Raw genomic sequence first — 52,454 nt, 5'->3', positions numbered from 1 at the left:
CATCAGTCAGACTAAGGAATCGATGGTTGATTTGAACATTAAGGCCTATAAGAATTTAGAGTTTGGGAAAGTATGGGGAGGATTTTCGTATAGAAGAAGTTTGGACGGCGCACAGTATGTTGAAGGCAACGCGATACAGACACAGAAATTACAGTATTTTTCACCGATATTGGGCTTGAACTACAATCAGTTTATGTTGGCTTACACGTATTCTCATTTAGGCGGCAATGTGAAGTTTGACAACGGAGGATTCCACAACATTACACTTGGAATCAACTTGTTCTGCAAACCAGAGAAATACCACTGTAACTGTCCGGCAGTGAATTAATAAGAAATAAATGGTCAAAATAAAAAAGTCCCGATAATCTCGGGACTTTTTTATTTATCCGTGATACACACGCGATGCTATTATTTTGTTTTCCTTTATTTCTAATACTTCGGCAACTAACATATCACTTTCGCCGGTTACCATCCTTATGTATTCCATAAAAACTCGATCAGGATTGGATGTTAAAGAGGTAACTTTATAATTTAATGACGGAATTGTATCAAAAGCTTCTTGCCACCAAGTTCGCAAGGCTTCTTTCCCTGTTACATAGCCATTAGTTTCTGGATGTTTGATTTTTAGTTTCGGACTAAAATGCATAGCATCGTCATCGTATAATGACAATAGTTTTTCTAAATTGTGCGAATTAAAAGCTTCAAACCAAGCATGAGCAATAGATAAGTTTTTCTCTGGACTCATACTTAATTAAATATTTTTCATGTTGATGATTTCTTGTTCGGTTAAGAATCTCCAGTTACCACGTGGTAGGTTTTTCTTAGTTAAACCTGCAAAAGCAACGCGATCAATTTTAAGTACATTATAATTGAAACTTTCAAAAATAGCACGAACTACTTTTACGTTGGGAGTTCTTAATTTCAACCCAATTTCAGTTTTGGGTTGGTCTTCGATGTAACTGATTTCGTCTATGTACAAGCGATGTCCATCCAAAGTTACTCCACCCGAAATTTTCTCTAAATCTTCAAACTTTAAGTTTCTATCTAACGAAACTTGGTAGATTTTTGGGGACTTCTGATTCGGTAAACTGAACTTACGAATCATGTCTGTATCATTGGTAAACACTAATAAACCAGTAGTATTTTTATCCATTCTTCCAATCGGTTGAATGTTGGCTTTGGTGGCGCCACGAACCAATTCTAATACATTTCTATGATCAATTTCATCTTCATTGGAAGTAGTGAAATTTTTAGGTTTGTTCAATAAGATGTATTCTTTCTTTTCTGGAATTAATGTTTTACCATCAAAGTTAACCACATCGCCAGGTTTTACCTTGTAGCCCATTTCGGTGATGACTTCGCCGTTGACTTTTACATTACCTGATTGGATGTAAATATCAGCATCGCGACGCGAACAAACTCCCGAATTGGAAATGTATTTATTCAAACGAATATCGTCTGACTTAATCGGTTTGGATACGTTTTGAGTCGGTTTGGTAGCCGATTTTGGTCGCGGTTTTTGCGAACGTTTTTGCATTGGAGGTTTTGAACTGGTTGTACTTTTCTTTTTATCTCCGCTGGGTTTGCTGTTTCTTTTACTACGATTGTCGTTACTCATTACTCAAAATTTTTGGCAAAGATACTGATTTTAATGGTACGTACCCGAATCGATTTGGATGATGGTTGGGCAACAATGGTGATTAGTAGCAAAATTGCTGTATTCTAGCCCCGATTGAGGCGGTATCCTTTTTTAATTACTCTGGGTTTAAACCCAGAGCAATTAAAAAAGATAAAGCCGAAAGCGGGACAAGAGTTCTGATGAAAACGAGTTGTCTGCTTCTAATTCTTATTCATTTTAAAAAAATTGAAATTGATTTTTGAAATTGTCATTGCCATTGCATTTGCTATCTTTGTAGAAAAGAATTTGTATGTTGACACTCGACCCAAAAGAACTGTCGCCGATGAAGTTACAGGCGTATTTGCAAAGTGCGATTGCGCCGCGTCCGATTGCGTTTGCGAGCACTATGGATGCTAACGGGAAACCCAATTTATCGCCGTTTAGTTTCTTTAATATTTTCAGTTCGAATCCGCCGATTTTGGTTTTTTCACCTGCGCGAAGAGTTCGAAATAACACCATAAAACACACTTTAATCAATTGTGAAGCGACTCGTGAAGTGGTAATCAATGTGGTGAATTTTGACATTGTTCAGCAAATGTCATTGTCAAGTACCGAATATCCGGATGGTGTGAACGAATTTACAAAATCGGGTTTGACTCCGATTCTATCAGAAAAAGTAAAACCGTATCGTGTAGCTGAAAGTCCGGTACAATTTGAATGCAAAGTCAACCAAATTATTCCGCTCGGAACCGAAGGTGGCGCTGGAAATATGATTATTTGCGAAGTTGTAAAAATGCACATTAACGAAACTGTTTTGGATGCGGAAGGACATATTGATCCAGTAAAGATTGATTTGGTATCGCGTTTGGGTGGCAATTGGTATTCGCGTTCCAATCAAGGTCTTTTTGAAGTCGAAAAACCGTTAGTGACTTTAGGAATCGGAGTCGATGCGATTCCGAGTTTTGTAAAAGAAAGTACTGTTTTTAACGGGAATGATTTGGGCAAATTAGGAAATGTGGAAGCCTTGCCAACCGAAGAAGAAATTAGTATATTTGTCAAACAAAATTTTGAAGTGAAAGGTGTTTTAAGTGCTGATGATGAACTCAAAAAACACCAATTAGCCAAAGAGTATTTAGATAAAAATGAGGTGCTAACCGCGTGGAAAGTACTATTAGCCAAAAAATAAATTCGTTAGATTATGGAAGTTTCAGGAAAAGTAAAAGTGATTAATGCAGAGCAACAAGTGAGTGCTTCATTTAAAAAAAGAGAATTAGTAGTAACTACTGATGAGCAATATCCACAACACATTATGATTGAGTTTACTCAAGATAAATGTGATTTGTTGAACAATTATAACGTGGGCGAAGCAGTAAAAGTTTCGATCAATTTAAGAGGTAGAGAATGGGTGAATCCGCAAGGTGAAACCAAATATTTTAACTCTATTCAAGGTTGGAGAATTGAAAAACTGCAAGCAGAAGCTCCAGCAGCTCAACAAATGCCTCCAATGCCAGCAGCTGAAGCGTTTGCTCCAGCAACTGATTTTAAAGAAGAAGAACACGACGATTTACCTTTTTAAGAAGCAGGACCGCTTCGCTGCAAGACCGCTATGCTGAAAGAAGCAAGATTTCTTACTCTTCTTTTTTCAGTGCAACGGTCTTTCTTCTTTTAGCGAAGTTGTCTTTCTTCTATCAGTGAAACGGTCTTTCCTCTATTTTCTAAAAAATGTATTTCCTAACTAAAGAACTTTATTTTCCACCTGTTGAAGAAGCTTCCTACGAAGGCGTTTTGGCCGTGGGTGGCGATTTGTCTATTGAGCGACTGTTATTGGCGTACGACAATGGTATTTTTCCGTGGTACGATGCCGATGAGCCTATTTTATGGTGGGCGCCACCGTATCGAATGGTGGTGAATCCGCACGATTACAAACCCGCTAAGAGTTTGCGAAACATCATTAATAGAAATATTTTTGAAGTTACTATTAACAACGATTTTGAAGCGGTAATCAGAAATTGCCAAACGGTCGAAAGAAGAAACCAAGACGGCACTTGGATTTCCGAAGACATCATCAAAGCGTACACCGAATTACATCGTTTGGGAAAAGCCAAATCGTTTGAAGTATGGCAAAATGGTGAGTTGGTTGGCGGATTGTATGGCACTGATTTAGGACATATTTTTTGCGGCGAAAGTATGTTTGCCAAAGTTCCCAATGCGAGTAAAGTAGCTTTTGTAAAATTGGTGGAATACTTGAGAGATAATAATTACAAGCTACTTGATTGCCAAGTACACAATGATCATTTAGAAAGTTTGGGCGCTTTTGAAATTCCGCGGGAACTATTCATGCAAATATTAAAATCTGCTGTTTAAAATCTGCCTTCTGCTTACTGATTCCTAGTCCAACAATCCACCACATGATCGTTCACCATTCCGGTGGCTTGCATGTGAGCATAGACTACCGTAGTTCCCACAAATTTAAATCCGCGTTTCTTTAAATCTTTACTAATGGCATCCGAAAGTGGAGTAGAAGCGGGAACATCTCGTAAGGTTTTGGGTTCGTTGTCGATGGGTTTTCCGTCGGTGAATTTCCAAATATAGTTAGAGAAACTACCAAACTCTTTTTGGACTTCCATAAAAGCAATTGCATTGGAAACAGCAGCTCTGATTTTGAGTTGATTTCTAATGATGCCAGCATCTAACATCAATTCTTGAATTTTACTTTCCTCGTACTTAGCTACTTTTTTATAATCGAAATTAGCAAATGCTTTTCTAAAATTATTTCTCTTGGCCAAAATCGTGTACCAACTCAAGCCCGCTTGAAACGTCTCTAAAATCAAAAATTCGAATAATAGTTGGTCGTCGTAAACAGGTTTTCCCCATTCGGTATCGTGGTAATTGCGGTACAAATCGTCTTTTTCGCACCAAGCACAACGGTGTTTAGTTTCCATCTTTTGCAATGTATTTTTCTATTAAATAATGACCTAAATAAATCATAGGTGTCATTACAACAGCAATGATTAATTTGACGGTGTAACCAGTAAAACCAGAAATAACGTAGGTTTTAAAATCCATAATTCCGGGTAAATAAAACGCAATTCCCAGTACAATAAAACTGTCAAAAAACTGAGAAATTACTGTCGAACCCGTGCTTCGCAACCAAATCATTTTATTTCCAGTTCGTTTTTTTACAAAATGAAAAATGGTAACGTCAATGAGCTGCGAAGCCAAAAAAGCCGCAATACTTCCCACAATAATCAACTGACTTTGTCCAAAAACAGCACTGAATTGTTCTGTCGTGACTGAACTGATACCAGTAGACGGGATTTTCATCGCAAAAAACAATACAAAAAAAGTATACGCAATCAATCCTGCGGTAATTAATGAAAGTTTTTTTACGCCTTTTTCGCCAAAATATTCGTTGATTAAATCGGTAGTGATGAACACAATTGGCCAAGGTAAAATACCGATACTCATTACGGCCGAACCCACATCAATGAGTTTTCCGCCAATGAGTTCTGCAACTATCGCGTTGGTAATAAAAATTCCGGCTAAAATAACGTAAACGGTGTCTTTTCTCGATTTGAACATTTGCTAGTACCTAATGATTCAAAGTTAGTATTTTATTTTTAGAAGCGAAAGGCTTGGGCTTTTTTTGTAATCGTCTTTCCCGCTTTCGGCTTTAGTCGTATCCCGAAAAAAATCGGGATACGAGCTATCACCTCAATCGGGGCTAATGAGGAAACGTCTTTTGTGAAAATAAATTAAGATGTACACTTTTTGTGTATCAAAAAGATGTAATGATGGTATAATTTTACAATAATCAAACAAAATAGTTCAATGTATAAATTGGGTTTACACCCCAAAATGAGTAGAGAAGTGTTTTCTGATTTCTCTGACAGTAACGTTTGTTGTAGTTGTAAGTTGATTGCGCAACAAATGAATGACTAAATCAACATTTGCAAACAATCTTAAAAGATATGTAAGGGACGACATTTTAAGATTGTGATTAATTAAAAATTATAATATTTATGAGAAGTGTATTTAAAACATTAGTTTTTTTGTTGTTTTTTTCTTTAATTAGTTGTGAGAAAGAATTATACGATAAATCAATTCGGCAAGACAAAGTCAGTTCAGAACGAATTACTGTAGATCAAGTGATAGATGAAGTTGATAATCCGATGCTGGAGAATTTCATCAACACTAATATTAAGCAACAAATTGGATTGGCAGAAAGCAAAAGCGCTTTTGAGATGTTATTTGAAAAGTTGACAAAAGAAAATGGATATTCAACCTATTCACTTCTTTTAAATAGTTATTCAGAAGAAAAGCCGTATTTTCTATTTTTTGTAATTAAAAAAGAAGGCTCACTGGAAGAAGCAGGTTTTTCTAAATACATTCCCGATACTGAAATCACAACTTTAGACGTTGAAAATTTTAGTGGTAGGCTACAGATTTTAGATGTTAATCAAGAAGTACGGTCTCAGGCAGATTTCATCGATTCTAATCCACAGCCAATAGCAAACGGAATCAACTGTTATAATACGGTTGAGATTATTCAACACAATTGTACCAACGGAGGAGAACATGCTCCAGGAGTTCCGTGTGAAGGTGGAGCAATTAATGATGGATATTATGAAATTGTGACTTATATAGTGTGTTCTGGCACTCCTAATTACAGTTATTTGGCTCCGCCAAGTTCTTTTTTAGGTTCTTCAATAGTAGGTGGTGGCACTTCATTGACAGACAATCTTAATGTTCTTTATTTTTTATACAGTTTAACAGAAGAACAGTACAATGTTATAGCAGAGAATCCTCAAATGGTAACTTATTTGGAACAGAATGAGGCGTCACAAGAGAGTAGAGATTTGATTTTGAGCATGATTAATTTGATTTCTTATAGAGGAGGAACTTTTGTGTTTGATGATACTATTAATCAAGATAATGCTTTAGTTTTAGGTTCTATAGGTGAATTTAAAAATTTTTTAGAAAATCAAAATAATGAAGGAAGTGATTTTGAATACGATCAGCAGTTGACTCAAAAAATTGCTTCGACTAAGTTTTGGATTGGAGCACCGTACAATGGAGTTAAAGTTAATGTTAAACAGCACATGACAGCTCCTTATTCTGTAGAAAATGTAACTTCTGAATTATTTGGTGTTACAGTTTTTGTGGATTGGGAGCAGTCTGACTTTAGTGTGACGGTTGCCAATAATGTTGTAACGGTTGATGTTTATGGTGTATCCTCTATCAAAGTTTTCTTTGAAGGAGTTGGAACTATTTATCACGAAAACAAACATTTCCAAATTAAAATCAATAAATTGACAGGTGAAATAATTTCAGCTGTTGTTATAAACTAAAATTAAATTAATTCGTTTTATTCAATTCTATATGGAAAAAATTATAAATCACTTTAGTATTGGCCTTTTTTTATGGCAGACTTTTGTTTTAGTACTTTTAGTTGTAGTCGCTTATTATTTAATTAAACTTTATAAGAAAGTGAATAAGTATTTAGACAAAAATTCTTGAACAAAGACTATAAAAAAAACCTCGTTTCAAACGAAACGAGGTTTTTGTAGTATAAGTTTGTACTTCGGACTTCTTATTATCCTAAAGCTACTCTTCTGAAACCAGTTACTGTTAAACCAGCATCAACTGATTTAATGTAAGCAGAAACACTCATTGAGCTGTCTTTAATATAATCTTGATTCACCAAAGTGTTGTCTTTAAAGAAACGGTTTAATTTTCCTTTAGCGATGTTATCTAACATAGCTTCTGGTTTTCCTTCTTGACGTAATTGATCTTTAGCGATTTCAATTTCTTTAGCAATAGTGTCAGCGTCAACTCCGTTTTCGTCTAAAGCGATTGGAGACATTGCAGCCGCTTGCATTGCTACGTTTCTTGAAGCTTCTTCACCACCAGCAACGTTAGCCGATAATGATACTAAAGTAGCGATTTTGTTACCTGCGTGAATGTAAGAACCCACGAAAGCACCTGATAATCTTTCGAAAGAACCGATTTCGATTTTTTCTCCGATTACACCTGTTTGCTCGATTAATTTCTCAGCAACAGTAATTCCATTGAAATCTGAAGCCAATAATTCTTCTTTAGTAGCATAGTTTAATGCTTGGTTTGCTAAATCAGTTGCCAATTTTACGAAACCTTCGTTTTTACCAACGAAATCCGTTTCACAGTTTAATGTAATAACTACACCTTCTGTTTTATCAGCATTTACAGCAGCGATAGCAGCACCTTCTGTAGATTCTCTGTCCGAACGGTTAGCAGCTACTTTTTGACCTTTTTTTCTAAGGTTTTCGATAGCTAAATCAAAATCACCGTCTGATTCTACTAATGCTTTTTTGCAGTCCATCATTCCTGCACCTGTGATGGTTCTTAATTTATTTACGTCTGCAGCAGTAATTGTTGCCATTGTTTTTTTATTTAAAGATTAAAATATTTAATAATTTAAAAGAGTAAAGATTGAAAAATTCAGTTAATAAAGAATGCTTCTTGTGTGAAGTAATCTTTAAATCTTTGAATCTTTCAATCTTTGATTTTTGTTATTCTTCAGTTTCAGTTTCAGTAGCTTCTACCTCAGGAGCAGCAACTTCTGCAACTGGAGCTTCTACTACATCTTCTACTTCTACTTCAGGAGCATCCTCTTCTTTGTCAGAAGTTCTGTTGGCTAATCCGTCTTTTACAGCGTCTGTAACTAAAGATAAAATTTTCTCAATTGATTTTGAAGCATCATCATTGGCTGGGATAACGTAATCTACTTCACGTGGATCAGAGTTAGTATCAACCATTGCGAAAACTGGAATGTTTAATTTTTGTGCTTCTTTTACTGCGATGTGTTCAGCTTTAATATCTACTACGAATAAAGCAGCAGGTATTCTAGACATGTCAGCGATAGAACCTAAGTTCTTCTCTAATTTTGCACGAAGACGATCAACTTGTAATCTTTCTTTTTTAGAAAGTGTCATGAATGTTCCGTCTTTTTTCATTCTATCAATAGAAGCCATTTTTTTAACCGCTTTTCTGATAGTAACGAAGTTAGTTAACATACCACCTGGCCATCTTTCAGTGATGTAGGGCATGTTGCATGCTGCAGCTTTTTCAGCTACGATGTCTTTTGCTTGTTTTTTGGTAGCTACGAAAAGTATTTTTCTACCAGAAGCAGCGATTTTTTTCAAAGCTTCGTTAGCTTCTTCAATTTTTGCTGCTGTTTTATACAGGTTAATGATGTGAATACCATTACGCTCCATATAAATGTAAGGAGCCATGTTTGGATCCCATTTGCGAGTCATGTGTCCGAAATGAACACCAGCTTCTAATAACTCTTTAACTTCAATTTTGTTTGCCATTGTGTAATAGTTTACGTTCCGTGTTATAGCAATGTTCCAATTAGCGGTCAGCTGTCAGCTTTAAGCTTTGGCCTGCTGTTGGCTTCATTTAGATGCTAAACTAATTCCCTTTTCACAAGGAATATCGACAACTTTGTTTTAAATTCTATTTTAATTGTAAAAATGGTTTGAAAAAAATATTCTGAAATGAATCGAATATTAACGTTTCGAGAATTGGAATCTCTTACGTGCTTTTTTCTGACCGAATTTTTTACGTTCTACCATTCTAGGATCTCTTGTTAGTAATCCTTCTGGTTTAAGGATAGCTCTGTTTTCAGCTTCCACTTCACACATTGCTCTAGCAATAGCCATTCTTACAGCTTCTGCTTGACCTGTTGAACCACCACCATATACATTTACTTTTACGTCAAAGTTGGATGCATTTTCTGTCATTTCTAACGGTTGCATTACTTTGTACTGTAAAGTAGCTGTTGGAAAGTAGTTGTTAAATTCTCTTTTGTTTACAGTGATTTTTCCTGTACCTTCAGTAACGTACACACGTGCAACTGCACATTTTCTTCTACCGATTTTGTGAATAACTCCCATTACTTTAAGTCGTTAAGGTTAACGGTTTTTGGTTGTTGAGCGCCATGTTTGTGCTCAGAACCAACATTTACATTCAAATTGCGGAATAATTCAGCACCTAATTTATTTTTAGGCAACATTCCTTTTACAGCCTTTTCTACTAATAATGCAGGGTTTTTTTGTTGCATTACTTTAGCAGTCAAGCTTCTTTGTCCTCCTGGATAACCTGTGTGTCTGATGTACGTTTTGTCATCTAACTTGTTACCAGTTAGGTTGATTTTTTCTGCGTTGATAACAATTACGTTATCTCCACAATCAACGTGCGGTGTATAACTTGGTTTGTATTTACCTCTTAAAAGCATCGCCACTTTTGAAGCAAAACGACCTAAGTTATGACCTTCAGCATCTACAACAATCCACTGCTTGTCTGCAGTAGCTTTGTTTGCTGAAACTGTCTTGTAGCTTAATGTGTTCACAATAATTTATTTTAATTAAACATTCCATTCCCAATTACGGGAGTGCAAAAGTACAAATAAATATTATATATGCAAACTGCATTTTTGATTTATTTTTGTGAAAGCTATTATTTTGGAAGATAGTACAATAGATTTCTTTTGTTAGCTGCCTAAAGTTCATTCTCTAGCCCTGACGCAAGGGAAAAACCTTTTATTGTGTACCGATTTGTTTTTAGTGACCGTTTTAGTTGATGAACAATAAAAGTTTTGGAAAAGCGGCAGGAAAATGGAAAACAAAAATGCCCAAGCCTTTCGCTTCTAAAAATAAATTCTATAAATTTACACCTTATATATAGAGTTATGAAATCGAAAGCCACGTTAAAACAAATTGCCAAAGAACTCGGAGTTTCCGTTTCTACTGTTTCGAAAGCGTTGAACGACAGTCCGGAAATCAGCGAACCTACCAAAATTAAAATTCAGGAATACGCGAAACTGAAAAATTACAAGCCCAACAGTATTGGTTTGAATTTGAAGAATCGTTCTACGCGCACTATTGGTGTGATTATTCCGAATATTTTGAATTCGTTTTTTGCCAAGGTATTTACCGGAATTGAAAAAGTGGCCGACGAAAAAGGCTATAAAGTAATTACGTGTATTTCCAATGAATCGTTGGAAAAGGAAATCAACATGCTCGAAATGTTGAGTAACGGAACCATTGATGGCTTTATTTTATCCATTTCGGAAGAAGCACAGAAGTTGCAGCAGTTTGGTCATTTTAAATCGATTATTAATGATGGAACGCCCATTGTGATGTTTGATCGAATTGCCGATGAAATCAATTGCGATAAAGTTATTGTTGACGATTTGGATTCGGCCGTAAATGCTACTGAACATTTGTTGAAAACAGGCTGTAAAAAAATAGCTTTATTATCTTCTATCGATAATTTGAGTGTAGGAAAATTAAGAGCTCAAGGTTTTTATGAAGCCATGAAAAAACACAATGTAAAAGTCGACGATTCATTGGTGATTCTAACCGAGAATTCAGAAGATTTTAACGATAAAATTGGTGGTTTCTTCATCAAAAATAAACCCGATGGTGTTTTTGCTCTTGACGAACACGCTTCGGTTACAGCCATGAAACTCGGGATACAGAATGGGTATAAAATTCCGCAAGAGCTATCCTTAATTGGTTTTGCTGATGGAGTTTGGTCGCGCCGAATGACGCCAAGTTTGTCTACGGTAAGTCAACACGGACCCGAAATTGGCGAAGTAGCGACCAAAATGCTGATTGAAAAATTAGAAAGCAAAGAAGAAGTATACACGCACAGAACTACAGTGATAAAAACAGAGTTACGTCAGCGTGATTCTACGAAGAAGTTACAGTAAAAATGTAGTTTTTCTCACCAACTACTTTTTTCTCCAATACCAAAGTAAAAGCGATGTCACTTTTTGAGGCAATCGCTTTTATTTTTTCCAATTCACAATCTTCCGAAAGTATCATGAACGTTTCGTTAGACGGAATAAGGTAATTTTTTAATTGCGGAAATAAAGCTTCAAAATACTCAAAATGTTCCCCGCAAAACCACGCTTGTTCTTTGATAGTTTTTGGATTTTTTGGATAGTACGGCGGATTAATTAGTATGCAGTCAAATGTTCTATTGGGTAGTGATTGAAACAAATCCGATTTGAATATTTCTAATTTTTGATTGTTCTTTTTAGCGTTTTCAGATAAAAATTCTAGAGCAGTTGTATTGATGTCGGTTGCTGTAACGTTAGCTCCTTTTTTGGCAGCAAATAGTGAAATGATTCCACTGCCACAACCTAATTCTAGAAAGGTTTTGTTGTTCAACTCTTTTTCTTTTATAAAATCCAAAAGTACAGTTGTACTCAATGTTAAATGCGGAGGAAAAACATCAGGATGCACTTTGACACAAATGCCATCATAGCAAAATGTTCTCGGTTTGAGATAGTACAGTTTTAATCCAAATTTTAAAAATGGGTGCGTTATTTTTTTGATAAAGTTTCTCATCGATCCATCACTCAGAATAAAAACCCTCGATTTCGGGTTGTCTGTATTTCCACAATTTGTGTAACGCTTTGATTTCGTATGGAAAATGATAGAAACCTGTTTTATATCGAATTCCAGAAGTCAGTCGTAACAATTGTTTTTTGTAGCCTCTAATTCTAAAATCGGAAACCGTTGGATAATAACCATTCAGCACGGTTTCAAAATTCTTTATAGTGTCAATCATGTACGGTTTTAACCAAGGCGTGAGCGGATTTTTCCGCAAGTCGAAATTCTCCCAACTCGGAGAAATCCAATCTTCCAATTGGGTTGGGAATGAAAATCCAGCATTGAGAATTTGTTGGTACAACTCCGAACCCTCAGTTGGAACCGGACTGAATAAATAAATGATAATCTCGGCATCTGGATTGATGGTTTTGATTTCTTTAATAAAATTAATGTCCCACAAAATCTGATCGTACACTTCTTTTTCCGTTGGAGCAGGCATTCCTAGTACAAATGAGAGTTCCGGAATAATATCGGCGTTTTTCATTCGCAGTACAAAATCTTTAATCATTTGTCCGGTTTGGGTTCCGCCTTTGTTCATTTGTTTCAATACAGCATCGTTACCCGTTTCGGCGCCCAAAAATATCATTTTGCAACCCGCTTTTCGCATCAATTTGAGTTCGTCGTCCGAATACAAATTAATAGTATCAATTCGGCCTTCACCCCAATAACTAATGTTATCATTCAGGATTAACTCTGAAAACTCCAACACTCTTTTTTTGGAAGTAAAGAAATTATTATCGTGAAATTCGACCGCGTCAATGTTGTACTTTTCCTTGAAATACTTTACATCTTCATAAATTCGACTGGCCGACATGCCTTTCCATTTGGCATTGTATATCGGAACTACAGCGCAAAACGAACACGAAAACGGGCAACCCATACTCGAATGGTATGACAAGGTTTTGTTTCCCATAAAGGTTTTGGCCAAATAGTTTTGTACGGGATAAAACGAATTCAAATACTCATAAGGAAACATAGGTAATGTGTCTTGATCGAGTAAGGCTTCGACGGCTGTTTTTACCATTTCGCCTTTTTCATTTCTAAAAATCAGATTTTTGATGGAAGATAAGTGGTCGAGATTGTTCTTTTCTATGGTTTGAATTAACTCGGGAAACGTGTTGTCGCCTGGACCGTTAATCACATAATCAACATAACCCGAATTCAGAGAAACTTTGTATTGATTCGAAGCAAAATAACCGCCCCAAACGGTAATTATTTGAGGAAATTGCTCTTTAATTTTTTTGGTAAACGGAATCGCCTGACGCAATTGTGGTCCGGGCATTACGGTACAACCAAAGTATTTAAATTCGCCTGATTGCAAATAGGTTGAAATGATACTCCACGGATTTTCTTCCAAATTTCCATCCACAAAAACATACTCGAATTGACCATGTATGGAAGCGCCGACTTGCAGAATGGAGTTCGGAATGCGGTGTTTGCCATTGGCACTGCGCGGATTGAAAAGGATGATTTTGTTAGCTTTCATTTGTCTTAATGAAGATGTTTCCGTGTAACTTTTTTCTTGGTAAGGCGGCAATTGTACTTTTTAATTCTTCCGAAGAAACCCACTCTTGTAGTTTAAACTCCAAATGCTCGTTTAAAATAAAATTAAAAGTGGTTTTTTCAGAAGCTAGTAAATCGATGATTTTTAATGTGTTTTCGTAAAAAGCTTCAGTAAATTCAAATTCAATAATCGGAATTGAATACCGTAACGAAGATAAGATATTTAACTCATAACCTTCGGTATCAATTTTACAAAAAAATGGAATACCGTGTTTTTCAATTGCAGAGTTGAGTGTTTGCATGGTAACAGTTTCTTTTTTATTCCAGTAAATTTTTTCGTTGGAATAAAACGAAATGAATTCTTCGGATAGTGTTGCTACTTCACTATGATTGGCTAAATTGAGTTCAATTGATTTGTTTTGATCTCCAATTGCTATCGATTCAAACTCAAAATTTGAATTATTTTTTTTAATTTTTGACAAGAAGATTTCGCAAGAAGATTGAGGTTCAAAAGCAATTACTTTGGCTCCGAGAGAAAGAAACAATTTACTTTTAGTTCCGATATTGGCTCCAACATCAAAACACAAAGCAGTTGCCGGAATTAACCTTGCATAAAATGTTTTTTGTTTTTTAAACGTAAGATAATTTTTTAGTGTTGCCGAATACACGAATAGAACTAAAATAAGTACTTGCACTAATGCGCTTCCGAATAGAATTTCTTGAATTCCATAACCCGAAAAAAGAAGGTAATACGTGACAATTGAATTAATTAACACGCCCAAAAAAAGAATCACAACAACCTTTTTTTCTCTATTTTGTTTGAATAACCGAACAATTTCTATTCCATATGCATACGACGGAAAAGCATAAAAAAAGGCAACAACATAAAACCAAAAAGTGAACTCTAACTTTAAGAAATAGCGAATAATTCCAAAAACAAAAAGCAGTGAAATAGGAACTATTATGAGTCCGAATAACACTAGAGTTTTTTTGGTTTTTTGAATGGTAAAGTCTGTGTTTCTGTATATGTTTTTGGTAAATGGAGCATAAATAAAAGCACTGATTGACATGATAAAAACCAATAACCCATTAATGATTTGGTAATCGGAAGTAACAATTTTATTGTCAAATTGTTCAATAATGTAGACGTCAATTTTTGATGCTAAAAAGCCTAAAACCGACAATAAGAAGAACCAAAGGCTGGCTTTATAATAATTGAAGTTGAAACGTGCATCAAAAGAGAAAATATTTTTAAAAAGGAGCAAAAAACAAATCCCTTTAGTGAATTGATAAAGACTGTATAAAATTAATAACTGATTTAAATTTAATGCAGATGATAAGCTGTAAAAAACAATAGCAAAAGCCAAGAAACAAACCAATTCAATGGCTAATGAAGCGTTAAATTTTTTCTCATACACCACTAACACTTCATACGAATGAATTAAAAATCGTCCTAAAATCCAAAAGGCTAAATAGAGTCCGAACTCCATTTTAAAAAGGAAGAATCCAATTAGTGAAAAAAGTAGAACTAAAGGAAAACGGGTGATTAAAATAGAAGAAAAATCGGTTTTAATTGTGCGTGGAGTTTCACTGAATTTCCGCAACAAATACTCCTTATTTCCCCAGTTGATGATTTGTGTTACCAGCAAAGAATACAACAACAACGATACAAATTCGCCCCAAACTTCTTTTGACGAATGTTGAATGACCATAAACGGAATTACAACTCCAATGGCAGAAACCAAAATTTGACGTACAGCATTAGACGATATAAATCCGATTCTATGTAGGTTTTTGGTTGTCAATTGAGTGCTATTTTTTGGAGTGAATAAAATCCAATTCCTTTGTTATAATCGCTTAAAAAAACCACAATCTCACCATTAATCAAAATGGGTTTTAGCTTATTGCTTTTGTCAAAAGTGAGTTGTTGATTGTTGTAAAAAATCTGGTTGTTTTTTATTGGTAATTCAACAACGTTATACTTGCATAGCTTTAATTTTCTTTGATTTTCTCCTTTTTCATTCCAATAGTAATAGGTCAATTCTTTATTTTTTATTTGGTAATCATAAATTAAAATGGGCGATTGTTTCATTAAAAATGAGGTAGAATTAGCGTTGTTTTTTTCTTCTAAAAACAAAGGAATCATCAGCGCGACCAAAGACAAAACAGTTACTATTTTCCAATTTATTTTCTGATAAAATGGAACTACTATTCCAATAAAAAGTAACAATAAAGTCAACAATCTTAAATAAGAAACTGGAAAAGGTTGATGCAATAAATAGGAAATAGGAACCGAGTTGATGTACAGCAATAGTCCGAAAAACATCCATTTTTTATTGGTTGAAATTTCAGACTTAATGATGTTGAAGTAGATAAAAATCAGCAAAATAAATGTGTATGTACTTCCGTATGGTGAAAGTAAAATCGAAACCATGATCCAAAACGAAAACACAAAAAGTGAATTGGAAATTCGCTTCGTAACAAAATAGCCGATAACAATGAGTTTGATTTTATAAGCGAAAATGAGTGCTTTAAAAAGTAAAGGCGAATGATAAATAGCATTCAAATTTTCAATCGGATTGGCTACTAAAAGTCGTTTCAAAAACATAAAAACCGATTGGTAATTGTCCACATAAGCTGTAGCAATTTCGCCGTTGGAAGCTCTGGGTAGAACCGAATTTAACCAAAACAACCAAACATCAAAACCAGTAAATAGCGTTGAAATTCCAATTAACAAAAAACAAATACCAAAAGTGTAGAGCAATAGTTTGAATTCTTTTTTGAAGAGAAAAATCAATAGCAATACAACAGGAAATACTTTCAATAGAATAGCCAAACTCAGAAAAAAAGCCGACTTTAATAATCGTTCTTTTTGATAGGCCAGCCAAAATTCGGTTAAGAAAAAAAACAGTACAAAATAGACTTGCCCAAACAGCAATTCGTTTTTTATCGGAACAAAAAACAACAACGGAATGAATACAATGTAAATCGATTTTATCTTGTAAAACCGCGTCAATCGATATAAGCTAATCAAAAAAACAGACACACTAATGATGTTAAAAACTAATTTCGATGCAGCTAACGATAAAAGTGAAAATGGAGTAAAAAGTAAAGCCAAGAAAGGCGTATTGGGTGCATAACTGGCAAAAATTCCGCTGTAACCCAAATCGGCAATTTGTTTATTAAAAAGATACGGAAAGTAAGTATTCGAATTGAATTGTCCATTAACTAAAAATTGTCCACCAAAATAGTAATTTGCAAAATCATGAACAGGAAAATTCATCGCTTTGAAAAGGCAAAAAGCACAAAACAAAGCAATAGCAATCAAGCCATAATGTTGTCGAATTAGTTTCCTCATAATTTTTTAAATAATGAAAATCGAAACAATTTAGTCTTTTGCAAAAAGTAAGAAATTGAAACTCGTAAAACACCCAAACCATAACGAATACTTCTACTAAAATTAATCGACGACGCTTCTTCAAAGTACTTCGCCGGACACGATATTTCGCCAATACGTGCTTTTTTGTAACACAATTGCGCTAAAATTTCGTTGTCAAATACAAAATCATCCGAATAGTTTTCAAAATCAATTTGCTTCAAAAAAGTTGCCTTAAAACAGCGATATCCGGTATGGTATTCCGACAGTTTTTGATTCATCAAAATATTCTGAATCAAAGTCAGTATTCGATTGGAAATGTATTTGTACAATGGCATTCCGCCTTTCAAAGCACCTTTGCTCAAAATGCGCGAACCCAAAACCACATCGTACAAATCATTGGCAACCAGTGAACACATAGCCGGAATTAATTTTGGAGTATACTGATAATCAGGATGCAACATAATAATGATGTCAGCGTTCAATTCGAATGCCTTTTGATAACACGATTTCTGATTGGCGCCGTAACCTTTGTTGGTATCGTGAACGATAATGTGTTGAATTCCCAGTTTTTGAGCAATTTCAATAGTATTGTCGTTGCTGTAATCGTCGGTTAAAATAATATCGTCAACTAAGTCTAACGGAATTTCATTCACCGTTTTCTCTAGTGTTTTGGCTGCATTGTAAGCAGGAAGAACGACGATTATTTTTTGATTGTTCAACATTAATCCAAGTGATTTACTTCAGTGATTGATACTTCTCTGACACTACTCGAAACCGCTAAACCATCAAATGGAGCAAGGGTTTCAATGTCATTTCTATAGTATAAATTTCCCAAGAAAGGAAATTCAGAATATTGATGTGTCGGCAAACTCGAAAGTAAATTTTGTACTTGTGTCAAAGGTAAATTCCACTCCAAACTCAATCGTTCTGCCGAAGGTTCCATAAACGAAATATAGAGTAATTCAGTTAAAGTATGTTGTTGGGTTTGCGAAAAGTCAACGCCATTGGTCAATTGTAATTTTAAGTCTCGATGAGATTCACGGTAATTGATGAGTGTATTTTGTAATTCGGTCGCCGTTAAATAACCTGAATAATTATTTTGTGGAGTGAATAATTGATTGATGGTCGACTCATGACACCACATGCACTTTGCCGGTTTTCCGGCGTTTGAATGCGATGGATCGGCAGCGTTTTTTCGGTTGCCATTGACGTCAAAAATCCCGAAACGCAATTGTCCGTTAGGCAACAACTCGATGGTTTCATATTCGTAAATTTCTCCCGTAACTGGATTGACTTCTTTCGACAGAAACACTTGATTCAATCCGTTTTGTTCCGAAAATTCAATGATGCGATGCTCCAACGAAACACTGGAGTTATTCACGTATCCTTTTTGTGGGAGTAAGGTATAATTACCCAATAATTCTGATAAAGTAGAAGGCGTTCCAACCAATTCATAATAATGTTCGGAAGCACCAATTAATAAAACAATGTACCTACCTAAATCGACAGCTTGTTGTGTTTGGTATTCTTCTGAAGCAACAATTTTTGAATGTAAAACAGCTAACTTTTCTTTTGCATTTGAACTCAAACCCAATTTATTCAAGTCAATTGAAATTAGATTGTTTTGATAGGAAATTCCAACTTCGTTGACAGGCAATTCGGCACCAATATAGGATAACGCCCATTTCAAACCAACTATCGATTTATCAATCGAATCGTCGGGATAGGCTTTATTCCATTTCAATGTCAGCGACGAATCTTCAACCGTTGGAATAGCAATCAAATCCTCGGTGCTGTGGTTTTCACACGACCATAAAAAGAAAAGAAAAATATAAATCATCAGTTTTTTCATGCTTTAGGTTAGAAACTTCTTTTTTCTTTAACTACTTCAAAAACATAATAATACGAATTATTTACAATGTTGATGTCAAATTTTTTCAAGAACCTGATTTTTACATCGTCGGTTATAAATTGCCAAGAACTATTTTTTTGAGCATTCGATAAAGGATAATAAGAAACATAAACACAATTGGTGTGGTTTTTCATGTACTGTTTCAGTAGCTCTACACTTTTTTGTTGATTCAAATCTCGGTCACAATCCGAATCCCAATGACAAAAACTCTGATAACCATTGCTGCACAAAAAATATACTTTGCGTTCTAAATAAGCACTTATTATAGTTCCATCACAGGTAACGGATACAATTTCTTTTGAATCTAAATCTTCATTTTTTAGATAATCAACCGTTTGTTTTGCTGAAGTAAACGGATGAATGTAATCTACAGAATACGCATAAATTCCGCTAAAAAAGTGGATTAATAATAGCAAATAGATAATCGGTTTTCTGAATAAAATCAACCTAAAGCGGGTTACGATTTCTTTAAGTTTAAAATTTTCAGAACCATAATACTGTTCCATCCATAAAGCAAGGATAATGATGATGTAATTTATTCCGTGAAAACGGACAGCGGTTCGTTGCGTGATGTAAAAGAAAATTTGAGTGCCAATCAAGGCAATGTAAACAAAGAAGAGTGTCTTTTTGTTTTTGTAAAACAACACCATTGGGAGTAAATAAATCAATACAACCAAAACAGCAGCACTACTTCGGTTGTTATCTATCACAAAATTGGTATTCCAAAAGTGGAGTGTAGTAAAATTAGGGATTGCAATTAATCCTTCAAATAATGAAACGATTCCGTGTTTTAATCGTTCGTCAAAAGACAGAGATTGTATTGGATTCAAAAGCCAATCGGATTCTGTAGTTTGGATTTGAATTCCGATTAAAAATAAACCCGATACAAAAATTAAACATCCTAAAACGGTCTGAATTTTAAAGAATTGTTTGTTTTGAAATTGTTCCACCAAAAGGGTTAAAAACAGAGCAAAAGCAACTACGCTGAAAAGGATATGAGTGTTTGACGCTAATGCCAAATAAACACACAGAAGAATAAATTTAGAGTTTCGATCTTTAAAAATAGAACCAGCCAGAAAGAGAAATAAAATCCCTAAGCCGTAGTTTCTGCTGATGAGATTGTATTCAAAAATGAAGAAATAACCAAAAATAAACAGTGTTTTGAAAACCCAGTTGAAAGGCGCTTTTTTGAGAAAAACCAATACAAAAGAAGTGGAGATTACAACATGTACTAGTTGCATCCAAAACGGATTTGACGTAAAACGAGTAATTGTGTATAAGAGTAAATTCCACATTAAAGGATGTCCTTCAGATCGTGTGTTGTTGTATAAATCGGAAATGGAATTACTATCGCGTGCTAATAACCAATGATGTGCTTCATCCAACCATAGCTCATGATGCAAAATACCCATCACACTCACTGCAAAAAAAAGTAAGGTTAAAAAGTACATGTATTTTGATTCAGTTGAATTCATTATTTCGAAAATTTCATCATTCCACCCGCCAAAATCGATTTGGTTTTGTGTTTTATACGCTGAAAAAAAGTTTTGTTTTTCCGGCTGAATTCCACTTCGTTCACCACTTTTGAAACCGCATAATCATAGTATTTTCTCGAATAATTTCGTTTGAAATCAATTTGTCTATCAGTTGAGGTTTCCCAATTCGGGTGAACGGTTATGTCATTTTCAATTTCGTTGTATAGTGAAGTTCCCTTGATAGGATAAGCCACAGTTATGGTGTAATGCGTTGGGTTGGCTTCTTTCAAATACTCAATTGTCTCGTGAATATCTTTTTCATCTTCTCCAGGATAACCGAGCATGATGAACGTTCCCGTTTCAATCCCTATTGCATTGGTGTTTTGAATCATTTTTTTCACATGATTGACATCGACTCTGCGATCCATAGCATCAATGATTTTTTGCGAACCACTTTCGGCTCCAATCCAAATTCGGAAACAGCCAGCTTCTTTCAAAAGGCGTAAAATTTCGTCGTTCAAACGTTCGGCTCGTGTAATGCATTCAAACCGAATTTGAGCATTTTGTTTGACTACTTCTTCGTGAAACGCCGTCAGCCATTTGTGACTGATGGTAAACACATCATCGACAAACCAAATCGCATCAGGGTTGTATTTTTCCTTGAGCATTTTCATTTCTTGAGCAACCAAATGCGCAGGTCTTCGACGGTAACTTTGACCATAAACCGCAGTGCTGCACCATTTGCAAGTGTACGGACAACCGCGTTGGGTAGAAATCGTCATCGAACTTTCGCCGTGATTGCGTTTCCAAGTTTCTAAGTATTTTTCATTCGGAATGGCATCGCGATTCGGCAACGGCAATTCGTCTAATTCTCTGAATTTGGTTCGTGCAGTTGTTTGAATTAACGTTCCATTTTCAATGTAAGCAATTCCGTTTACTTTCGAGAAATCGGCTTCATTCATAATCGTTTGGTACAATTCGAAAGTTGTTTCTTCGCCTTCTCCAATTACTATAAAATCGGCGCCCGAATTCAAGTAATTTTCAATATTGTACGTTACGTCAGGTCCGCCCAATACTATTTTCGGAAAACCAAATTCAACTGTTTTTAGTTTTTTCATCAACTGAATGACTTCTATTTTGGTCATCAAATTGGTATAAATACAAACTATTTTGGGTTGTTTTTCTCTTATGAATTGCAGTTGTTCTTCTTTCGAATAAAAAGTCGAATCAAACACATCATTGGCCACATTTTTACTCCACAAATAGGCAGAAACATACAGCAAACCCAATGGTGGATAAGGTTTCATTATCTTTTGTTCCTTGGGATCATCCGATAAATAGTAGCCATGTGTAAGTAAAATGCTCATTTTTTTTGCAGATGAATGATGTAATGATCGGCGTATTTTGATAAAAAACTAAAAGTACTAATTCTTTTTTCCAAATAATTTAAAAACGATAACAATCGCGGTTTGGATTTGAAAAACGGTTCCAAATACGATGGTGGAATGAAAAATCCGATAGGAAATTTTGTCTTAATGATGAAATTTGTTGATGCCAATTGTTCAATATCATTGGGATTATAATAATACGTGGTGACTTTTTCCCCATCAACATCGGCTGTGGCAAATTCTTTTTTTCGTCGAAACACTTCTGAAAATTTCCCTTTACCAATGAAATACAATTGTTCCCAAAGCGTGTTTTTGGGCATAATTATCAGAACTAATTCGCCTTTTGAAGTCAGAATTTGGCTTGCATTTTCAAAGAATAATTGAAGTTCATTAGTCGACAAACAATTCAATCCTCCAAAATTAGAAAACACCAAATCAAAGGAATTAGAAGCATATTTTTGAGCCACAAGATTGCAATCCAATACATCAAAATTCAAATTATTGAATTGGTTTTTACTTTTAGCAACTGCTATCATTTTCTCAGAAATATCGGTCGCAGTTACCTGAAAATGATGTTGCGCTAACCAAATCGCATCTTCGCCGGTTCCGCAATTGATTTCTAATATAGTTTTAGGTTGTTTTTTTTCTTCAATTTTTGAAAAATGATGATGCACCAATTCGCGTTGCGCTTTGCCTATCACTGAATTGGTGAAGGTAGTATCGTAGTTGTTGGCTGCTTTGTCAAAACTAGCGTTCATTTTCCAATCGCTTTAACATCAATGAATCAACAAACGAACTCGGAATATAATAACCCAATTTGGCTATCGATTTTAGTTTTGAGAAACTCAGTTGTTTCGGATTTTTAAGCACTTGTTGTAAGTTGAAAAACCCTTGACTTTTTCGGTATTCTTTGTGTACAAAACGTTGTAATTTTCGATAGTAATTGGAGTTATAGGTTCCGTTGAACATCATGTCCAAATCGTCCGAATCGTTCCAATTGGCTTTCAGTTGTAAATCGTCTTTTACTTTTTCATAAAATTTCGTTCCCGGCAACGGATACGAAACGGAAATACCAATATTATCGGGTAATAGTTCTTTCACCATCGCAATGGTTTTTTGAATATCATCCTGATTTTCATCGAGGTAACCAAACTGTAAAAAGAAGGCGACGCGTATGTTTTTCTCTTTTAAAAGGCGAGTTGCTTCGTAAATTTCTTCCACTTTGGTGCCTTTGTCCATTGCATCGAGAATTTTTTGAGAAGCACTTTCGGCTCCAACCCACACTTCTTCCAAACCTGAAGTGGCCAAGGCATCAATCGTGTCTTCCTTTAAAAGTAAGTCAACGCGACTTTGAATGTAATACCGAATGTTCAATTTTCTTTTTTGCAATTCGATGTTGAATTCCTGTACCCAATTCGGCTTTAACCCAAAAATATCATCGCACATCCAAAATCGATTGACGTTGAATTTTTTGGATAGATATTCCAAATGATTGGCAATGTATTCGGGCGAATGCGAGTTGTAACGATTGCCGTAGATGGGTTTGGCGCACCAATTGCATTTGTACGGACAACCGCGAGTGGTGGCGATATTTAACGTAAATTCTTGACCGCTTTGTTTCCAGATGGTTTTGTAGGATTCAATATCAATTAAATCCCAAGCTGGCAAAGGTAAATCGTCGAGTTGGACTAAGACCGAACGCTTGGAATTGACTTGAATTTCGTTATTATTTTTAAAAGCAATTCCAGAAATGGTGTCAATTGATTGCTGACTTTCTAGTGAATTAATCAATTCCAATAGCGTCAATTCGCCTTCACCTTGAATGATAAAATCAGCGCCTTTATCAAGGTATTCTGTGTAATGATCAGTAGCATCTGAGCTTGAAATTATGACAATACAATCGTGTTTTTTTCCGAGCTGAATCATCTCAAAACACGCTTCTCGCATAGTGGTGAGGCACATTTTGGTCAGATAGTTAAAACCATCGTCGTAAATGACTAAGTATTTTGGTTTTTTTTCTTCTAAAATAGGAAGAATCGCTTTCGGACTGTCTAATAAATTGGTGTCAAAAAGGTCAACAGTATAATTGTTTTTTCGCAGTAAAGCTGCCGCATACAAAGTCCCCAAAGGCGGGAATGGCGTTTTATTTTTCCATTGCTTCGGGTCGAGTTGGTAATAATACGAATGCGAAAAAAGTAGGTTAGACATATTCTTTCGGAACGACAATATTATAATTTCGTTGAACTTCTTCTAGTTTGTCATTCAAAGATAAGATAACTTTTTTTTGAAAATTGGACGGATGGTGTTTTGAGATGTTTTTTGTTGATTTTAGGGCAATTTTAAAATCGTCTTCACTCAAAAAATTGAATTTAGCTCTCCATTTTCGGAGTGTAATTGATTTGAATAGATAGTCAATGGCATTTCCGAAACCGTTGTCAAAAAAGAATTCGAGGGTTTTGGTCAATCCGTTTTTTTTGATTTCTGGAATTGATTCTAAGTTGATTTCAAACTTTGAAAAATAATCTTTAATCCATGTGTTTCTGTTGTAAAATTGCTCAAAAGCGTTTTTCCCTTGCATCGGAATTAATGTTTTCAATTCGGTCGCAGTGAAACGGTTTTTTTCTTCGATTTCCAATTGCTGGTCGGAAATAAAATAATTGACACAGAAGTATTTTCTAGAATTCAGTAGAAATATTTTTTTATACAGCATCAATAAGGTTCGACATACCCATAATTTATTGTGTTTGGTAATGACAAAAAAATCGATGTCACTATCATTATCGTAATAACCTTTTGAAAGTGAGCCCGATACACCAACACTTTCTACAAACGGAAATTTGGATATGAATAAAGCGCGTTCTTGTGCTTTTGCCATTATTTTTTTGGCATTCATATTCCCGCGAAGGCGTTTGATGACACTATCTAAATCGCTTCCGTATACATAAAAATCGTCAACTTGAGTCAGTATTTTTTGCGCCATTAAAAGTTGAAGTTCATTTTCAGTATCAGAAACTTCACGGTTATTAGTATAACTGTGAATTTCGTCCAGAGTAAGAGGATATCTGAAAATAGAAAAGTACAATATGGTTTTTAATGACTCCACGATTCATAACTTGTTTCGAGTGCTAAAATAGTGATTCTTTTTCTATAAAAACTACTTAAAATAGCTGTGTTTACCTCTTGTACACCTAGTATTGCGCGCTTACAAATGAATTAATTGATGATTGTGCATTGACCATTTACACATTCTATTTGAGAAGGTGGACCAACAACTGCACAATCCGACATTGCTCCTGTCTCTATGTTGAATTGATGCTCTAATTCGTTGTATTCATTGACCATTTGCGTGAGTACATCGATATCAACTGAGTTTGGGAAAACGATGTATTCCCAAGGACCGCCGCAAGGTTTTGAACCAAAAGCCATGCTCATACAAGAGGATGCTTGACTACAATCAAACGAATTAAGATACGTTTGAATGTTAGATTTCTTCTGATTTAAAACTTCGCGAGTAACAGTTGTGTTATCTGAATTGTTTTTTGAACATTGAAAACTCAATGAAATAAATACAAAAAGAAGTAATTTAGAAAAGAGTTTCATATCAAATAAATTTTAATAGAAGATGCTGTTTTGTTGAAAAGGTTGCGTAGTTATTTTTTCACATCCGATTTTTTACGGTCGTCGTTCCAAGTGATGTAACCGATAATGGCGTTGAAGAAGTAGAACGTATATTTAGCGGTATTCGCTATGTTGAGCAACATCAGATTTTGAATAATTTTGGTCAAATTGTACAATTGCCAGATGAACCAATTATCAGGATACATTCGAGCCGTGTTGAAAGTACCGCCAAAGGTGATTCCGGCCGGAATAGCAACGGCAAAAAACAATTTCCAATCGATGGCATTTTTTGAAAAAGTAGTAAACGCGATGTAATTCAGCGCCAACGAGACGAGTAAACCTAAAACAATATTTCGGTAAAAAATAAAATCGATGGCACGTAAAACCCGACTTTTGCGCCACGCCTTAAAAACCAAAAAGTTAGCAATAAAAGAGATGGGATAGGTTAAGATGGCACCTTTGTTTCCGAGTAAATAATCAATAGAACCACTCAAAAAAGTATTGCAGGTTGTGATGAGGTTTCCGATGTTGTTTTTCTTTGTGACCAATCGATTTCCCATCATGGAAAAGCCTGTGTTTACTATAGAGACATAGCCTAAAAAGAAAACATAATCTTTACCTTGAAACGAAAATTTATATTTGGTGTTGTGGTAACCCAACGAAAAAGAAGCCGTAAGTACAATAATCAATCCAATAACATCCAAATAATTACTATTGGTTATCGATTTGATTCGTTGCAGATTTTTTTCGGAGAGAGAAACTAGCGGCATAGAACAAAAGTAGGAAATTTATTTATTAATTCATTCTTACTGAATACTGCAACTGAACACTGTAAACTCATTTAGTGCGCTTCCAACCAATCTTTTCCAAAACCTAATTCTACCTCTAATGGAACAGCGAGTTGAATGGCATTTTCCATTTCGTGTTTGATCATGGGTTGAATTTTTTCCATCTCCGAATTGTGTACGTCAAACACTAGCTCATCATGTACTTGCAGCAACATTTTGGATTTCCAGTTTTCAGAGGTGAGTTTTTTATGAATGTTGATCATTGCAATTTTGATGATATCGGCCGCCGAACCTTGAATCGGAGCATTCACCGCATTTCGTTCAGCCGCGCCACGAACAACTGCGTTGGCCGAATTGATGTCTTTTAAGTAACGTCTTCTTCCTAAAACCGTTTGTACGTAACCGTTGTGTCGAGCAAAATCAACTTGTTCCGACATGTACGATTTTAATTTTGGATAGGTTTTGTAGTACGCATCAATCAAAGCCGCACTTTCGCTGCGTGATAAGGAAGTTTGATTACTCAACCCGAAGGCAGAAACACCATAAATGATTCCGAAATTGACCGTTTTGGCATTGCTACGTTGTTCTTTGGTTACTTCATCCAAACCAACATTGAACACTTTGGCCGCAGTACTTCTGTGAATGTCTTCGTGGTTTTGAAATGCTTTAATCATGTTTTCTTCACCCGATAATGCGGCGATGATTCTTAATTCAATTTGCGAATAATCGGCAGATAATAAGGTGTAGTTTTCATCTCGGGCAATGAATGCTTTTCGGATTTGTCGTCCGCGTTCGGTACGAATCGGAATGTTCTGTAAGTTCGGATTATTTGAACTCAAACGACCTGTAGCAGCAACCGTTTGCATGTAATCGGTATGTACGCGATGGGTTTTTTTATCCACTTGATTCGGCAATGCTTCAATATAAGTGCTTTGTAATTTCACCATCTGACGCCATTCCAAAATGTCTTTTACAATTTGATGTTCATTGGCCAAATAGCTCAATACTTCTTCTCCAGTAGCGTACTGTCCAGTCTTGGTTTTCTTTTGTTTCGCGCCACCAATTTTGAGTTTATCAAATAAAATATCTCCCAATTGTTTTGGAGAAGCCAAGTTGAATTTCTCACCCGCTGTTTCGTAGATTTTCTGTTCAAAATCGTTGATTTCTTTTTGCATTTCAGTCGACATCGATTTAAGGAAATTCACATCCAAATTAATGCCTTCTGATTCCATTGCAGCTAAAACAGGAACGAGCGGAATTTCGATTTCTTCAAATAGTTTTTTAGTTTCAGCTTTATCTAAAATCGGACTGAACACTTCTTTTAATTGTAAGGTAATATCGGCGTCTTCAGCAGCGTATTCTTTAATGTCTTCCAAAGGAACATCGCGCATCGACAGTTGATTTTTGCCTTTTTTACCAATTAAAGTTTCTATGGATTTGGGTGAATATTTTAAATACGTTTCCGATAATACATCCATGTTGTGACGCATATCGGGATTAATCAAATAATGTGCAATCATGGTGTCAAAGAGTTTTCCTTTGACAGTGATTCCGTAATTGGCCAAAATTTTCAAATCGTATTTCATGTTTTGACCGATTTTTTCAATCGCTTCATTTTCGAAAAACGTTTGGAATTTGTCGGCTAAAACTTGGGCTTCTTCTTGATTTTCAGGAAACGGAACGTAAAATGCTTTTCCTTTTTCCCAAGCAAAAGACATTCCGACTAATTCGGCATTCAACGCATCAATTCCGGTAGTTTCGGTATCAAAACACACAGAGGTTTGACTGTTTAGGTTTTGCAAAAACAATTTTATGCCCAATTCGCCTTGAATAATTTGGTAATTGTGACTTGTGGTTTCTAGAGTTGCATAATACGAATGCGGTTTTGGCTCGTCGGAATCATCATCCGAAAATCCAAACAAGTCAAATTGGTCTTCATTAGTTTTTTTGGCTGGTTTTTTTGGTGCTTGAACTTTGTCATTACCATTGTCATTGCCATTGGTGTCGATTTCGTCGTATTCTTTTCCTGTACCAAAAAGTTTATCGAATTGGGTTTTCATTTGGCGGAATTCCAATTCTTGAAACAAGGCATCCGTTTTTTCGATGTCGGGTTTGGATAACTCAAAATCTTCGGCATTGAATTCGACCGGGCAATCGAGAAGGATAGTAGCTAACTTTTTGGATAATAATCCTAATTCGGCATTCGCCTCGATTTTATCTTTGATGGCACCTTTGAGTTCGTGTGTATTGGCCAAAAGGTTTTCTAACGAACCGTATTCTTTTAAAAATTTCTTTGCAGTTTTTTCGCCAACGCCAGGTAAACCCGGAATATTATCGGCTGCGTCGCCCATCATTCCGAGGAAATCGATGACTTGCAAAGGGTTGTCAATTTCGAATTTTTCCAACACTTCTGGAATTCCCCAGATTTCAATATCGTTGCCCATTCGTGCTGGTTTGTACATGAAAATATTTTCCGAAACCAATTGTGCAAAATCTTTATCGGGCGTTACCATAAACACCTGATAACCTTCTTTTTCGGCTTGTTTGGCCAAGGTTCCAATCAAATCGTCGGCTTCATAACCTGCTTTTTCCATAATCGGAATGTGCATCGCTTGTAGTAATTGCTGAATGTAAGGAACGGCAATTTTAATCGCTTCGGGTGTTTCGTCGCGGTGTGCTTTGTATTCTTGGTACATTTCGTAGCGGTAATCGCTTCCGCCTTTATCAAAAGCTACGGCCAAATGATCGGGTTTTTCGCGTTTGATTACATCCATTAAAGAGTTCATAAAACCCATAATGGCCGACGTGTCCATTCCTTTGGAGTTGATGCGCGGATTTTTGATGAAAGCATAATAACCACGGAAAATTAAAGCGTATGCATCGAGCAGAAAAAGGCGTTTTTGTGACATGATTTGAAATTATACTTGTTAGGATTATATTTTAAGACTAATGATTTCTAGTATAATGCCGATATAGTATGAAAACAGTATAATTTATTAGACTGTATTGAATACATAATCGGTATTACAATTGGAATGTAAAAATAATCAAATGCTTCAAACAATCGGAATTTTTATGACCACTTTTGTGCCGTTGACTTCGTTTTCGTTGGAAACCAAATCACTGTAGGTAATTAAATCAGGTAATTGCAGTTTTTCATTGAGCAATTCCAAGCGTTGTTCTATGGCTTGAGTCGAAAATGAGTTGTGAGTAGAATGGTTTTTGGCTTTGATTTCAGCCGATTTCTCGCGACCAATTCCGTTGTCAATAACCGTACAAATCAAATGCGTTTCTTCTTCGTCAATATCAAAATGAACACTCACTTTTTTATCGCCTTTTTGGTGTAATAAACCGTGTTTAATACTGTTTTCTACAATCGGTTGAATGAGCATCGGCGGAATTTTATGGTAATCTTCATCGATGGAATTGGAAACTACTACTGAGAAAGTAAAATCCTTTTTGAAACGCAATTGTTCTAATTGAAGGTACTTGGTCAAAATTTCCACTTCGTCTGAAATAGTGATGCTTTTTTTACCGGAAACTTCTAGAATTTGACGTGTTAAATACGTGAAATTATTGAGTTGTTCGTTGGCCGTGAGCTTGTCGCCGTACATGAATTGCATTTGAATACTGTTCAAGGCATTGAAAATAAAATGCGGATTCATCTGACTTTTGAGTGCTTTGAGTTCGCTTTCGGTGACTTTTTTCTCGGCTGCTAAAAGTTTTTCGGTTTCGGCCAGTTGATTTTGTAGGATTTCGTTTTTCTTTTTTTCCTTGTAACGAGAAAATAAAACGTAACCAGTAGTAGTGATTCCAGTGAAAAATAATATCACTAAATATAAAGTTGTTGTCTTTTTTTTCGACTCGAGTTCGGCAATTTTATTTTTTTGATTGAGCGCTTTAATAGCAGCTTCTTTCTTTTCGGTTTCGTACAGGTAAGTGGCTTTTAAGGCGATGTCTTTGCTTTCGTCGAAGTAAATTTCTTCACTAATATCAGAGGCGATGGATTTGTATTTGTAGGCATTCTGGAAGTCCTTTTCTTTAGAAAAAATCTGACTCAAAATTTCCGCAGCATTTTTTTGATCAGACGGGAAATTGGTTTTTTGTGCCAACTCAAATGCTTTTAAACCATACTCTTTGGCTTGAGTGAATTGGTTTTGATGGAATAAAATGGTGGCTAATTTGATTTGAACTTTGGAAAGATGTAAATCACTTTTTATTATTTTGAATAGTTGTTCGGCTGATAAATAATTGGATTTCGCTTTTTCATTTTCCTTTTTTTTAAAATAAATATCACCGTAATTTTTGTGTGAAGTGGCAATTAAATCCTCATTATTCATTTGAGTTGCCAATTGAAAAGCCTCGTTGTTGAATTGCAGCGCTTTTTCTAATAAATTCAAATTAGTATTGGTTGCAGCCAAACTATTTAAAATTAAACCCAATCGCTCTTTATTATTGGTTTTTCGGTCGATTTCTAAACATTTTAAATAATACGAACAACTTGTTTTATAGTCTTTTTGACTGTCGAAAATTCGTCCAAGGGCAAAGTTGGTGCGCTCCAAACCTTCTAAGTCATTCATCTTTTCGAACAAGGGCAAGGCTTCTAAATTGTATTTTATGGCTAAATTGTTGTTGCCTAAATTGTTGTAGACGTAACCCAAATCGGTAAGAACGTAGGCAATAGATGATTTGTTTTTGGAACGTAAAGCAAATTGATGGGCTTTTTTCATGTACACCAACGTACTGTCAATTTTACCTAAATAATCAAACGCAGTTCCGATGTTTTGTAGCGAAAGAGAACTCCCGATGTGGTACTGAATGGAGTTGGCCATTTGCAGTGATTTTTTGTACAATAGAATGGCTTTATCGTATTTCTCATTGTACAATTCATAAGCGCCATCGTTGTTGTATGAGATCGACAAATATTTGATGTACGTATTTTTTAGCGTTTTGTTGTTCTCTTTTTTACTATTATCCAAAGCTATTTTTTGAAGCTCTTGATTGTATTTGATCCAGATGTTGTGATCGTTTTCAGCTTCAATGATTTTGTTGAGAAGAAAGCAACGAGTTGTGTCTTTTTGAGGATGATTTTGAAGTTGGATGAGGTCGGAATTGGCATTTTGAGCCAACAGAAGTTGACTGAAAAATAGTCCAATTAAAACCAACCAATGCTTCATTATAGAATATTGTTGAGTTGCATGAATTCTTCAAACTCTTCCTTTTTTTCACGTGAAATTGGGAGCAACGTTCGGTCGTCGTAAGTGACTGATAAACCGTCTTTTTTGCTGTATTTTTTAATCAACGAAACATTGATTAAGTATGAGCGATGAATGCGGAAAAATCGTTTGTCATTGGCCAACAAATCTTCAAAATGTTTGATTTTTTTTACGGTCAAATCCGTGCCATTTTTGTGATGAATGGTAGTGTACGAACCTTCGGCTTCAAAATAGAGAATGTCGTTCAAATCCATAAAAACAATGCCATCGCCAATGAGAATACCGATTTTTTTGATTTCTTTTTCGACTAAATTTTCTTTTAATGCGGCAATGTTATCTGAATTGAAATTTTTATTGACCAGTTTATTTTCTACTTTTTCGATGGCTTCTTTCAACTTTGTTAATCCGATGGGTTTCAACAAATAATCGGTAGCCGAAACCTCAAAGGCTTTGATGGCATACTCAGAATACGCAGTACAAAAAATGGTTTCAAAAGTAGGCTTGTTGAAGTAATCAAAAAGAGCAAAACCGTTTTCATTGGGCATTTCGATATCGAGAAACACCAAATCAACTTGATTTTTATTGATGAGTTTTACGGCTGATTTTACGTCTTCGGCTTCGTCGATGATTTCAACAGAAGGACAGTATTCAGCAATAAAATTTTTAATAATTAAACGTGCGTTTTCTTCGTCGTCTACTACAATGGCTTTGATGGTTTTCATATAGGTTGAATAGGGAAACAAGATACTATTTTTTTTTATGCGAAAAACCGCCCAATTTCAAATGACTTGATTGAGCGGAATTTTCTTTAAAAACTACTACTTTATTTTTATATTTTACTTAATAGTTGCACTTTTCCGTGCATTTCTTTTGTTGCTGTCAAAATTAAAGCGCCTTTTTTGCCTTTTTCGTAATAGTGCAATTGGTCGCCTTCTTCCATTTTAATGGTTGTGGTTGCGTTTTTGGTCAATCGGTAACTTCCGCCGCTTCCGGAATTGATTACGCTGACTTCATCGTTTAGGTCATTTTTAATTTTGATATCGAATTTTTCGGTAACACTAACTTCATTTACTAAACCAAAACGGTGTTTTTTGGAGGGTGTATTCATCGATATTAAACCTAATGCTAAGCATAAAAGGAGGATTATTTTCTTCATGATGTATAATTATTATTTGTATTGCATGATGTTTTCTGTGTCGGCAATTGGATAACCCATTCCAGCAAAGAAGGCATAATACTTCCCGTCAAAATTAGTATTGCTACCATTTTCTCTGATGTTTACTTGAAAAATGACGTATTTAGTTTTGTAAACATTTTTGCTACTGTTATTTTCATTTCCAATTTTGTTGTTTTTGCACACTACATAGAATTGAACTTGTCGACCTATTTCTTCTTGATAGTTATTTTTGATTACATCAAATTCAGGATTATTTGGGTATTCATAAGCGTAAATTGGTTCTAAATGAGTGATTCCTTTTCCAACCAAATAGTCTTTGGTAGCTTTTGGAGCCGCTGCTCTTGCTTTTGCAAAAATAGGCGCCTTGTTGGCGCTTCCGGGCTTCATCATTGCAACACCTTTGTCCGTAGCTTTAATTGCATCATCATACGTTTTTGTAGCCGCTTCACCCAATTGAGCCATTGACTCATAGGTGATGCCTTCTAATTTACTTTTGTCTTTTGACAGCACTATGTAAAAATCGTTTTTGCCATATCCCATGTATTTGCTTCCCAAAAAGCCAAGAGATAAAACTCCCTCTTTTAACGATTTTAAATCTTCTTTAAAAACACGAGCAGCCGATTCAATGTTGTTTGGATTGTCTGCCGAAACTAAACCTTCTATGCCTTTGTAGCTTGTAAAACCAACTTTATTAACCGCTTCACAACCTGCACATCTGCTTTCAGAATAGGTGTAAGCGCCTTTATTAACTCCACCAGAACTAATAACAATGTTTTCATCTTTGCCAGCTTCGAATCGTTTAATTTGTAGTGTGCTTCCTTCTTTTGGTAAGTCGGGTTTTAGTTCATTAAGAAACATAGGAGAAAGATTTTTGCTAGGCAAGAAAACCCAATAATAATTCCCAAAAATGGTTCCGGGTTCATCTTCCATTAACACTTCTTTACTGTTCTTATTATTTGACGATTTTTTATCCTTCTTGTTTAAAAGATTTCCCAATTGCGCATTTGATTCTACCGAAGTCAAACCGATTAAAATTAGTAATCCGACTGTGATTATTTTTTTCATATTTGTTTATTTAACGATTAATTTTTGAGTTGCCACTGCGTTATTTTCATCTTCAATACGCACCAAATATATTCCTTTTGATAAATCAGAAACATTGATGTTTTTTGAGGTAGATATCAGTACTTTTTGACCTTGAAGCGAATAGATTTCTACTGATTGTACTTCGTTTTCCATTTCGATAGTGAAAGTATCAGTAGTTGGATTTGGGTAAATGATTGCTTGAAGGTTTTGCGAGTTGAAGTCTTCGGATGCCAATGTGTTGTTGGTGAATAAACTATTGGCATCAGTGTCTGAAATGGCATAATTATAGATTTTCAAATCATCAATAACTCCATTAAAATAGTTTTGAGCTCCTTGTTCGGTTAAACCTAAAGTAAAAATGTTGTTGTTGTTTTGAGTGTTAACAGTCAAATTAGCGGCGCCAAGCAATACTCCGTTTTTGTAAATTTTAGATTGCGTTCCATCGTATACAAACACAAGGTGAGTCCAGTCGATTGAATTTGCTGTGGCAAACGTATGGTTGTTGCCCGTTGCAAAATGATACAAATTATTTGGGTTAAAATAAGCACCATTATAGTTCGAAGCGGTTCCGTAACAATAAATAAAGTTAAAATTGGCATTGAAAGAGTTCATTTTTACCCAAATAGATATCGTTCGCGCAGATGCTCCGTAGGGTAGATTGCTAATGGCTGCGCTACTTCCGCTATTGGTGATATTTAAAGCGCTATTTGGATTTCCATTGCGATCGGCAGCAAATGAAGTGCCGCTTGTTGTACTAAAAGGATTACTGCCTTCAATATTTTGCATCGTATTGTTGAAATTGTACTCCGCCACCAAACTATTTGGAGTGCTGTTTGTGGTCGTAAATGATCCTACAGGAGAAGCTGTTGTGCCAATTGAATTGGTGGCTTCAATTTGGTAATAATACGTAGTGTTTGGAGTCAATCCAGTTAAATAACCTGTCGCTGGAGTGTTAGTAGAACCAGTAGCAGAACCGCCTGTTACTTGATTTGTAAGTGAAGTATCAGTAAGTCCATATTTTACAATTGAGGTTGCCGAAGCGCTGTTGGCATTGAGTGAATAATTGATATTGGCACTGGTGTTGTTGGCATCAATTGTAATGTTTTGAATGGTTGGCGGAAGACTTGCTGGTAGAGTTGTGAACGATTGCGTAGGTGAATACACAACAGTTGGATTGCAATTAGTTCCTAAATTGCCATAATACCTCCAGTAGTAAGTTGTGCCTGGAGTCAACCCTGAAATGTTAATGGTTCTAGGGTACGATACAAATACGGATCCGCCCGTTGCATTTGTGCTTGGAGCAAATGATGCATTGGTAGAAAATTGAGCATGGAAGTTTCCTCCGTTGGTACAATTAACAGTCACATAAGCATTCAAACTTGCTGATGAGCTGGTGATGTTTGAAGTCGAAAAGTTAGAAAATCCAATTTGTGCAAAAGTCAAGGTTGTGTTCACTAGTAAAAATAGAGAGAGTAATAGTTTCTTCATTTGATATAGTTTTAAAAATTTCAGCAAAAATCAGCTGTAGCGCTTGAATAAAATTGAGATTTTCACGAAATGGTTGTTTTCTTTCATGAAATGCAAAAGGGATTTTATAAAAGATTTTAAGAAACTACAAAACCGCTGAATTTCAAAGAAAAACAGCGGTTAATGAACCATCACAAACGGTATTTAAAAAACTAAAAACTACTTAAGATAAGCATGAAAAGCAGACAATAAAGCAACGCAAGTGTTATTTCTAGTTTGAATTGTCTGAGTCTTTTCATGGCAAGGTTTTTTTATTCTATGATTAATTTTTGAGTGGCGACAGCATGATTTTGATCTTCAATTCGAACTAAGTAAATTCCACTTGATAAATCAGAAACATTGATGCTTTTTGAAACAGAAGCCACTACTTTTTGTCCTTGAAGCGAGTATATTTCTACTGATTGTATTTCATTTTCCATTTCAATCGTAAAATAATCTGAGGCTGGATTTGGTGATAAACTAAAATTAAGTTTTTGCTCATGATCTGAGTTACTTAAAACAGAGGTTGTGAAACTGCCTAAAATTCGATTTCCAGTGAGTGTAGGTGAGTAGGATCCAACACTGTAGTAATAAGTAGTATTTGGAGTGAGCTCCACAAAATTGAAGCTAAAAGGTGTTGGCGTATTTGTAAATGTATTGGCTACCCAATTGTAAGAGTAAAAAAAAGTAGGACTTAATCCATAATCTACAACAATTGAACTTTGAATGCCAAATGTATTTACCTCAAAGTCAATTTGTGCTGAAGTTGATGTAATGTTTGAAACAACGGCATTTGTTGTACTCGGAACCGTTCCGCCAGTAGTGAAAGTTCCAGTAACAGTTACCGCGGCTTGGCTAGATGCATCGTAAGCATCAATAGCATAATAGTATAAAGTGTTTGGAATTAAATTAGTAACGTCTTGAAACGAAGCTGCTGGAGTGGTTCCATTGAAAGGCCCATTAGGAGGATAACTTCCAGACATCGTTGGAATTGTGTTTATCTGAACAAAAGCATAGGTTGTACTATTCTGAGCATTGACAGAAAAGTTGATTCTGGCTGAGGTTGGCGTGATGTTAGAAACCGACACAGCCGAAATTACTGGAGTTGAAAATGCTTGTGTACAAATGAGTAAGGTAATTGTAATTAAAAAAGAGTGTAAATTTTTTTTCATAAAAAGATATTTTTAAATTAAAGTGCAAATCACATTAATTCAAATCACTTAAAACGATGCTTTTCACGAAACAGCAGTTATCTTATATGAATTGTTCAAACCATTTTATAAAGAAAAAAGGAGCTCCAAAATGGAAACTCCTTTTAAGAAACAAACTCTACTACTAAACTTACTTCTGTTCCAATGCTTTGATGCGTTCTTCGAGAATTTTATATTTTTCTAATTCTGATTTTAGTTGTTCCAACTCGGTTTTTTGAGTTTCAATGATCACTTGTTGTTCTTGAACTGCTTTTACAATTGGCATGATGAACTGGCTGTAAGCTATACCGTAATTATCAGTCGGATTAGCGGCATCAGGAATGTGTAATCCATCAAAGTTATAGCCTAAATCGTTGCAGATTTTTTCTACATCTTGCGCTAAAAATCCAGTACGAACTATAGCGGTTGATCTTGAGAAATCTTCAGTAGCAACTTCTTCTCTGTTGCGGTTTTTATTGAGATGTTCATCGAATTTTTTGGTGTCGAAATTGTAGGTGACTGGTTTTAATTTTTTGATGAAATCCAAACCAGGAACATTTTCTTGTACATTGAATTTAAAACGCGCATCCGATGGATTGGTATACGGAACCTGACCTTCTACTACGGTTACTGTGGTGCTTCCCAAACGCACTTTATCCGAGACCGAAACTGTAGCGTTGAAACCAACAGCTGTTGCATTACTTAATCCTGATGTAGCAACATCGGCCAATCGACCAACTCCAGTGTTGTTGCTTCCTGTTGTATTGGTTAGAAGCGAGCTTTTTCCTAAACCAGAGTTTCCAACTCCAGATATATTTGCATTTAAAGACGCATGACCAATACCAGTATTTAAATTTCCTGTAGTAGTAAATTGTCCGCTAGTAGAGCCAACAAAAGTATTTTGATTGTTGGTTAAATCGTCAACATCACCCGCGTTGATTCCGACAAAAACTGAACCACCAGCATTAACAAACGACAATTGTCCTTGTTGGGTAAGGCGAATTTTAACCACATTATTCACACGAAAATCCAAATCTTGCGCATCAGTAGTCCCTATGAAATTGGTTCCAGAAAGCGTTCCTGCGTTGCCTGTTAGTTTCCAATCGTTCGATAAAGGCGATAAGTCTACGGTTTGGGTAGCCACTCCATCATTTTGAAGCGACAAATTCAGCGTATTTCCAGTCAAACTAAAAACGTCTGTGCCTTGATTGTCGATAGCGCCTAAATTTAAAGTTTGAGTAGCCACTGCATCGTCTTGTAACGAAATGTTTAAAGTATCGCCTGTTAATGACAATACATCAATTTGTTGGTTATCAGTGTCAGTATCAACCAAAGGATTCACCCAAGAGACATTGCCTACTGCATCGGTTTGCATGATTTGCCCGTTAGTTCCTCTTGAAGCTGGTAAAATATAATTATTGGCTAATGTATTTCCAATTGAAACTCTTCCCAAGAAGTAACCCGCGTAGCTATTGGCTTTTGTCACATCAGCATAAATTCCGCAGTGAATGCCACCACTAGTATTATCAATTGTAATTTTTTCTCCGTATTTTAAACCTGTTCCTGAGCTGTTAATGTTTGTGTTAACACCAATAATCTCGCCGTTAGTGATTCCTGTGAAGCTATTGTTGATTCCGAGTGTGTCTCCATTCCCACCTCCAGAAAACGCATTTATTAATCCTGTTTTTAAGGAATTTGTAGTGACAAAATTACTGTTGACAAAACCTGTGAATTCACCTGTTACCGATCCTGTTACATTATTTACGTATCCAGTTATTGTACCTGAATTAGTTGAGAATGGGAAAATCGTATTACTATGCCCAACAAAATTGACATTTCCTGTTGATGTATAATCATTGTTGTAACCTACTTCTGTTATAGAAGCTCCAGGATTGTTGGTTGAATAGGAATTGGTAACGCCAAATTTAAGAGGTGATAAACCAGAAATTCTATTTAATATGCCCCATGAAAGCGCATTGTTTGCATTGGCTGTAAGATTGTTATCAATTCCAGATTTACTACCCGAACTTGCATTATTGTTTTCCAAAACCAACGTCATTGTTTTATTGTCTGCTTCGATATCTACTTTACCAGTTGCAGCAGTAGCTTTTCCTATTGATACATCACCTCCGGTGAAGATGTTATCTAAAATGGAATTGGCTGGAGTTAATCCACCCACTTCGTACCAATCGGCATCAGAGGGAGCATCGGCCCATGAGACATTTCCAGCGCCATCGGTTTGCATGATTTGGCCATTTAATCCACGAGATGGAGGTAAAATATAATTGTCAATGATGTTGGTTCCTACGGAAACTTTTCCTAAAAAATAACCAGCAAAACTGTTGGTTTTGGTTACATCCGAATAAACTCCAAAATGGATTCCTGGTAACGTGTTCGGAATAGTAATTCGTTCTCCATATTTGTTACCTGTTCCTGTTGCTATCATATAGGTTTCTGTACCCACAACATCACCTGATGAGGTTCCACTAAAAAAATTATACACACCTGCTCGAACTCCAGATCCAGTTCCGCCCAATGAATTAGTTACACCATAAACTGCACTATTGGTGTTTTGACCAACTAAATTATTCACGCCAATAAAGCCACCTGTATGATTGCCGCCTGATATTTCATTGTGTAGGCCTATGTAATTTCCGGTATGTGATGCCGAAGGATTGAAGAAATTGAATACCCCAAAGCCGGTAAAGAATCCGCTACTCATATGATTGTTAACTAATCCGTATTCAGCTGAACCTCCTGTAATGGCTCCACTGATAGTGTTGTAGATACCGTATTTAAAATCGGCATTTCCAGTAATCGCATTGGAAATACCATAGGAGGAATCATTGTTTGTATCTACTACAACATTGTTTTGGATTCCCCATTTTGAACCCGTCGTCGTATTGTTATTTAAAAAAGAAGTAGTAACGTTTTTGAGAGCAGCGTCAACATCCAATTTTCCACTTGCAGCCGTTATTTTACCTATTGAGATATCACCCAAAGTGAATTTATTATCCGTGATTGAATCGGGTGAATTTGTTCCGCCTACTTCGTACCAATCGGCGTCTTTTAGTGAGGATAAATCTACAGTTTGTGTGGCTACACCATCGTTTTGTAACGAGAGATTTAAAGTTGTTCCTGTTAAACTAAATACATCGGTTCCTTGGTCATCAGTATCTGTGGGTGAATTTACCCAAGTAACATTTCCGCTACCATCGGTTTGCATGGTTTGGCCGTTGGTTCCGCGAGATGGTGGCAAGATGTAATTGTTGGTTGTAGTTGTGCCTATTGAAACATTTCCTAAAAAATAACCTGCATAGCTTCCTGTTTTTAATGCTTCCGAATACAATCCATAATGAATTCCACCCGCACCTTGATCCATGAAATTGTAAGTTCCGTATTTAGTATTAGTTCCGCTTCCAGTCACGTAATTGTAGTTTCCGTATCGTAAACCGCTTCCTGCTCCAGAGATGAAGTTAAATGTGCCGTATTTTACTCCGTTTCCGTTACCCAAAATTCGGTTATGCGTTCCATAATTAATTCCATTGCCTCCACTGGAAATAAAATTGTATACACCCGATATTTCAGAGTCAGATACAGTTGAAAAGGAATTATAAAGTCCAAATTGTTGTTGTGCAGCACTTCCTGTTGTAGATATGTCGTTACGACATCCATAAACCAAACTAGCATTTGAACCACTCAAAAAATTGGATACACCAGCTTGCCAATCTGTGCTTGAAGTGTTTATGTTGTTGAATACTCCAAATTTTTGTCCAGTTCCACCACCTGATACACTTGTTTGTATTCCATATCTAGAATGAGTTCCAATTCCGTTATTTACAAAATATCCTGAAGATGTAGCAATGGCCGGAGAACCAGTGTTTTCAGAATAGAATGAGTTGCTTTCCAAAGAATTATATACATTTAATTTTCCGTTGGATAATGTAGAGCTTCCAACAGTTACTTTACCTTGAGTATATATGTTGTCGGTTATATTGTTTGCAGTAGTTGTCGTTCCCAACTCAAACCAATCTGAATCGGTAGTTGGAGTTGGAGTTGGTGTAACCCATGAAACGTTTCCACTACCATCGGTTTGCATGATTTGACCATTAGTTCCACGTGATGGAGGAAGAATGTAGTTGTTTAATGCTGAGGTTCCAATGGATACGTTCCCTAAAAAGTAACCTGCAAAACTGCCTGATTTTTGTACATCAGAGTAAATTCCGTAATGCGTTCCGCCAGCTGTACTAGGAATAATATTGAAAACACCATATTTAGTGCCAGTTCCTGTGCCATTCAAAAAATTGCTTATACCAAAGTGAATGCCGTCTCCTGTTCCTGAGAAGCTATTTTCTAATCCCATTATGGTTCCGCTACGATTGTTAGAAGAATTCGAAAAGCCCGTAACATCGCCAGTGCTGGTTCCGTTAAAAGCATTCACCACGCCAAAAGAAGGAGTAGAGCCACCATTAGTAAAAGCATTTACCATTCCGTAGCCCCAAGCGTTGGTTGTTGAAGCAAATGAATTACTAACGCCGTACAAAATGGCATAATAGTTTGAGGTACTTTTGAAGTCGTTTTTCAATCCTGTAATTGAAGTGGAAATACTTGATGAAGTTCCGCTGAAATCATTATTGATAGCCGTTCGGTTGGTGTTGCCCACCATATTATCAGTGTTTTGAATGAACGAATTGTTCCCGGTAGCAGCAGTTCCGTTGAATTGGGTTTTGATTCCAGTTTTTCCAGCCGCATTTGAAGTTAAGTTTACATCAATTCCGATTGGGTTAGTGGCAAATGTATTGTTCACATCAACACTAGTTGTTTTGGTTGCATTATCCACATCTAAAACTCCGGTTGCAGCTGTATTTGTGCCGATAGTCAGACTTCCTTGGGTGTATTTGTTGTCTGTAATAGCATCGGGAGCTATTGTACCACCGACTTCGTAAATGTCATGATCTGTTGTTGAAGTTTGCGTAATCGGCATCCATTGAGTTCCATTAAAATAATAAAAACCCACACCATTTCCGCCAGTTGTAGCAGCATTCGTGTTCCAAATTAACAATCCAGTTGCGGCTGTGTTGGTTCCGTCTAATTGAGTAGTAGTTACATTAGGCAAACTCACTCGCGGCACCAAAACACCTTTGTTGGTTGCCGAAATATCAAGCATTGATGACGGATCAGGTGTGGTGGTATTTACTCCAACTTGAGCAAATCCAAAAGCAGTGATAAGAAACAGTTGTAGTAGTAAAATTCGTTTCATTTTGATGGGTTGTTTTAAAACGGTTGGTTAATGAGTATCGGAACTAACGTGACATTGTATAAGTGTTTCGAAAATCCTTTTAATATTATTTTTTTGTTTTTAGAACTTATGCAGTCGGTAAAAACAGTTTTGTTATCTTTTGAGGTGATGGTAATTTCAAATACACCTTCAGTTGTTGTAGGTAGTACAATTTTCTTTTCTTTGTTTGGGAGCATAGAATTTTTTAAGTAAATCTATCGAAATCAATAGTTTACTTAAGGATGTTTTTGGCGAACAACCAGAAAAATTTAGTGAATGGAGTGTTTTTTTGGGTAAAAGAAATTAGAGCAAATTGATGTGTTTCATTAGCTCTTCTTTGTTGGAAGCACTCATCGGGACTTTATTTTTTTCGATGAAAATGTAACCGTCTTGAAGCGATTTAATCTTAGAAACATTAATTACATACGAGCGATGTACTCTGATGAACTTGTGCTGAGGTAATTTTTCTTCCACGCTTTTTAAGGTGTGACTGATGAGGTGCTTTTGTGTAGAAGTATACAGGTTGCAATAGTTGTCGTACGCTTCCAAGTATAGAATATCGTCCAATTCAATTTTGATTAATTCGCCTTTGTTTTTTACAAAAAAGGAGTTTATTTCTTCGTTAGATGAAACGGATTGTTTTTGCACTTTGTTTTTGTATAAGGCAATTTCAATGTTAGATTGTAACGTTTTTTCGTTGAATGGTTTTACGATAAATCCGGCTGGATCAGTTTGTTTGACGCGTTCCAAAGTGTTGTCATCCGAATGTGAAGTCAAGAAAATAAATGGTACATCCGATTTCTTTTTGAGGTGTTCCACCATTTCAATTCCATCCATTTTGCCTTCTAAAGTGATGTCGACTAAAATCAAATCGGGTTGTAATTGGTCTATATCAAATAAGGCTTCTTTGCCATTATCAGTCATTCCCACAATAGCGTAACCTACTTTTTCCAAAGCGGTTTTAATGGTTTCGGCAATCAAAGGTTCGTCTTCGATAATGTAAATTTTGGTGCTCATCGGATTAATTCATTTGTTCAAATTTATGAATTTCCATCACAAAATAGGTTCCGTTATTATTTTCAAATGAAATAGTACCTTTTAGCTTTTTGGCTAAGGCGTTGATGAGTTTAATTCCGAATGAGTTTTCACTAATTTCATTGCTAAATCCGATTCCGTTGTCACTTACTTTCAAAATGTAAATTTCGCCTTGTTTTTTAAATTCCAATTCTATTTTCGGATGTTCTACGTAAGAAGGAAACGCGTGTTTTATGCAATTGGTAATCAATTCGTTGATGATTAATCCCAAAGGCGTAATCGAATCAATTGAAAAAACGGCGCTTTCAACAGTAACGTTTGTAGTCAAATCCGGAATCGTATCCGTTTGATTTTCGATGATGTCGTTCACCAAATCTTCAATATATTCTTTAGTTTCAATCCCGATTAATTGGTCTTTGCTGTACAATTTCTGATGAATGAGCACCATCGATTTGACACGATTTTGTGCTTCTTTTACAGCCAATGCCGCTTCTTTGTCTTTCATGTTTTCCGACTGTAAATAGAGTAAACTCGAAACAATTTGGAAACTGTTTTTCACTCGATGATGCGTTTCTTTGAGTAGAATATTCTTTTCATCAACAGCCGTTTCGAGTAGATGCGTTTGTTTTTTTAATCGATTACGTTGTTTAAAAAATTGATAGACTAAAAAGCTCAATAACGCAATAGTGAAACAGGCAATGATAAAAAATAATTGCAGTTTGTTCTTTTCTTTCTCTTGCTTGACAATTTCTTCTTCTTTCTTTTGCGTTTGGTATTTGGCTTCCATTTCGTAGACCACTTCATCACGTTGTTTGGCTTTCAAACTATCATAAATTAGTATGTATTCGTCTTTAGAATTGGATGCTTTTTCAAAATCACCCATCGCATGGTATAAATTACCTAATGATCGTAATAAAATACTTTTATCTCTTAAATCAGATGTGTTCTCATACAATTTAATAGCATACGGAATAATGGTGTCAGCATTTTTAAAATTTCGTGCACCAATTTTGGCGTCCAATAGATAAGAAAAGTCAATTTCATCCGGACCTTCACCTGTTTCGGGGTTGACTACTATTACTTTGTCTAAGTATTTTAGTGCTTCATCAAATTTCTTTTCTCTGATTTTTAAGTTGCCCAAATTGGCATAAGTGGTTCTTTTGATTTCAAAACTGCTCGGACATTTCAGACTTTCCAAAAACAATTCTTCGGCTTTTTTAAAATTTTCCTGAGTTGAATTGATGGAAGCCAAATTGGCCAAACTACGCGCCAGCAAAACCGAATCTTTTTCTTTTTTTTCTAGCGGAATTGCCTTGGTATAATACAGTTTAGCTTTTTCGTAATTGTCAGTCAAATGAAATAAAACTCCTAGAGAATGATATAAGTTCTTGGTGTAATTTAGTTGGTGTTTTTCGCAAAGTTGTACTGCTTTTAAGTACAAATTAGTGGCATTATTATAATCGTTTTTTACAAATCCATAATAGTTACCTTCCGTTTCTAATATTTTAACATCAAAAAGCGGTTGTTTTATTTTTTTAGATAAGTCTTTAGCTTTTTGAATAAAGATTTGGGCACTATCGCTGTCATTGTCAATGTATTCAAATGCAATTTCTAAGTTTTTAGTGATTTGATCCTCTGCTCTATTTGCTTTTTTCTGCTGAGAAAATCCTTCAGTAATCAATAAAATGGAAAGCAATAATTGGAGTATTATTTTTTTCATATCAAAATATGTTAAAATATTCCTTAAAACTACAAAAAAATATATACCGTAATGTACTTTTGCGTATAATTAAAACACACTATGTCACCTCGTTGGATTATTTTTTTCATTATAATAGCAGTTATTGAACTCTATGCTTTTCAGGCTGTTAAAACAGTAACCAAAGTCAGATGGATACAAATTGCTTATATTTTTATATCTCTTTCGGCTGTAGTTTTTATCTTTTATCAGTTTTCAAAATTTGATAGAACTGTAGGTCAAACACCAATGTTTATGTTGACTATTGGAGTTTTGCTTCTGGTTTTGCTTCCGAAATTATTGATTACTTTTTTCATGTTGGTGGAAGACGTACTTCGAATATTAGTCGGAACCAAAAATTACATTGCCGATTACGACAAGCAAGCTCCTTTTTTACCCGAAAGAAGACAATTTGTAAGTCGAGTAGCACTCGGAATCGCCGCCATTCCGTTTCTGTCGTTAATTTACGGAATGACCGTTGGGAAATACAATTTTAAAGTCATCAGACAAACGCTATTTTTTCCAGATTTACCTGATGATTTTGATGGTTTTACAATCACTCAAATTTCGGATGTACACAGTGGAAGTTTTGACAATCCAGAAAAAATAAGCTATGCTATTGATTTGATTAACCAACAAAATTCGGATCTGTTATTGTTTACGGGAGATATTGTGAATACTCATGCCAAAGAGATGCATCCGTGGTTGGATACGTTTAATAAAATTCAGAAGCATGAATTTGGAAAGTTCTCCATACTAGGTAATCATGATTATGGTGAATACATTGATTGGTCCTCTGAAAAAGAAAAAGACGAAAACTTTGAAGCGATAAAAGATTTACACCGACAAATTGATTTTAAATTGTTGTTGAATGAAAATATCAAAATAAAAAGAGGAAAAGATGAAATAGCCATCGTTGGAGTAGAAAATTGGGGTGTAAAATTTAAAAAAGTAGGCGATTTAAAAAAGGCTTCAGAAGGACTGAACAAAGATGATTTTAAGATTCTGATGAGCCACGATCCGAGTCACTGGGAAATGGAAGTTAAAAATCATCCTAATCATTATCATTTAACTTTGTCAGGACATACTCATGGTTTTCAATTTGGAATTGAAATTCCGGGTGTTTTCAAATGGAGTCCAGTAGAATATGTGTATAAACAATGGGCAGGATTGTATGAAAATGTAGGTCGTTATATTTATGTAAACCGCGGTTTTGGTTTTCATGCGTATCCAGGAAGAGTTGGAATTATGCCTGAAATTACCGTAATCGAACTAAAAAAAGGTCAAAACATAGTGTAATTAGTTAAAAATAGTATATTTGTATTGCAAATTGCTTTCAAATTCTAAAAGAAAGCTATAAATATTTTGGTTTTATGTCAAAATTTGGAGAACTTATCAATGCCCAAGTTCCGGTTTTAATCGACTTTTACACCGAGTGGAATGAGTCGTCAGTATCCATGCATCCTGTAATCAGAGATGTTGCTGCAGCGTTAGGTGACAAGGCAAAAGTGATTAAAATTGATGTGGATAAAAATCAAGAATTAGCCGAAGCACTTCGTATAAAAGGCTTACCAACATTGATGATTTACAAAGAGGGTCAAATGGTGTGGAGACAATCGGGCGAATTGGATGCTAATACTATTATTGGTTTGGTTCAGGAACAAGTTTAATCTTTTGTAGGAACATCTATCCTACAATGCATCACAAACAAATCCATTTTCTTTTAAAAATTGCAAAGTTCTTGGTAATGCAAATTCTAAGTTCGTAAATGCTTTTTTGCTGTCGTGAAAAACGATTATACTTCCCGATTGCACATTTTTCAACACATTATCTAAACACTTTTCAGGCGAAATTGTGGCGTCAAAATCATAGCTTATGATGTCCCACATGATGATTTTGTAGCATTGTTTTCTTAAGATTTTGGATTGTGATGGTTTGATTTTTCCGTATGGCGGACGAAAGAGCTCAGATTGCAAATTATCTGATTTGGTAGCAATACTGCTTTCTGCCTTCTGCCTTCTACTTTCTGCTATCTCTTGATTGCACAATTCTACATTCTTAACATAAACTTCCTTTTTGGTTTTCCATCCATTCAAATGATTAAAAGTATGATTTCCGATGGAATGACCTTCGCTGATTACTTTTTGAAAGATCTCTGGGAATTTTCTAACATTGTCACCTATACAAAAGAAAGTGGCTTTAGCATCATGGAGTTTTAGTTGAGCCAATGTCCATTCGGTAATTGCTGGAGTTGGGCCATCATCAAATGTTAGGTATACTTTATTTTCATGATTGGGAATGTCCCAAACATAATTTGAGAACAGTTTTTTAATCAGCCAATTTGTTTTTACCCAAGAGAAGTTCATGACTCAAAAATAAATAAAAAGTGCCAACAGAAATTCCATTGGCACTAAATAGTATAAATTTAATAGGATTTATTCTTTTTCCAATTGAAAACGACTGTACATTGCAACATAAGTATTGAATGTTGGTCTGTTTTGATTGTAAAATGATAAATCGTTATTATCTTTCATAATGGTCAGTAAATTACGGTAACGTTCTACATCGGTGTAAATATCAGAGAGCATAAAGTTTTGATCAGCAGCGTTGAAATTTTTGTAGTATTTCAGATTCTCTTGGTATTTTACCATCAATTTTCTCAATAATTCACGTGCTTTTTCTTTCTCACCTATTTTGTAGTATCCGTCAGCAAATGGATCAACTGCTGTATAATAGCCGTAATAATCTATCGGCATTTTAGTCAACGACATTTCAATAATTGCCTTCGCTTTGTCATTTTTACCTTCCTTAATCAATTGGAACATCAATCGCGATAAGTTATTTCGAGAAGATATGCTGTTTTTGCGCGTTTCAGGATCATGGTAAATGGTTGTTTTTTCGCCATTGCCCCAAGTCCATTTTTGAACTAAATTGTACATTACGTCAGTATCAATTTGTCCTAAATCAAATGGATTTTCTTTGTCTACAACAGTTTTTAACGGTACCAATTTATACACCATACCGTCCAATTGCAAATAATCTTTCATCCATAAATAATCTTCATTACCAAAACTTCCTCCAGTGAAATAAGTAGGTCGTTTCCAATTGTTATTATTCAAAATGTCAAGCATTATCAAACGGTTTTTATACATCGCACCGCCATCAATATCAATATCGATGTAAGGAACAATGGAGTCATTGTATTTCGGACTTACCACTTTGTTTTTGATTACCACATTTTTATCAACTGGAATTCGAACTTTATTAGTTGGGAAGAAATTGGCCATTTGTCCGCTTCCTAATTCTATTTTGGTACGTGGATTTTCACTTTTAGCAAAATCCAAGAAGTCTTTCAGATTCCATCTGTTTTCAGTTTGACCACTAAATAAAATGTAGTCTCTCGTTCCGTCCACGTATTGATTGTGGTTGAATGAAATTGGTAGTCCATTTGAATTGTACGTTTTCATTTTCATTTGATCTATGTACCAATCGGTCATTAATAAACTCGTACAACATACTTTTACATCGGTTCTGTAGCCTTCAATTTCTTGTGCATACCATAAAGGGAAAGTGTCATTATCTCCAATTGTATACAAGATGGCGTTGGGTTCACACGAATCCAAATAGGCTTTTGCCATTGCCAATGCAGTATATTTATCAGAGCGATCGTGATCGTCCCAGTTTTGAGTAGCCATCAATACAGGTGAAGCTATTAAACAAGCAGCAATTGAAATTGGCGCTGCAATTTTTGAAGCCAGTTTGTCTTTTATAATTTCATATAATGCATAAACTCCAAAACCAACCCACATCGCAAACACATAAAACGAGCCTACCAATGCATAGTCTCTTTCTCTCGGTTCGAATGGACGCTCGTTCAAATAAATTTTCAAGGCTAAACCTGTAAATAAGAATAGCGTCAATAACACGTAGAACGATTTTCTATCGCGTTGAATGTGGTACATAAAACCAATTAGTCCTAACAAGAACGGTAAGAAGAAATAGGTGTTACGCCCTTTGTTATTGGCTAGGTCTTGAGGTAAATCCTTTTGTGGACCTAAATGAATTTCGTCTAAAGGTGTAATTCCGCTCAACCAGTTTCCATCTATATTGTCGTATTTTCCTTGGTTGTCGTTTTGTCTTCCAACAAAGTTCCACAACAAATAGCGGCCGTACATATAGCCAAATTGGTACTCTACCATAAAACTGATGTTGTCCCATGTAGATGGTTTTTCAACAATTAAATACTTGCTGTATCTTTTCAAAAAGCTAACATAATCACCGTTGTCAACTTGTTTTTGAGCGTAAGCAGTTTTAAATTCGCTGATGGTTTTTTGAATTTCATCTTTAAGTTGGGCAACAGCTTGAAATAATTCTTCTTCACTAAGAGTGTTAACGTCAATGCCATATTGTTCTAAATCATCTTCGTAAGGGTAATTATGGTCCAATTCAAACTTAGGAACACTGGTAAAAGTGATGTAGTTTTCAATATGCTCTGGACTCCACAGACGAGGTAAAATAGCCTTATGATTGTCATCAGAATTTTGTTCGGCATTTTTATAATGATTTACGATCTCGTATTTACCCGTTTGATAATTTCTCTCATAGTTGGGAGCTTTGTCTAAATACGGTTGGTCTTCATCTAAGCCAGCAAAAGTATCAGTGTATTGTGGTCCGTAAAAAAGCGGATTAACACCATATTGTTCGCGATTGTAGTAGGCTAAAACTTCGGCTGCATCCGATGGCTTGTTTTCGTTGATTGGAGTGTTGGCATTGGCACGAATAGGCAGCATCAACCAAGTTGAAAATCCGATTAAAACAAACAAAATACAAAGCAAAATAGTATTGTAAAAAGCTTGGTTTTTTTGTTTAGTGTAACGCAATCCGAAGTAAAAAAATCCAATGATTAGGGCAAACATGATGATGGTTCCAGAATCAAAAGGAAGTCCGAGACTGTTTACAAAAAAGATTTCACTTTTTCCAAAAAACCCCAAAGTGTAGGGTAAAAGTAACTTGAAGATGAACAACAAAATGGCAACAATTACGATGTTGGCAATGATGAAATTTTTAACAGTAACTTTTTCGTAATTTTTAAAGAAATACAAAAATCCTATTGAAGGAATAGTCAGTAAGGCCATAAAGTGTACACCAAAGGACAAACCAACAATTAATGATATCAATAACAACCATCGGTTTCCGCGTGGTGTATTCATGTCTTGTTCCCACCGTAATCCCAACCAAAATAACAAGGCTATGAATAAAGTTGCCATTGCATATACTTCAGCTTCAACAGCATTGAACCAAAAACTATCAGAAAAAGTAAATGTCAATGCGCCAACAAATGAACTTCCTAAAATGGCAACTGAATTGTCTTTAGTGAGTTCAGTATAACCCGAAACCACTTTTTTGAGTACAATATTTGATGACCAAAACATAAAAAGTATGGTGAAAGCACTCGAAAAAACCGACATCATATTGACCATCAGGGCGATGTTTTCTTTACCGACAGCAAAGGTTGAGAAAAACGCTCCGAGCATTTGGTATAATGGTGCTCCAGGCGGATGTCCGACTTCTAATTTTGCAGATGTAGCAATGTATTCACCACAATCCCAAAAACTCATTGTTGGTTCAACGGTTAATGAGTAAGTGACTAATGCAATTACAAAAGCAACCCAGCCTAAAATAGTGTTCCACTTTTTAAAGTTTTCTGTTGTCATATATTCGGTGTGATGGTTTGATTTTATTTCGGTACAAAGAAACTATTTTTTTAGCGAAACCCATAAGTTGAACGATATAAAATTTTCACAATTAATGGGTTTAAAAAAATGGTTTTCTTCAATTTGGTTATTCGTTTTCTGTTATTTTGAATTCAATTCCGATAAAGCGAATGCTTTCAATACTAATCCTACTGTCTTCTTGAAGGTATTTTCTAATTTTACTAATGTAAACGTCCATGCTTCTTCCCGAAAAAAAATCATCAGTATTCCATATTGCTTTTAAAATCTGTTCCCGTTTTACCAATTGGTTTTTATGATGATAAAAATAATGAATCAAAGCGGCTTCTTTTTCGGTGAGTTGTTGGGTTTTTCCGTTCAATTCTAAACTCATTCTTTGAGTGTCGAAAAGATAATTTCCCAATTGAATTTTTTGTTTTCCATGGTTTTTGTTGAAATTTGATTCACTTCGTTTCAAGATGTTATTCAGTCTCAAAATGAGTTCTTCTGCCTCAAAAGGTTTGACAATATAATCGTCGGCACCCAATTGTAGACCTCTAATTTTGTCTTCCATCAGTTGTTTAGCGGTTAAAAAAACAAAAGGCATTTCTGGATTAATTTCGATGGTTTTCTCAGCCAATGTAAATCCATCCATTTCAGGCATCATTACATCAAAAACACAAATGTCATAAGTGTTACGTAGCAGTAAATCCAAGGCTTTCTTTCCGTTTTCAACCACCGTAACATCAAAATGATTCAACTGTAAATACTGTTGTAACACAATCGAAAAATCAACATCATCTTCAGCTAAAAGAATTTTCTTCATTTTTATTGTATTGATGAAGGGATAAGTAGAGTCAGTTTAGTGCCTTTTCCAAAATCACTCACTAATTGAACACTTCCTTTGTGTGCTTTAATGATTTGGTCTACATAATACAACCCTAAACCAAGTCCTTTAGTCGTATGAACATTGCCTTGTTCCACACGGTAAAATTTGTCAAAAAGCAGACTTTGTTTATTCTTCTCTATCCCAATTCCGTTGTCTTCTATACAAATGGAGAACACATTATTTTGAAGCTGTGTTGAAATAATTATAGTTGAGCTACCATATTTCACGGCATTTTCCAATACATTTAGAATGGCTGTTGTTAAATGAAAAGTATCCAATTTTAATTTGGTTTCTCCCGAATGAAAATGGGTTTGAATTTGAGTGTTTGTGTGTGCGATTTTAAAATCATTGATGATTGAATTTAAAAAAGAATGTACCTCAATTTTTTGCTTGTGCAGTTCGATTTCTTCATGTCCCAACGAATTGCTCATTACTTGGTCAATTAGATGTTGTAAACGCTCGTTTTGTCGATTGATGGTGTTGAGTAATTGATTGTATAATTGTTCGTTTTCTTTGATGTCTTTGCGTTCCAATATTTTGGTTGAAACCGATAAAGTGGTTAGCGGAGTTTTCAGTTCATGAGTAATGTTGTTAATGAAATCAGTTTTAATGTCACTGATTTTTTTCTGCTTGATTAAGGCTTTAATAGTAATAACAAAAATGCTGATTAAGATGATTATTGAGAGAAAGGAAAAGATTAAAATTGAAGACATTCTTTTAAACACAATCAGTTCCCAATTTTTTACTGATACATATAATGCGTCTTCTGTTAGTAATTTGTAGTTAGAATGGTCCGAGTTAGAACTTGTAGTGCCAACATAATTCCGAATCAAAAAAGCATCGTCCAACGAGGCCAAATTCCCGCACATTTTATTTTCTATTAATGGTTTTTCGGCAAAAAGTGTGTCGGCTTGTTTGTGATTGTTGAACATAACAAACTTATTCAGAACAATAGCAAAATCGATCGAATGATCGGGAAATTCTTCTTCAAATTCTTGTTGCAGTTTTAATGTTAATTGTTTTCTAAACTGATTTTTAAGTAATTGCTGTTTTATTTCTTCGCCAGTAGTTTTGTTGGCCAAATAGTTGGATGCCAATTGTTGGTATAAAAAATCTTTTTTATTAAAAATAGTACTATCAATATCGCTGTAATCATTAGTAATTTTACTCAGCCGATCTTTAATTTCCAATCGAAACTGTGCCACTTTATATCGGTAAGCTGTTTTTACTAAATACAATTGTACAAAGCACAACGCAAGCAATACGATGGTAGAAATAGTAATAAGTATGTTGATCTTTGTTTTCATTTGCATGTAATTCGAATTCAAAAATAAGACGATTTATTGTAAAATGATTTTTTTTAGCTGTCTTTAACCTACGATTAACTTTCATAGGATGATATTCAAAAGATTTTTATTTTCTTGAAAATATTTTAAGATGAAATAGTTAGCTTGATTAAAGGCTAAACTCAAAGTTTTTTTGAATAAAAAGCATTGAAA

General features: G+C 35.3%; 45 protein-coding genes. 8 read left to right on the top strand and 37 right to left on the bottom strand.

Features of this window, described 5'->3' with window-relative positions; all coding sequences use genetic code 11:
• The coding region (locus tag VK161_RS00455) for a type IX secretion system membrane protein PorP/SprF (protein ID WP_324212771.1) at positions 1 to 328 on the top strand (328 nt) is incomplete at its 5' end.
• 54 nt (positions 329 to 382) lie between these two features.
• Here VK161_RS00455 and VK161_RS00450 read toward each other — a convergent pair.
• On the bottom strand, positions 383 to 745 hold the full coding sequence (locus VK161_RS00450) for a nuclear transport factor 2 family protein (RefSeq protein ID WP_324212770.1): 363 nt from the start codon (positions 743 to 745) through the stop codon (positions 383 to 385).
• 6 nt (positions 746 to 751) lie between these two features.
• Complete coding sequence (locus VK161_RS00445) at positions 752 to 1,618, bottom strand: pseudouridine synthase (protein ID WP_324212769.1); 867 nt, start codon at positions 1,616 to 1,618, stop codon at positions 752 to 754.
• Between the two features lie 310 nt (positions 1,619 to 1,928).
• Here VK161_RS00445 and VK161_RS00440 point away from each other — a divergent pair, with 310 nt between their 5' ends.
• From VK161_RS00440 to aat, 3 genes are all read left to right on the top strand, one after another.
• Positions 1,929 to 2,804, top strand: a complete 876-nt coding sequence (locus tag VK161_RS00440) for a flavin reductase family protein (protein WP_324212768.1) — start codon at positions 1,929 to 1,931, stop codon at positions 2,802 to 2,804.
• Between the two features lie 12 nt (positions 2,805 to 2,816).
• The gene (locus VK161_RS00435; protein ID WP_324212767.1) at positions 2,817 to 3,194 is read left to right on the top strand and encodes a DUF3127 domain-containing protein; all 378 of its coding nucleotides are present in this window, start codon (positions 2,817 to 2,819) and stop codon (positions 3,192 to 3,194) included.
• A 146-nt stretch (positions 3,195 to 3,340) separates the two neighbouring features.
• Positions 3,341 to 3,982, top strand: coding sequence for a leucyl/phenylalanyl-tRNA--protein transferase (gene aat, locus VK161_RS00430; protein WP_324212766.1), 642 nt, complete (start codon positions 3,341 to 3,343; stop codon positions 3,980 to 3,982).
• A 14-nt stretch (positions 3,983 to 3,996) separates the two neighbouring features.
• Here aat and VK161_RS00425 read toward each other — a convergent pair whose 3' ends face one another.
• The 3 genes from VK161_RS00425 to VK161_RS00415 form a co-directional block, all read right to left on the bottom strand.
• The gene (locus VK161_RS00425) at positions 3,997 to 4,560 is read right to left on the bottom strand and encodes a DNA-3-methyladenine glycosylase I (protein WP_324212765.1); all 564 of its coding nucleotides are present in this window, start codon (positions 4,558 to 4,560) and stop codon (positions 3,997 to 3,999) included.
• Positions 4,550 to 5,200 (bottom strand): queuosine precursor transporter, encoded by a 651-nt coding sequence (locus tag VK161_RS00420; RefSeq protein ID WP_324212764.1) that lies wholly within the window; start codon positions 5,198 to 5,200, stop codon positions 4,550 to 4,552. Before VK161_RS00420 ends, VK161_RS00425 begins: the two co-directional genes overlap by 11 nt.
• Before the next feature lie 264 nt (positions 5,201 to 5,464).
• Positions 5,465 to 5,605, bottom strand: coding sequence for a hypothetical protein (locus tag VK161_RS00415; RefSeq protein WP_324212763.1), 141 nt, complete (start codon positions 5,603 to 5,605; stop codon positions 5,465 to 5,467).
• Between the two features lie 35 nt (positions 5,606 to 5,640).
• Here VK161_RS00415 and VK161_RS00410 point away from each other — a divergent pair, with 35 nt between their 5' ends.
• A complete protein-coding gene (locus tag VK161_RS00410; RefSeq protein WP_324212762.1) occupies positions 5,641 to 6,969 on the top strand; it encodes a hypothetical protein in 1,329 nt (442 codons plus the stop codon).
• Between the two features lie 245 nt (positions 6,970 to 7,214).
• Here VK161_RS00410 and tsf read toward each other — a convergent pair whose 3' ends face one another.
• The 4 genes from tsf to rplM all read right to left on the bottom strand — a co-directional run bounded on the left by tsf (position 7,215) and on the right by rplM (position 10,013).
• The gene (gene tsf, locus VK161_RS00405; RefSeq protein WP_324212761.1) at positions 7,215 to 8,039 is read right to left on the bottom strand and encodes a translation elongation factor Ts; all 825 of its coding nucleotides are present in this window, start codon (positions 8,037 to 8,039) and stop codon (positions 7,215 to 7,217) included.
• Between the two features lie 130 nt (positions 8,040 to 8,169).
• Positions 8,170 to 8,973, bottom strand: coding sequence for a 30S ribosomal protein S2 (gene rpsB / locus VK161_RS00400; protein ID WP_324212760.1), 804 nt, complete (start codon positions 8,971 to 8,973; stop codon positions 8,170 to 8,172).
• 198 nt (positions 8,974 to 9,171) lie between these two features.
• Complete coding sequence (gene rpsI, locus VK161_RS00395; RefSeq protein WP_324212759.1) at positions 9,172 to 9,558, bottom strand: 30S ribosomal protein S9; 387 nt, start codon at positions 9,556 to 9,558, stop codon at positions 9,172 to 9,174.
• Entirely contained in the window at positions 9,558 to 10,013 is a 456-nt protein-coding gene (gene rplM / locus VK161_RS00390) for a 50S ribosomal protein L13 (RefSeq protein WP_324212758.1), read from the bottom strand. Before rplM ends, rpsI begins: the two co-directional genes overlap by 1 nt.
• A gap of 339 nt (positions 10,014 to 10,352) precedes the next feature.
• On the opposite strand from rplM, the gene VK161_RS00385 reads away from it, so the two are divergent.
• Positions 10,353 to 11,378, top strand: coding sequence for a LacI family DNA-binding transcriptional regulator (locus VK161_RS00385; protein ID WP_324212757.1), 1,026 nt, complete (start codon positions 10,353 to 10,355; stop codon positions 11,376 to 11,378).
• On the opposite strand, the gene VK161_RS00380 is transcribed toward VK161_RS00385, so the two are convergent.
• The 24 genes from VK161_RS00380 to VK161_RS00265 form a co-directional block, all read right to left on the bottom strand.
• Entirely contained in the window at positions 11,359 to 12,021 is a 663-nt protein-coding gene (locus VK161_RS00380) for a methyltransferase (RefSeq protein WP_324212756.1), read from the bottom strand. The genes VK161_RS00385 and VK161_RS00380 overlap by 20 nt on opposite strands.
• A 7-nt stretch (positions 12,022 to 12,028) precedes the next feature.
• Positions 12,029 to 13,552, bottom strand: a complete 1,524-nt coding sequence (locus VK161_RS00375) for a radical SAM protein (RefSeq protein WP_324212755.1) — start codon at positions 13,550 to 13,552, stop codon at positions 12,029 to 12,031.
• Positions 13,542 to 15,374, bottom strand: a complete 1,833-nt coding sequence (locus tag VK161_RS00370) for an FkbM family methyltransferase (RefSeq protein WP_324212754.1) — start codon at positions 15,372 to 15,374, stop codon at positions 13,542 to 13,544. Before VK161_RS00370 ends, VK161_RS00375 begins: the two co-directional genes overlap by 11 nt.
• Positions 15,371 to 16,927, bottom strand: a complete 1,557-nt coding sequence (locus VK161_RS00365) for a glycosyltransferase family 87 protein (RefSeq protein ID WP_324212753.1) — start codon at positions 16,925 to 16,927, stop codon at positions 15,371 to 15,373. Before VK161_RS00365 ends, VK161_RS00370 begins: the two co-directional genes overlap by 4 nt.
• Positions 16,924 to 17,670 carry a glycosyltransferase family 2 protein gene (locus VK161_RS00360; protein WP_324212752.1) on the bottom strand — a complete coding sequence of 249 codons (747 nt, stop codon included), beginning with the start codon at positions 17,668 to 17,670 and terminating at the stop codon, positions 16,924 to 16,926. Before VK161_RS00360 ends, VK161_RS00365 begins: the two co-directional genes overlap by 4 nt.
• Complete coding sequence (locus VK161_RS00355; protein WP_324212751.1) at positions 17,670 to 18,800, bottom strand: hypothetical protein; 1,131 nt, start codon at positions 18,798 to 18,800, stop codon at positions 17,670 to 17,672. The genes VK161_RS00360 and VK161_RS00355 overlap by 1 nt, the downstream gene beginning before the upstream one ends.
• A gap of 8 nt (positions 18,801 to 18,808) precedes the next feature.
• The gene (locus tag VK161_RS00350) at positions 18,809 to 20,335 is read right to left on the bottom strand and encodes a hypothetical protein (RefSeq protein ID WP_324212750.1); all 1,527 of its coding nucleotides are present in this window, start codon (positions 20,333 to 20,335) and stop codon (positions 18,809 to 18,811) included.
• Complete coding sequence (locus VK161_RS00345; protein WP_324212749.1) at positions 20,335 to 21,702, bottom strand: B12-binding domain-containing radical SAM protein; 1,368 nt, start codon at positions 21,700 to 21,702, stop codon at positions 20,335 to 20,337. The genes VK161_RS00350 and VK161_RS00345 overlap by 1 nt, the downstream gene beginning before the upstream one ends.
• Entirely contained in the window at positions 21,699 to 22,481 is a 783-nt protein-coding gene (locus VK161_RS00340; RefSeq protein WP_324212748.1) for a class I SAM-dependent methyltransferase, read from the bottom strand. The genes VK161_RS00345 and VK161_RS00340 overlap by 4 nt, the downstream gene beginning before the upstream one ends.
• Positions 22,471 to 23,931 carry a radical SAM protein gene (locus tag VK161_RS00335; RefSeq protein ID WP_324212747.1) on the bottom strand — a complete coding sequence of 487 codons (1,461 nt, stop codon included), beginning with the start codon at positions 23,929 to 23,931 and terminating at the stop codon, positions 22,471 to 22,473. Before VK161_RS00335 ends, VK161_RS00340 begins: the two co-directional genes overlap by 11 nt.
• Positions 23,924 to 24,826, bottom strand: a complete 903-nt coding sequence (locus VK161_RS00330; RefSeq protein ID WP_324212746.1) for a nucleotidyltransferase domain-containing protein — start codon at positions 24,824 to 24,826, stop codon at positions 23,924 to 23,926. Before VK161_RS00330 ends, VK161_RS00335 begins: the two co-directional genes overlap by 8 nt.
• Positions 24,827 to 24,936: 110 nt before the next feature.
• Positions 24,937 to 25,323 (bottom strand): hypothetical protein, encoded by a 387-nt coding sequence (locus tag VK161_RS00325; RefSeq protein WP_324212745.1) that lies wholly within the window; start codon positions 25,321 to 25,323, stop codon positions 24,937 to 24,939.
• 50 nt (positions 25,324 to 25,373) lie between these two features.
• The gene (locus tag VK161_RS00320; protein WP_324212744.1) at positions 25,374 to 26,111 is read right to left on the bottom strand and encodes a nicotinamide mononucleotide transporter family protein; all 738 of its coding nucleotides are present in this window, start codon (positions 26,109 to 26,111) and stop codon (positions 25,374 to 25,376) included.
• Positions 26,112 to 26,182: 71 nt separating this feature from the next.
• Positions 26,183 to 29,041, bottom strand: a complete 2,859-nt coding sequence (polA, locus tag VK161_RS00315) for a DNA polymerase I (protein WP_324212773.1) — start codon at positions 29,039 to 29,041, stop codon at positions 26,183 to 26,185.
• A 144-nt stretch (positions 29,042 to 29,185) separates the two neighbouring features.
• Positions 29,186 to 31,306 (bottom strand): histidine kinase, encoded by a 2,121-nt coding sequence (locus tag VK161_RS00310; protein WP_324212743.1) that lies wholly within the window; start codon positions 31,304 to 31,306, stop codon positions 29,186 to 29,188.
• Positions 31,306 to 32,067 carry a LytTR family DNA-binding domain-containing protein gene (locus VK161_RS00305; protein ID WP_324212742.1) on the bottom strand — a complete coding sequence of 254 codons (762 nt, stop codon included), beginning with the start codon at positions 32,065 to 32,067 and terminating at the stop codon, positions 31,306 to 31,308. Before VK161_RS00305 ends, VK161_RS00310 begins: the two co-directional genes overlap by 1 nt.
• 107 nt (positions 32,068 to 32,174) lie before the next feature.
• Complete coding sequence (locus VK161_RS00300) at positions 32,175 to 32,501, bottom strand: hypothetical protein (RefSeq protein WP_324212741.1); 327 nt, start codon at positions 32,499 to 32,501, stop codon at positions 32,175 to 32,177.
• 12 nt (positions 32,502 to 32,513) lie between these two features.
• Positions 32,514 to 33,587 (bottom strand): hypothetical protein, encoded by a 1,074-nt coding sequence (locus tag VK161_RS00295; protein ID WP_324212740.1) that lies wholly within the window; start codon positions 33,585 to 33,587, stop codon positions 32,514 to 32,516.
• A gap of 6 nt (positions 33,588 to 33,593) precedes the next feature.
• A complete protein-coding gene (locus tag VK161_RS00290) occupies positions 33,594 to 35,096 on the bottom strand; it encodes a LamG-like jellyroll fold domain-containing protein (RefSeq protein ID WP_324212739.1) in 1,503 nt (500 codons plus the stop codon).
• A 290-nt stretch (positions 35,097 to 35,386) separates the two neighbouring features.
• Entirely contained in the window at positions 35,387 to 36,286 is a 900-nt protein-coding gene (locus VK161_RS00285) for a T9SS type A sorting domain-containing protein (protein WP_324212738.1), read from the bottom strand.
• Positions 36,287 to 36,455: 169 nt separating this feature from the next.
• The gene (locus VK161_RS00280; RefSeq protein WP_324212737.1) at positions 36,456 to 41,564 is read right to left on the bottom strand and encodes a tail fiber domain-containing protein; all 5,109 of its coding nucleotides are present in this window, start codon (positions 41,562 to 41,564) and stop codon (positions 36,456 to 36,458) included.
• Positions 41,565 to 41,578: 14 nt separating this feature from the next.
• Positions 41,579 to 41,779: a hypothetical protein gene (locus tag VK161_RS00275; protein ID WP_324212736.1), complete on the bottom strand. Its 201-nt coding sequence runs from the start codon at positions 41,777 to 41,779 to the stop codon at positions 41,579 to 41,581.
• Between the two features lie 106 nt (positions 41,780 to 41,885).
• Positions 41,886 to 42,599, bottom strand: coding sequence for a LytR/AlgR family response regulator transcription factor (locus tag VK161_RS00270; RefSeq protein WP_324212735.1), 714 nt, complete (start codon positions 42,597 to 42,599; stop codon positions 41,886 to 41,888).
• Between the two features lie 4 nt (positions 42,600 to 42,603).
• Positions 42,604 to 44,337 carry a tetratricopeptide repeat-containing sensor histidine kinase gene (locus tag VK161_RS00265; protein ID WP_324212734.1) on the bottom strand — a complete coding sequence of 578 codons (1,734 nt, stop codon included), beginning with the start codon at positions 44,335 to 44,337 and terminating at the stop codon, positions 42,604 to 42,606.
• 81 nt (positions 44,338 to 44,418) lie between these two features.
• On the opposite strand from VK161_RS00265, the gene VK161_RS00260 reads away from it, so the two are divergent.
• Together VK161_RS00260 and VK161_RS00255 are read left to right on the top strand one after the other, a co-directional pair.
• The gene (locus VK161_RS00260) at positions 44,419 to 45,654 is read left to right on the top strand and encodes a metallophosphoesterase (protein WP_324212733.1); all 1,236 of its coding nucleotides are present in this window, start codon (positions 44,419 to 44,421) and stop codon (positions 45,652 to 45,654) included.
• 74 nt (positions 45,655 to 45,728) lie between these two features.
• Entirely contained in the window at positions 45,729 to 46,025 is a 297-nt protein-coding gene (locus VK161_RS00255) for a thioredoxin family protein (protein ID WP_035125228.1), read from the top strand.
• A 21-nt stretch (positions 46,026 to 46,046) separates the two neighbouring features.
• On the opposite strand, the gene VK161_RS00250 is transcribed toward VK161_RS00255, so the two are convergent.
• From VK161_RS00250 to VK161_RS00235, 4 genes are all read right to left on the bottom strand, one after another.
• On the bottom strand, positions 46,047 to 46,721 hold the full coding sequence (locus VK161_RS00250; protein ID WP_324212732.1) for a polysaccharide deacetylase family protein: 675 nt from the start codon (positions 46,719 to 46,721) through the stop codon (positions 46,047 to 46,049).
• A 69-nt stretch (positions 46,722 to 46,790) separates the two neighbouring features.
• On the bottom strand, positions 46,791 to 50,069 hold the full coding sequence (locus tag VK161_RS00245) for a DUF2723 domain-containing protein (protein ID WP_324212731.1): 3,279 nt from the start codon (positions 50,067 to 50,069) through the stop codon (positions 46,791 to 46,793).
• Between the two features lie 127 nt (positions 50,070 to 50,196).
• Positions 50,197 to 50,892, bottom strand: coding sequence for a response regulator transcription factor (locus VK161_RS00240; protein ID WP_324212730.1), 696 nt, complete (start codon positions 50,890 to 50,892; stop codon positions 50,197 to 50,199).
• Positions 50,893 to 50,894: 2 nt separating this feature from the next.
• Positions 50,895 to 52,262 carry a HAMP domain-containing sensor histidine kinase gene (locus VK161_RS00235; protein ID WP_324212729.1) on the bottom strand — a complete coding sequence of 456 codons (1,368 nt, stop codon included), beginning with the start codon at positions 52,260 to 52,262 and terminating at the stop codon, positions 50,895 to 50,897.
• Between the last annotated feature and the right edge of the window lie 192 nt (positions 52,263 to 52,454).

The sequence above is a fragment of the Flavobacterium sp. genome (assembly GCF_035299245.1).
Lineage (GTDB): Bacteria > Bacteroidota > Bacteroidia > Flavobacteriales > Flavobacteriaceae > Flavobacterium.
Note: the sequence above shows the minus strand (reverse complement) of the source record. Positions and strands in the feature narration are given on the sequence as shown.

Bases quoted from the DNA above. Each gene is read 5' to 3' on its own strand.
- VK161_RS00305 (WP_324212742.1), bottom strand. From the start codon at position 32,067: ATGAAAACCATCAAAGCCATTGTAGTAGACGACGAAGAAAACGCACGT.
- aat (WP_324212766.1), top strand. From the start codon at position 3,341: ATGTATTTCCTAACTAAAGAACTTTATTTTCCACCTGTTGAAGAAGCT.
- VK161_RS00360 (WP_324212752.1), bottom strand. From the start codon at position 17,670: ATGTTGAACAATCAAAAAATAATCGTCGTTCTTCCTGCTTACAATGCA.
- VK161_RS00380 (WP_324212756.1), bottom strand. From the start codon at position 12,021: ATGAGAAACTTTATCAAAAAAATAACGCACCCATTTTTAAAATTTGGA.
- VK161_RS00355 (WP_324212751.1), bottom strand. From the start codon at position 18,800: ATGAAAAAACTGATGATTTATATTTTTCTTTTCTTTTTATGGTCGTGT.
- rpsI (WP_324212759.1), bottom strand. From the start codon at position 9,558: ATGGGAGTTATTCACAAAATCGGTAGAAGAAAATGTGCAGTTGCACGT.
- VK161_RS00240 (WP_324212730.1), bottom strand. From the start codon at position 50,892: ATGAAGAAAATTCTTTTAGCTGAAGATGATGTTGATTTTTCGATTGTG.
- VK161_RS00260 (WP_324212733.1), top strand. From the start codon at position 44,419: ATGTCACCTCGTTGGATTATTTTTTTCATTATAATAGCAGTTATTGAA.
- VK161_RS00310 (WP_324212743.1), bottom strand. From the start codon at position 31,306: ATGAAGCATTGGTTGGTTTTAATTGGACTATTTTTCAGTCAACTTCTG.
- VK161_RS00325 (WP_324212745.1), bottom strand. From the start codon at position 25,323: ATGAAACTCTTTTCTAAATTACTTCTTTTTGTATTTATTTCATTGAGT.
- VK161_RS00245 (WP_324212731.1), bottom strand. From the start codon at position 50,069: ATGACAACAGAAAACTTTAAAAAGTGGAACACTATTTTAGGCTGGGTT.
- VK161_RS00415 (WP_324212763.1), bottom strand. From the start codon at position 5,605: ATGTCGTCCCTTACATATCTTTTAAGATTGTTTGCAAATGTTGATTTA.
- VK161_RS00365 (WP_324212753.1), bottom strand. From the start codon at position 16,927: ATGAGGAAACTAATTCGACAACATTATGGCTTGATTGCTATTGCTTTG.
- VK161_RS00295 (WP_324212740.1), bottom strand. From the start codon at position 33,587: ATGAAAAAAATAATCACAGTCGGATTACTAATTTTAATCGGTTTGACT.
- VK161_RS00300 (WP_324212741.1), bottom strand. From the start codon at position 32,501: ATGAAGAAAATAATCCTCCTTTTATGCTTAGCATTAGGTTTAATATCG.
- VK161_RS00265 (WP_324212734.1), bottom strand. From the start codon at position 44,337: ATGAAAAAAATAATACTCCAATTATTGCTTTCCATTTTATTGATTACT.
- VK161_RS00410 (WP_324212762.1), top strand. From the start codon at position 5,641: ATGAGAAGTGTATTTAAAACATTAGTTTTTTTGTTGTTTTTTTCTTTA.
- VK161_RS00320 (WP_324212744.1), bottom strand. From the start codon at position 26,111: ATGCCGCTAGTTTCTCTCTCCGAAAAAAATCTGCAACGAATCAAATCG.
- VK161_RS00335 (WP_324212747.1), bottom strand. From the start codon at position 23,931: ATGTCTAACCTACTTTTTTCGCATTCGTATTATTACCAACTCGACCCG.
- VK161_RS00375 (WP_324212755.1), bottom strand. From the start codon at position 13,552: ATGAAAGCTAACAAAATCATCCTTTTCAATCCGCGCAGTGCCAATGGC.
- VK161_RS00290 (WP_324212739.1), bottom strand. From the start codon at position 35,096: ATGAAGAAACTATTACTCTCTCTATTTTTACTAGTGAACACAACCTTG.
- tsf (WP_324212761.1), bottom strand. From the start codon at position 8,039: ATGGCAACAATTACTGCTGCAGACGTAAATAAATTAAGAACCATCACA.
- VK161_RS00385 (WP_324212757.1), top strand. From the start codon at position 10,353: ATGAAATCGAAAGCCACGTTAAAACAAATTGCCAAAGAACTCGGAGTT.
- VK161_RS00270 (WP_324212735.1), bottom strand. From the start codon at position 42,599: ATGAGCACCAAAATTTACATTATCGAAGACGAACCTTTGATTGCCGAA.
- VK161_RS00275 (WP_324212736.1), bottom strand. From the start codon at position 41,779: ATGCTCCCAAACAAAGAAAAGAAAATTGTACTACCTACAACAACTGAA.
- VK161_RS00250 (WP_324212732.1), bottom strand. From the start codon at position 46,721: ATGAACTTCTCTTGGGTAAAAACAAATTGGCTGATTAAAAAACTGTTC.
- VK161_RS00420 (WP_324212764.1), bottom strand. From the start codon at position 5,200: ATGTTCAAATCGAGAAAAGACACCGTTTACGTTATTTTAGCCGGAATT.
- VK161_RS00435 (WP_324212767.1), top strand. From the start codon at position 2,817: ATGGAAGTTTCAGGAAAAGTAAAAGTGATTAATGCAGAGCAACAAGTG.
- VK161_RS00285 (WP_324212738.1), bottom strand. From the start codon at position 36,286: ATGAAAAAAAATTTACACTCTTTTTTAATTACAATTACCTTACTCATT.
- VK161_RS00445 (WP_324212769.1), bottom strand. From the start codon at position 1,618: ATGAGTAACGACAATCGTAGTAAAAGAAACAGCAAACCCAGCGGAGAT.
- VK161_RS00425 (WP_324212765.1), bottom strand. From the start codon at position 4,560: ATGGAAACTAAACACCGTTGTGCTTGGTGCGAAAAAGACGATTTGTAC.
- rpsB (WP_324212760.1), bottom strand. From the start codon at position 8,973: ATGGCAAACAAAATTGAAGTTAAAGAGTTATTAGAAGCTGGTGTTCAT.
- VK161_RS00440 (WP_324212768.1), top strand. From the start codon at position 1,929: ATGTTGACACTCGACCCAAAAGAACTGTCGCCGATGAAGTTACAGGCG.
- VK161_RS00340 (WP_324212748.1), bottom strand. From the start codon at position 22,481: ATGAACGCTAGTTTTGACAAAGCAGCCAACAACTACGATACTACCTTC.
- VK161_RS00350 (WP_324212750.1), bottom strand. From the start codon at position 20,335: ATGAATTCAACTGAATCAAAATACATGTACTTTTTAACCTTACTTTTT.
- VK161_RS00450 (WP_324212770.1), bottom strand. From the start codon at position 745: ATGAGTCCAGAGAAAAACTTATCTATTGCTCATGCTTGGTTTGAAGCT.
- VK161_RS00345 (WP_324212749.1), bottom strand. From the start codon at position 21,702: ATGAGCATTTTACTTACACATGGCTACTATTTATCGGATGATCCCAAG.
- VK161_RS00235 (WP_324212729.1), bottom strand. From the start codon at position 52,262: ATGAAAACAAAGATCAACATACTTATTACTATTTCTACCATCGTATTG.
- VK161_RS00255 (WP_035125228.1), top strand. From the start codon at position 45,729: ATGTCAAAATTTGGAGAACTTATCAATGCCCAAGTTCCGGTTTTAATC.
- VK161_RS00280 (WP_324212737.1), bottom strand. From the start codon at position 41,564: ATGAAACGAATTTTACTACTACAACTGTTTCTTATCACTGCTTTTGGA.